The organism is Rothia similimucilaginosa (assembly GCF_029850875.1).
In the GTDB taxonomy this organism is placed as follows: domain Bacteria; phylum Actinomycetota; class Actinomycetes; order Actinomycetales; family Micrococcaceae; genus Rothia.
The window spans coordinates 171,842-212,831 of the sequence record NZ_JAOVAM010000004.1 but is presented as its reverse complement, the minus strand read 5'-3'; the positions used below and the strand labels follow the sequence as shown (position 1 = coordinate 212,831).

The window sequence follows — 40,990 nt, the reverse complement described above, 5'->3', positions numbered from 1 at the left end:
TAGAGCGCCATCTTGGTAAGATGGAGGTCCCGGGATCGATTCCCGGTCGGGGCTCTCTCATTAATTCATGCGAGAGCACGTATTAATGATGTGGCGGTGTAGCTCAGCTGGTTAGAGCGCACGACTCATAATCGTGAGGTCGACGGATCGAGCCCGTCCACCGCTACGCCCCGATAGCTCAGTGGTAGAGCGCCATCTTGGTAAGATGGAGGTCCCGGGATCGATTCCCGGTCGGGGCTCAGATAAGCCTGTCTCTTCGGAGGCAGGCTTTTTTGTTTACCTATTTTATTTACCCAAAGCCCAGTCTGCAAGCGCTTAGCGAACGGCTCGATGCCGGGTAAAGCAAAGCCCCCGAGAAAAAATCGGGGGCTTCATCTTTATGCTCTAATCTAAGCGTTAGGAGGTGCGGCGCACAACCGGCAGCTGGGACAGTAGCTCGTAGGAGCGCAGACGGTCCTCGTGCTCCCACGCCTCGGTCATGACGATAAGCTCGTCAGCGCCTGTGCGCGCCACCAGGTCCTCAATACGAGCCTGCGCGGTGGTGGGGGAACCTACGATTGCCTCGGCGGTCATACGTTCAATGTGCATCTTCTCAGAGTCGGTCCAGATGGCGTCCATATCTTTCACGGGAGGTGCAAAAGACAGATTGCCTCGCACCACACCCAGGAAATGCTGCTGCTGGGTCGTGTACAGGTAGCGTGCTTGCTCATCGGTATCGGCGAGCATCGCGGTTGCACCCACCATGACGTAGGGCTGTTCCAGGTGCTCCGAGGGCTTGAAGTTCGCACGGTAGGTGTCCACCGCCTCCTGTAGCATCGCGGGTGCAAAATGCGAAGCGAACGCGTAGGGTAGACCCAGCTGCGCGGCAAGCTGCGCACCGAACAGGGAAGAACCCAGAATGTACAGGGGCACATTCGAGCCCTGACCAGGAATGGCGTGCACACGGTGCATGGGGGAGGGCTCACCCAGGAAACGCTGCAGCTGCTGTACTTCGGAGGGGAAGCTCATGGCGGCAGAATCGTCGCGGCGCAGAGCGGCGGCGGTCATCGGGTCAGTGCCGGGCGCACGGCCCACACCCAGATCAATACGACCGGGGTGGAACGCGTTGAGGGTACCGAACTGTTCAGCCACCACGTAGGGTGCATGGTTGGGAAGCATAATGCCGCCCGAACCCACGCGAATACGCTCGGTTGCGGCGGCAATCTCCGCCATGACCACGACGGTTGCAGAGGACAGCAGGGAGCCGGCATTGTGGTGCTCGGCGACCCAGAAACGCTCGTAGCCGTAGGATTCAGCCGCGCGGGCGGCATCGATGGTATTGAGCATGGTCTGGTGCTGACGCTGATCGGGGCGGTGCGGCATCAGGTCAAGCACCGAAATTTTTATGTTGGAAGACATAATTTTTCCTTCTTGATTGATTGCGGGTACCCGTTCAGCATACGCTTGCTCAGGCTGTAGGGGTAGGGGTGTGCCGGGCGCCTTCGCTAGTAGGTAAAAATGCGACGAAATACTGCACGCCTACATTCTGGCTGCCTGCATACCGGTTATCTGCACAGTGGTCTGTCCACTCTGTGCATTTGAGCTGAACACTGTGCATAAGAACGGTAGACTGAAACCATGAGCATTAACCCTGAGATTGTAGGCAGGGTCTACCCGTCCGAGAACACCTACGTTGTCGGCCGTGAAAAGATCCGCGAATTTGCCCGAGCAGTTCACGCAGAAAACCCCCTCCACCACGACGTTGAGGCAGCCCGCGCGGCAGGGTACGCAGATGTGATTGCCCCGCCGACCTTCGCCATTATCCTGGCGCAGGCAGCTGACGCGGCACTCATCAACGATGATTCCGCCGGTATTGATTTCTCTCGCGTGGTGCACGCCGACCAGCGCTTCACCCACCACCGCCCCATCGTTGCCGGTGATGAGCTGCGCACCGAAGTTCACGTGGACTCCGTACGCGTCATGGGTGCTGGCGCAATGCTGACCACCCGCGAAGAAATCGTTGACGCGCAGGGCGAGCCGGTCACCACCTGCATCTCTTCCCTGCTGGTTCGTGCTGAGGAGGAAAACTAATGGTGCGTTTTGAAGATCTTGAAAAGAGCCAGGACATCGGTTCGCGTACCGTGGAGATCTCCCGCGCTTCGCTGGTGCGTTATGCTGGCGCATCCGGTGACTTCAACCCGATTCACTGGAACGAGCGTTTCGCTCAGTCTGTGGGACTGTCCGGCGTGATTGCTCACGGCATGCTGACCATGGGTACCGCAGTGCAGCTCGTGAGTGACTGGGTGGGTGATCCCGGCGCGATTGTGGACTACCAGACTCGATTCACCAAGCCCGTTCCCGTGGCGGATGCACCTGGCGGTGAAAACCCCGACACCCCCACGAACGCCCTGACCATCAGCGGTAAGGTGGGTGCCCTGAATGAGGAAGAGTGTACCGCCCGCATTGACCTGACAGTCACCGCTCGTGATGAGGAAGGCAAGGAGCAGAAGGTTCTGATGAAGAGCCAGGCTGTGGTTCGTCTCTCGGCATAGAGTTTCTGCGCTTGCAGATAGCCGTGTGAAAGCAACCCTGTAAAAGCAACAGTGTGAAAGCCCCTGCGCTACCCCGATGCGGTAGTGCCGGGGCTTTTGTGCGTTCGGCTGCGCACTCGCCGGCGGGTGGTAGCACTTCTTTTTTGTGGGAGGCGCGCCGGAAAATGAAGATAAAATCATCATAAGGTTTTCGTGACTTTAACGTGTGGTGGGTGCTGACCCCGCACAACGGCCGGTATTCTTAAGTTATGACTGAAAAGCTGTTGAGCGAACTGACCACCGCCCAGGTAGGTGGCCCCGCCAAGACCTACGTCCGCGCCACCTCCGAAGCAGAAATTATCGAAGCAGTCTCCGCTGCAGATGCCGCAGGCGAACCCGTCCTCATCGTGGGTGGCGGCTCCAACCTGCTGGTTTCCGACGAAGGCTTCAACGGAACCGTCGTGCACATCGCCTCAGAAGGCGTAGAGGTGCTGCCCATCCCCGCATGCGGCGGCGCGAACGTGCGCGTGCAGGCGGGCACCATCTGGGACGACTTCGTGAAGCTCAGCATCGATAATGAATGGGTTGGCCCTGCGGCTCTCTCCGGCATCCCCGGCACCGTGGGTGCAACCCCCGTGCAGAACGTCGGTGCATACGGCGTTGAGGTGGGCGAGTTCATTGCCTCCGTACGTACCTGGGACCGCGAAAAGAATACTCAGAAGACCTTCGCGAGCGCAGATTTGCGCTTCGGCTACCGCGACTCGGTACTCAAGCGCGCAACCGTCAATGGCTCGCCCCGCTACGTGGTGCTGACCGTTGATTTCCAGTTCACCCTCGGTAGCCTGTCCTCCCCGATTCGTTACGCTGAGCTGGCGAGGAGCCTGGGCGTTGAGCCTGGTCAGCGTGCCGAATCCGCTCTGGTGCGCCAGAAGGTGCTGGAGCTGCGCGGCTCCAAGGGCATGGTGCTCAACCCCGAGGACCGTGACACCTTCTCCACCGGTTCCTTCTTCACCAACCCGATCGTTCCGCGCTCTACCCTGGAGTCCCTGCCTGAGGGTGCCCCGAACTTCCCGGTGGTCGTGAAGACTTCCCCGTTCACCGCGGGTGTTGAGGACCCCGATCACGTGAAGCTCTCGGCCGCTTGGCTGATTCAGCACGCAGGCTTCGATAAGGGTTTCGGCCTGGAGGGTGAGTCTCGTGAGATTGCTCAGGGTCGCGCAAGCCTGTCGACCAAGCACACCCTTGCGATTACGAACCGCGGCGGCGCATCCGCTGAGGATATCTTCGCTATTGCCCGTGCTGTGCGCGACGGCGTGCGTGAACGTTTTGGTGTGACCCTGGTTCCTGAGCCTGTCGTGGTCAATGGCGAAATCTAAACGCTTAACTTCTCGCCTCTCATGGCGCGAGGACACATAGAATAAACGCTTCGGGCGGTCTCTTTATTGGAGACCGCCCGAAGCGTAGTATTGACCGCTGAGCTAATGGCGAGGGGAAGAGATACGCACCTGCCCCGGCAGGTAGGGCCTGCGCTTGGGCGCTGTGCGCGTTGCCGCCAGGGGTGCGGCAGGAAGGTGCTCCATCAGCACCTGAACCGCGAGGGGAAGCTTCTGTGGTGGGCTGGGGGCGTGGAAAATCGGCTTATGGCGCGTGGGGCGGTACGGGTAGTATTCCGCGTCCTCGCTGTGGGACCAGACAAGGTTGCCGAACTCGCCGGGAACGGGAGAGAGTACGTTGGCGTAGTAGGCGCGCGTCTGCAGGTCGGTACGCTCGGAGGTGCCGGTATATACGCCGCTGGGTACACGGTCCTGCTCAATGACGAGGGCGCGGACTATGCCGCCTACGGTGCTCACAGCGTTGACGTGCAGAGCGAGGAATTCCCCGTCCTTGTGGTTGATGTGTACTTCTCCGTCTGCGAGGATTCGGGTGCCCATCATGATGCTGCTGGCGATTCCTTCGCAGAGGGCGTGGATGAGCGTCATGCGTGCCGGGTAGAGGTCGGCGATATCCCAGCCGATGAGTGCAGGCACAGCGGAATTGCCTGCGTATTCCCCGCAGGATTCATAGGAGGCGACGTCCACGTAACCGCGGGCGATGGGTTCGCGCTCATAGGGTCGGCCGTCGCGCTGCTCCCAGAAGCTGAGGGTGGTTACAGTAAAAATTGCTTGGCCATCGCGGACGGCAACGCTGAGTATGAAGTCCTGCGGGTAGCCATTCTTGGTGCGGGGTCGTAGAGGAATTGCTCGGGTGTATTCGTTGAATTCCTCGGGCCAATCCAAGTAGTAGCTCATGGTTGCCCCATCGTTGCGGTACACAGTGAGTTCGCCGGGTAGCAGTATGGCTTCAGGCACGCCTGCGGCACGTTCTGCAGCGTAGTGTTCGCTCACAGGCCAGGGGCTGAACTCTGTGCGGTAGGGGTTTGAGAGGAAGGAATCGAGCATAGAACGTATCCTCTCATAGTTTGAGGTTGTGGTGCACGGTTAGAGGGGCTTAAATAACAAATGAGCTGTCCCCTTCTGATTGCTCGGAAAGAGCGTTCAGGAGGGACAGCTCATCGTGTAGGGGGGGCAGCTCGTTAGAGGGATTTGCCGCGGCGTTCAGGGAGGAAGAACACGGTGGTCGCCGCTACCAGGAACGCGGTGGAGAAGAGCGTGAAAAGTAGCGGAGTTCCACCGAACGCGACCAGCGGCGGCACAATGAGCGGTGCCGTGATGGAAGCGATACGGCCAATACCGGCGGCGGCACCGGTGCCGGTTCCGCGCAGGTGGGTCGGGAAGATTTCCGGGCTCAGGGCGTAGAGAGCACCCCATGCACCCAGGTTGAAGAAGGAGAGCATGCATCCGGCGAGGATAATGAATACCTCGGTGTGCGCCATGCCGTAACCAGCCGCCGCCAGTGCGGAGCCAAGCAGGAAGGTCGCCAGAGTTGCGCGTCGACCCCACTTTTCGATGAGGTAGGCGGCGACCGCGTAGCCGGGTAGCTGGGCGAGGGTCATGATGAGCGTGAACGCGAAGGACTTCACGAGGCTGAATCCCTGGGCGTTCAGCAGCGCCGGAATCCAGATGAAGGCACCGTAGTAGGAGAGGTTGATACAGAACCAGATGACGCACAGGGCGATGGTCTTGCGGCGCTGACCGGTAGCCCAGATGGAGTGAATCTTCGCAGATTCTGCATTGTCGGCGCTTTCTACCGCGCCGTGTACGGAAGCATCTTCGGTCTGATTCTTGCCGGTTCGGGAGAAGAGCGCGGGGGACGCCTCGAAACGTTCAACGATTTGGCGTGCCTGGTCGTGCTTACCGACTGACTCCAGGAAGCGCACTGATTCGGGGGTGCCCATGCGGACTACCAGCGAGTAGATGGCTGGAATCAGACCGATGGCAAGCGCCCAGCGCCAGCCGTTCGCTTGCGGAACGATGAAGGTGCCGATGAGAGCGGCGAGAATCCAACCGAGAGCCCAGAAAGCCTCCAGAGCAACCACGACGCGGCCACGAATAGCGCGCGGCGAGAACTCAGAAATCAGGGTGGATGCCACGGGAAGTTCCGCTCCCAGACCTAGACCGACCAAGAAACGGAAGACGAGCAGCACGCCCAGGGAGGTTGCTAGGGCGGAGGCGCCGGTCGCCAGACCGTATACCAGCAGGGTGAGGGCGAAGATGTAGCGGCGGCCGAGCTTATCGGCGAGTAGACCGCCGAAGGTCGCACCGAGCGCCATGCCGACGAATCCGATGGATCCGAGCCAGGAGGCTTCGGTGGGGCTGAGCTGCCATTCCTTGATGAGTGCCGCCATGACGAAGGAGATGAGGCCGACGTCCATGGCGTCCAGTGCCCAGCCGAGACCCGAGATGCCCAGGAGCTTGCCGTGGGCGCGGGTGAAGGGCAGGTTTTCGAGGCGTTCGTTGAGGGTCGGTGCGGCGTTGCGTTCAGTGGCGGGCGCAGAGGTACCAGCGGGTGCAACAGCGTTGGTGCGGGGTGAGTCCGTTGATACGGGACGTGAGGAGGACACGGTATTGGGTCGCTTCCATAGTGTTTAGGCGTAGTGCCGGGTGAATTGTTCCCTTACAGTATATAAAGGTATTTTCGACTTGAACGCCGCTAAATGAAAAACTTTGAAGATGACGAAAAATCTCATACATGACGAAATCTTTCACAGCCGCTATACAGCAGTGAATGCTATTCTCTAACCACCGCCGCCTGGTGAAAGCCACCTACGGCATGTTTGGAAGGACCACCCCTGAAAACCATTGAAGATGAAGTCAAGGAAAGCGAAACCAGTCGCTTTCACCGCTGGCTTGAAGCCCGCAAGGAGCGCATGCACGCGCATCCGGTCATGCGTCATCTCTACAAGCCACTCGTCATCGGCATAGGCACCTTCTGCTTTATCGCCGGGCTGATTATGCTCGTCACCCCCGGCCCCGGCTGGCTGTTCATCTTTATCGGCCTGGGCATTTGGGGTACTGAATTCACCTGGGCACACCGCGCCAATATTTTCATGAAGCACGTGGTGCTCACCGCCTGGTACCGCTACCGCGCCTGGCGACAGCAGCGTAAGGAACGCAAAGCCGTACGTCAGGCAGAACGTAAGGCGGCCGCCACAAACCAGCGCTAACCTACTCACGCTAACCAGGCCCGCACTAACCCGGTCCGCGCAAGCTATACGCAGACACACAAAGCCCTCGCACCCATCCGATAAGAGAATGAGAGCGAGGGCTTTTCTATAGCTTGTCAGCGAGCTTTAGAGCTTGCCAATAGCAATCTGCAGCATACGGCGAATCGGCTCAGCAGCACCCCAGAGCAGCTGGTCACCCACGGTAAATGCGCTAATGTACTCGGGGCCCATAGCGAGCTTACGCACGCGACCAACCGGAATCTCCAGAGCACCCGAAGCTGCCACGGGGGTCAACTGCTCCATAGAAGCCTCACGCTCATTCGGCACGAAGCGGACCCAGGGGTTATCCTCAGCGATAATACGCTCAATCTCCTCCAGCGGCAGGTCCTTCTTGAGTTTGATGGTCAGCGCCTGAGAGTGCGAGCGCATCGCAGCGATCCGGACACACAGGCCGTCCATAGTGATCTTGTTATCGTCGGAACGGCCCAGAATCTTGTTGGTCTCGACCTCAGCCTTCCACTCTTCACGAGACTGGCCGTTACCCAAATCCGAGTCAATCCAAGGAATCAGGGAGCCGGAGAGCGGCACACCGAACTGGGTAGAATCCAGCTCACCGGAGCGCTGTTTCGCAAGAATCTTGCGGTCGATGTCCAGGATTGCGGATGCGGGGTCGTTCAGCTCCTTAGAGACCTCGTTGCCCAGGTCGCGGAACTGCGCGAGCACCTCGCGCATGTGGCGGGCGCCGCCGCCGGAAGCAGCCTGGTAGGTCATGGAGGTAGCCCACTCGACCAGGTCGTTCTTGAAGAGGCCGCCCAGACCCATCAGCAGGCAGGAGACGGTGCAGTTGCCGCCGACGAAGTCCTTCACGCCGGATGCCAGGCCGCGGTCGATGACCTCGCGGTTGATGGGGTCCAGCACGATGATGGAGTCATCGTTCATGCGCAGGGTAGAAGCGGCGTCAATCCACAGGCCGTCCCAGCCAGCCGCACGCAGCTTCGGGTGCACAGCCTCGGTGTAGCCGCCGCCCTGAGCGGTCACAATAATCGAGTGCTTACGCAGCTCATCAATGTCGTATGCGTCCTTCAGCTCGGACGGCTCAATCACACCGTCGAAGGTGGGCGCTGCGCCACCAACATTAGAGGTAGTGAAGAAGACGGGGGTAATGCCCTCGAAGTCGCCTTCCTCAACCATGCGCTTCATGAGGACGGAGCCCACCATGCCGCGCCAGCCAACAAAACCTACAGAGTCACCGGGATTAAAGTTCATGCTTCCCAGTGTACTCGCAGGCTGGTGAGTGGGGACTAACACCGTACAAAAAATCTGATATTCGGAACGGCCCGGTACGTATGCGAGAGCTACAGACGCTCGAGCCGCTGGAACGAGAAGTACATGGGGTTCTTTGTGCCCGCCTCATCGAGCAGGTAGCCCTTCTCGCTGTTCTCCCAGGCACTCTCGGAGGTGACCTGCCAGCACCCGTTCGGGGAGCCGCCTTCGCAGTTACCATGAGAATCTGCAAGCTGTAGTTCGGGCGCTCGCGTATCGCCGGTAATCTCGTTGCCTTCCTGGCAGTAGAAGAGGGTACGCTCCACCGTCTCCACCCGACCGAAGGCGGGCAGATCGGCGCGGGAGAGCGCCTCCGCGTAGACGGAGCCGCCACCAATAATCCAAGCATCAACTGCGGCGGTATCTGCTGAGGTATCTTCGACCGCCGTGCCCGCGGCGTCACGAGCCGCGTGTAGCGCCGCATTCAGCGAAGGCACCCACAGCGCACCATCGTGTTCTTTAGCCTCGGTGACCGAACGGCTAATCACAATATTTGTACGGCCCGGCAGGGGACGGAAACGCGGCGGGAACGACTCCCAGGTGCGGCGACCCATGATCACCGGAGCACCCAGTGTCACCTTCTTGAAATGCGCCAAATCCTCCGGCCCGTACCAGGGCATATCCCCGTTACGACCAATGATGCCGGCATCAGTTTGAGCCCAAATAGCGCCCAGACGGTACATCATGCCTCCTTACAATCTGTAGTTAGACCGCAATCGGGGCGGCAATACCGGGGTGGTGCTTGTAATCCACCAGCTCAAAGTCTTCATACTCGTAATCGAAAATAGAAGGTTTCTTGGTCTTAATAACTAGCTTCGGGTAAGGGTACGGCTCACGCGGCGGGTAGGGGTTACCTTCCGGGTCGGTGCCGTAGCCCAGCTGCTTCTTCACCTGCTCAAGGTGGTTTGAATAGATGTGGCAGTCACCGCCGGTCCACACGAACTCGCCCGGCTCCATACCCACCTCCTGCGCAATCAGGTAGGTCAGCAGAGCGTACGAGGCGATGTTGAAGGGCACGCCCAGGAACATGTCCGCGCTGCGCTGGTACAGCTGGCAGGACAGCTCCTTCACACCGTCCTGGCGCTCGTGTACATAGAACTGGAAGAGCGCGTGGCAGGGCGGAAGCGCCATGTTGTCCACCTCAGCGGGGTTCCACGCTGAAACAATATGACGACGCGAGCTCGGGTTATTCTTCAACGAATCGATAACCTTCGCAATCTGGTCAATCGTGCCACCATCGGGGGTTGGCCACGAACGCCACTGCACACCGTAGACCGGGCCCAAATCGCCGTTCTCATCAGCCCACTCATCCCAAATGGTCACGCCGCGCTCCTGCAACCAGCGCACATTCGAGGAACCACGCAAGAACCACAGCAACTCAATGGCAACTGACTTAAAATGCACACGTTTGGTGGTAATCAGCGGGAACGACTCACGCAAATCAAAACGCATCTGACGACCAAACACGCCGAAGGTGCCGGTGCCGGTACGGTCGGAACGCTGCGCGTCCGCCGCGATAGCGTCCTTGTTCTCCTCGAGGATTTCGCGCAGAAGATCTTCGTAAGGGGTGGGGATTGCATGAGTCATAAGAAAAACCTTGAATCCTGTTAGTAAGCGTCAGAAGCGGCACAATCAGCCGCCCCTCTATTGTAAAACCCTCGAATGGGCGCAGGTAGAGCAAACGCGCTGAGCATAAAGTCCAGCGCGCTCGCCGTTAGAAGATAAAAGTATATGGATGCTAGTCCAGAGCCGCGCGTACTCGCTCCACCGAGACAATACGCGGGGCATCGCCCTCAGTCACCTGCAGTACCAGGGTATCGCCGGGTTCCAGGTACGGGTCCTCGGTCGGAAGAACCTCCGCGGAACCCTCAAACAGGTACTCACGCAGCACATCCATCACCTGGGGTAGTACCGGGCGGTGAGTGCACAGTAGCGAGGAAGAATCCTTATCGAATAGCGACGCCACGGTACGGGCAACGCGCGCCGGGTGACGCTGAGCGCCAGCCTCTGACAGGGACTTCTTCTCCTTCACCGAAACACCGTAATCCACCGAGTACGGGGTCACGGTCTGCACGCAGCGCAACCACGGAGAAGAAATAATACGGCTCGGAGCCCACGCCGCAAAGAGACGGCTAGAAGCCAGCGCCTGACGCTTGCCGGTCGCCGCGAGCGGACGGTCATCCTCAGCAGCAGCCCAGTTCGAACGCGGCTTGGCCTTCGCATGGCGGGCAATCAGAATCGGGTGGGTACGCAGCGCATCCGCCTCAGCCAGGGCTTCCAGAGACTCCAGAGGTGCCAGATCATCCTGGTTGGTCAGCAGAGCGCGAGCCACGTCGGTGGTTACCCAGCGCAACTCATCCACTTCACCCTCATCAGCCAGGGCACGGGCACCATCGGGCAGTTCAGCAGCCCAATAGAAAACATCCTTCGGACGGCCACCCACCGGATAAGCGGTCACCGCCAGGGGCACGCCCAGAATAACCTGCAGGCCGACCTCTTCGCGAATCTCGCGAATAGCGGTCTCTGCCAGGGACTCGCCCGGATCCTGCTTGCCCTTAGGCCAGGACCAGTCATCGTAGCGGGGACGGTGAATAATTAGAACCTCAAGCGCACCATTGCGCATGCGCCAAATCAGAGCGCCAGAAGCAACAATATCCGCAGTGTTCGCGGGGGTGCGGTCAATGCTGTTGACCGCATCAAAACGTCGTGCGGAGTAGTAGATGGAGGGGGAATCCAGCGGTGCCATATCTCTCTCTGATCCTCTTCGCTAGGCTGCGCACAATGCCAGCGGGCACCATGCTCCACGTCTAATTGTAGGGGAGAGAAGCGTCAAGTTGTAATCTCAACGTAACCTGTTGTTTACTTTTGCGCTAAGTGCACTAGTCCACCCCAAGATTTTGCACGGCACACGGCAAACCCCGCCTGCTCCACGCTATCAAGTGTGAGAATAGACGGGGCTCACCACCAGAAATTACTGGCAGTCCAGCGGCAAATCCTTAGACCTTATCCACCACGTTCTTACGAGAACGCGAGCTCAGGTAGTAGGATTGCACATCCTGCAGCGGGTTGCCCTGGTCATCGGTATCGTGGCGGGTCCAGTTACCCTCAGAATCCAGGTGCCAAGTACGCGAAGAATCACTCATGTAGATGGTGAACATGTCACGTAGGTACTTCACGTGGCGCGGATCCTTCACCGGTACCAGAGCCTCAATACGGCGGTCCAGGTTGCGGTGCATCATATCGGCAGAGCCAATATAGACAATCGGGTCGCCACCGTTTTCAAACGCAAATACGCGTGAGTGCTCCAAGAAGCGGCCCAGCACCGAACGGACGCGAATATTCTCGCTCAGACCCTTAACGCCCGGGCGCAGCGCGCAAATACCGCGAACCACCACATCCACCGGCACATCGGCCTGCGAAGCACGGTACAGCGAATCGATGACGGCCTCATCCACCATGGAGTTGCACTTAATTTGAATCTTCGCTGGACGACCCGCCTTGTGGTTCTCAATCTCCTGATCGATGCACTCAATCAGGCCGCTACGCAGAGTACGCGGCGCCACCAGTAGCGACTGGTAGTTGGTCTTCGGCGCGTAACCGGACAGCTGGTTGAACAGGCGGGAAACATCCTCACAGATCTGCTCATTGCATGTAATGAGCCCCAAGTCCTCGTAGAAACGAGCGGTCGATGGGTGGTAGTTACCGGTACCAATATGCGCGTAACGACGCAGGTGGTTACCCTCGCGGCGCACCACCAGCGACAGCTTGCAGTGAGTCTTCAAACCCACGATGCCGTACACCACGTGCACGCCAGCGCGTTCCAGCTTACGAGCCCAGGAGATGTTCGCTTCCTCATCAAAGCGAGCTTTAATCTCCACCAGCGCCACAACCTGCTTGCCAGCCTCGGCTGCCTCAATCAGCGCATCCACGATGGGGGAATCGCCACTGGTGCGGTACAGGGTCTGCTTAATCGCCTGAACACGCGGGTCGGCGGCAGCCTGCGCCAAGAACGCCTGCACACTGGTTGCGAAGGAATCGTACGGGTGGTGCAGCAGCACGTCGTGATCGCGGGCGGCAGCGAAAACGTCCGCAGCCTTCGCAGTCTCGGTGGCGTTGAGCCAGCGGGACGTGTGCGCAATGTGCTTGGGATAGTGCAGAGCCGGACGGTTCGCACGAACAATCGCACTCATGCCCCGCAAATCCAACGGAGCCGGCAGACGGTACACCTCGGACTCGTGGATGTTCAGCTCAGAAATCAGCAGATCCAGGATGGTCGGGTTGATGGTGTCCTCAACCTCCAGGCGGACCGGCGGGCCGAAACGACGGCGCAGAAGCTCCTTCTCCAGAGCCTTCAGCAGGTTCTCGGCGTCGTCCTCTTCTACCTCAAGATCCTCATTACGGGTCACGCGGAAGACGTGGTGCTCCACAACCTCCATGCCAGGGAAGAGGGTATCCAAGTGCTCAGCAATGATGTCTTCGAGCGCAATGTAGCGGCTTTCGCGGCCCGCAGTGTTGGCGGCGCGCGAACCATCCACAGAGACCATACGGTCCAGCTGATCGGGCACCTTCACGCGAGCGAACAGCTCCTTGCCGGTCTGGGGGTTACGCACCAGCACCGCAAGGTTCAGCGACAGACCCGAAATGTACGGGAAGGGGTGTGCCGGGTCAACCGCCAGCGGGGTCAGAATCGGGAAGATATCCTGCATAAACTCCTGGCGTAGACGCTGCTTAGCGTCCGTATCCAGATCGTTCCAACCCACGATACGGATGTTCTGCTCCTCCAGAGCAGGTAGAACCTGATTATGGAATACATCAGCGTGACGAGCCTGCAGCTGGTGAGCGCGTTCAGCAATCTCTTCCATCTGCTCCTCGGGGCTCAGCCCGGCTGCCGAAGGCACCGCCAAGCCAGTGGCGATACGGCGCTTCAAACCGGCCACGCGCACCATGAAGAACTCGTCCAGGTTAGACGCCACAATCGACAGGAAGTTCAGACGCTCCAGCAGAAACAGGTTTGGGTCCTCCGCCAACTCCAACACGCGGGTATTGAAATCTAGCCAGCTGCTCTCACGGTCGAAGAAACGCTCCGGGCCAAACTCCTCTTCTAAGCTGAAATAGGAGCGCTTCTCACCCTTCTCAATGCGGTCACCGCGAGATTCGGCGCGCTCAATCTTTGAAATATCGTGGCCAATGTGAATGACACCGGTCATGGGCGCAGGCTCAGACGGCTTGGGCTTAGGCGCCTTATTCAGGCCATTGGGGGCGGGTACCATACTGTACTTGCCTTTCTGATCGGGGATAAGTCGTAAAGAAGCACGCCAAAGACTGCGTACAGAAACTATGCGGCAGGCTCATCCTGCTGCTCGGGAGCGTACATGCGATCAACCGTCGCCACACCAAAGCCCAAGGAAGTGTAGAGGGCATAGGCGGTGTCATTATCGGCGTCCACGTACAGGTCAATCGCGCGCAGCGGCTCGCCATTCTCATCCTCAGCGCACGCCAGGTACGCCAGCGCACGCAGAGTGAGGGTGCGGCCCAAACCGCATCCCTGAGCTTGCGGGTTCACGCCCACCACGTAAATCTCGCCGGAGGGGGACAGCTTGCCCTGCTCCTGACCGGTCGGAATCTTAGTCCAGGTGAATGCCGCAATGGCGGAGTCATCATCCACCTCGGAGGCGATGAAGAAACCCTCGGGACGAAACCAGGAGGAGCCGGTGCGCTCGCGCAAATCAGCAAGGGTGAGCTTGCCCTGCTCGGGGTGGTGCGCAAACGCTGCAGCGTTCACGCGTAGCCAGGGAAACTCGTCCACACTGGTGAAGGTGCGCATGCGTAGGTTTTCGGGCAGGGTTCGCGCGTCGGAGCGTTCCACAAGGTCTTCACGAGTTTGAGCGTCCAGAGGCAGAACCATCTTGTATAGCACACGCACCGGCTTGAAGCCGTGCAGGGTCGCAAAGGTGTGGGCGGGGCTTTCAATGCCGGTGTCGGTGGCGGTACCGTGCACCCAGAGACGGTGTCGCGTCGCGTCATTGCCCAGCTGGCGGACAGCATGGTCGAAGAATGCACTGCCGGCGCCTCGTCCGCGATATTCGGGGGCGACAGCTGCCTCAATCACGCCGGTATCTTCGTCATTGGTGGGGGTAAGCGCCACAAAGACGGCTGCGAGGGTGCCCTCGTCCTCTGCGATAAAGAAACGCGGAGGGGTCAGGGTGCTTTCGTGGAGTGCCTTACTCAGCTCAATGCGGGTCTGCTCAGAGAACGCCGAGACGCCGTCATGGCGGGCAACCTTCTGCGCGAAGGAATCGAAGCGTTCTAGTAGCTCTTCGGTGAGCTGCGGTTCTGCGTATACCGGGGTGCTTGCATCGGGCAGGGTGGAGGAATCGGGTGTCTGGTTGTGTACCATCATCGCCTTCTTTCGTAGCCTTCTGGTTCAACTCTACCGGGGATAGTTGCTCTTTGGAGAGTTTGTTCTCCGTCCTGGGCGAATATGACAAGAACCGGAACATTTACGCATTCTGGTACTCGGTGCAGCACCGGGGCAACTGGCAGAGTGGGTACACCAAATGAGTGGTTGGTGCCGCGAAATTTAGCGGGTGATATTGAAGGAATACCCAACATTACGGACGGTCGAGATCATCTGCTCGTACTCGGTTCCTAGCTTGGAACGCAGACGACGTACATGTACATCCACGGTGCGGGTGCCGCCGTAGTAGGAGTCATAACCCCACACTTCGGAGAGTAGCTGGGCACGGGAGAAGACCCGTCCGGGGTGTAGCGCCATGAATTTGAGCAGTTCAAACTCTTTGAAGGTCAGGTTCAGTGCTGTACCAGAAAGATGCGCGGAGTACGCCTGGGTGTCAATCACGAGGTTGCCTGCGCGTACCACTCGTTCCTGCTGGTTTTCTTCTTCGGTGGTTGCTTCCCTTTTAACGGCAAGACGTAGACGCGCATCCATTTCGGAAGGGGAGGCCTGGTCAGAGACAATATCGTCCACCTGCCAGGAGGCGGCAACAGCAGCCATGCCACCTTCATTTAGGAGTGCGATGAGCGGCAGTTGTACACCTGCGATGCGCAGTAGCTGGGCGCAGCGGTGTGCTTTGACGAGGGCGGTGCGGGCATCGACCATGAACAGGTCGAATGTTTCGGTTTCAAGGGCTGTATGGGCGGTGTCGAGGGAGAAAACGTGTACCTTGTGGCTAAGTAGACTCAGCGAGGGGATCATATCCTGTGCGGCGGTATCACTCAGAAGCGCAATACGGTACACACCCTCTCCTTCCCCGGTAAAATATTAGGCTCTTTCTAGTGTACTCGCCCGCCTATGCTGCAGCTGTGGAAGCGGCAAAGAGCAGGAGTAGGTATCGTATGCCGGACTGGTTACTTATTCGTCTGAGCAGGTTGTTGCCGAGAGCTCTGTCCAGTATGTCTTTAGCACTGATTCCGCGCCCCTTTTCAGGGGGAGTCTATGGTAGGTTTAAGGCATGGATAACAATCTTATGGCTCTCGAAGCTCTCTTCATGTCGCTGATGGCTATTATCTCCGTGTGCATCGGTATCGGTGCATTCGCAGTACTGCGTGGCCTCTTCAGCGGTCAGAAGTAGTCTTCCTGCACAGAGCAGAAGTATCGCCCACACAGGGCTTAGGTGGTGTCCCCATATGGTTCGTACCGCCTCGCCAATGACGGCGTAAACCCCCACCGGTCCCTTCCGGTTGGGGGTTTTATTTTTGCCGGGTTTGCTTAATAGCGCGGATCATAAAGCCCCGTAACCCGCCCGGTGCCTTGGGCGAACAGGTGGACATAATGGGCGCTTGTCATGATCCAGGCACTAAAATGGTGGGTATGGCTATTGAAATTCCGACGAATCTAACCCCCGAACTTGTTCCCCTTTCCTGGCTGCTGGGTACCTGGGAAGGTACCGGAACCATGTGGTACGAAGGTCAGGAAAACACCCCCTTCGGCCAGATCATTACTTTTGAGCAGGAAGGCCTGCCTTTTATCGAATACCGCGCCGAGTCTTTCCTGCTCGACGATGAGGGCCAGAAGCTGCGCCCCATCACCGTTGAGACTGGCTTCTGGCAGATTGACCGCCCCCTCACCGATGCTGACGGCGGCTTCGGTATCGTCCCCAAGGACATTGTTCCCGCCTTCGCTGACGCGGCAAGCGTAGAGACTCTCCGCAACGCCGACGACGGCTTCTCCCTGCTGGCGACCATTGCGCACCCCGGCGGCATTAGCGAAAACTACGTGGGCATGGTCAAGGGCCCTGTGATTCGTATGCAGACCGGTAACCTGTTGCGCGATGAGATTTCCCATGAGTACGCAGGCTCCGTGCGACTATGGGGCCTGGTCAACGGTAACCTCATGTGGGACTGGGAAATCGCAGATACCGAGGGCAAGCTGCACAAGCACGCCTCCGCCGAGCTACGTAAGACCTCCTCGATGACCGGTGCTTCCTTGGGCACATCGATGTTCGGGCCTTTGGGCGGTGGCGAGCCTACCGGCGAGCCCGGTGCTGAGTAGGCGAGCCCGGTGCTGAGTAGTTAACTTCTGTCTGCCCCGCTACGTGGCGGGGTAGACTCTTTGCGTGAAAGGTGCACCATCCGTGACTGAATCTTTGTTTGAAGCGTCTCAGGCTGAGGTATCCCAACCTGAGACTGCCCGCCCGGTGAGCCCCTTGTTGAGCCTGCATGGCGCTTTTGCTGCCTCCGGACTGGATACTGGCGTTGCCGTACACTACGGCAATCTGATGCTGGAGCAGCGCGCCCTCAGCTTTGACCGCTCCGCACAGGATCAGGAGCCGCTAGTGTTGGTGGATCGCTCCTGCCTGGGCGTGGTGCGTGTTGAGGGGCCGGATCGCCAGACCTGGCTGACCTCCATTGCCTCGCAGATTCTGACCGGCATGACCGCCGGGGAGAGTCGTGAGTTCCTGCTGCTTTCCTCTCAGGGCCGCGTGGAGTATGCACCCGCCGCAATTGAAGACGGCGAGGCACTCTGGCTAATTGTGGAGGGCGACCAGGCGCAGCTGCTGACCGATTACCTGAACCGCATGAAGTTCATGATGCGCGTTGAGGTGCAGAACCTCAGTGATGAGTATGCGGTGCTGGAGAGCGCCCGCAACCCGATCCTGCAGGACGGTTCGGTGCATCCGGCGCTTGCTGAGGGTAAGCCGCTGGTGTGGGAAGACCCTTGGCACACTCCGGCACCGGGCAGCTACCGTTACGATGAGGCGGGCGATCATCACCCGGGTGCGGACTATGTGCGTTTCTTGAGCATTGTGCCGCGCGCTGTTCTGCCCGCCCTGGCTGAATCTTCGGATGCCCGCTTTGCCGGTCTGTGGGCTGCGGAGGCTCTGCGTATTGAGGCGTGGCGCCCGCGCTACGGCACTGAAGCTGACGATAAGACCATTCCGCAGGAGCTGGATTATACCCGTACCGCGGTGCATTTCGATAAGGGCTGCTACAAGGGCCAGGAGACGGTGGCTCGCGTGCATAACCTGGGTCGTCCACCGCGCCGTCTGGTGTTCTTGGATATTGACGGTTCGGAGCACACCCTTCCGGCGGTAGGTAGTGAGCTGTTTGTGGAGGGTAAGTCCCGCCCGGTTGGTCGTATTACCTCGGTGGCGTTGCATTATGAGGCGGGCCCGATTGCATTGGCTGTGATCAAGCGCGGTATTGATCCACAGGCGCCTTTGCGTGCGGTTGATGGCGGCGACTTCCTGCCCGATGGTTCGCCGGCGCCGGCGACTGAGTATGCGGTAGCTCAGACGACGGTGGTTTCGCCGGAGTCCGGTGAGGTGGCGCGTCGTTCTTTGGCGGGTCAAGATTTCTTGAAGCGCTAGAGTATCTGGCTAGGCAATAGCATCTGACGACCTACATAAAACCGCGGAGGCGGACATTCGTTGTGAGTGCCCGCCTCCGCGGTTTTAGTATGTGCGCCCAGCTAATATGCTGAGGTTGAGGAGTTTAGCGGCCGAAGAGTACGGATGCTTCGTCCCAGCGTTCCTGAGGTACGGACTTCAGACCGTCCAGTGCCTCTTCGAGGGGTACGTACTTGACCTCGGTACCCTGAACGGAGACCATCTTGCCCCACTGCTTCTGAGTAACCATGTCTACTGCGCCCATGCCCAGGCGGGTTGCCAGCACACGGTCATAGCCGGTGGGGGCGCCACCGCGCTGGATGTGACCCAGGATGGTGTTGCGGGTTTCGATGCCGGTCATCTTCTCGATTTCGTGGGTGATGTAGTCACCGATACCACCGAGGCGGGGACGACCGTCCTTCTCAGTACCCTTGTTTGCCATGACCTCGTCAAAGCCTTCGGGGATGAAGCCTTCAGCAACAACAACCAGGGGAGAGCGGCCGCGGTCGTGTACTTCCTTGACCCAGCTTGCAACCTGCTCCATGGAGACCTTGACTTCGGGGATCAGGATTGCGTGTGCGCCTGCAGCCATGCCGGAGTGCAGTGCAATCCAGCCGACGTGGCGGCCCATGACCTCGGCGACCATGCAGCGGTGGTGCGATTCACCGGTGGTGCGGATGCGGTCCATCGCCTCGGTTGCGATGGACACTGCGGTGTCGAAGCCGAAGGTGTAGTCGGTTGCGCGCAGGTCGTTGTCAATGGTCTTGGGGACACCGATGACGGGCAGGCCTGCGTCTGCTAGACGCTTTGCGCCTGCGAGGGTGCCTTCACCGCCGATGGCGACGATGGCGTCGATACCGTGGCGTTCCATCATGATTTCGATATTTTCGGGGCCACCGTTGGGGCCGTCGAAGGGGTTGGTACGGGAGGTGCCGATGATGGTGCCGCCCTGGGACGCCAGACCGCGGACCTTCTGGCGGGGCAGGTCCATGTAGTCGCCTTCAACGACTCCGCGCCAGCCATCACGGAAGCCGACGAACTCGTAGCCGTACTTCTTGACGCCGTTGAGGACAGCGCCGCGGATGACAGCGTTCAGGCCGGGGCAGTCGCCGCCGGAAGTAAGCAGACCGATCTTCATATTGGCTCCTTGTGGATGTTTGCGCCTTGGGGTGTTGTGCGCGCGTATATAACTATGACCTCCGCGAATCTGGTACCGGAATGCGTACTGGTCGGGAGGTCGTTCTCTTAGTCTCTATTTTAGCGGTGTTTGGGTTGTGTGGGTAGTGGTGGAGAGGCGTGGGAACGCCAGGATTTCTGTATAAAAGTTCAGGTATTTTATACCTGTATGTTTGGGTTTGATATACAAATAGCCGCCTCTTCCCACGTATGGCACCAAAAAAGCAGCGGAGGCCTCCACACACCTGAAAAGATGTAGGAGGCCTCCGCAGTTTTAAAAATATTTTTAAATCTTTGTGGGGTTCTCGGTTTTTAGGACAAAAAACGGTCAATAGCCCTGTGATTGATCGTTTTGTACCGGTTCATCCCACACCTGAACCGCTGTCCCCACTGAACTGCAGTCCCTACCGAGGTGAGTTGTACGGTTCAGCGGGCGTGGTCAGAGGGGGACGGAACTAGTCGCGTGCCTGACCGAGGAACTTCTGCAGGCGGTCCAGACCCTCCGTCAGGTCCTCGTCGCTCAGCGCGTAGGAGAGGCGCAGGTAGCCGCTGGGGCCGAATGCCTCACCGGGAACCACAGCGACCTCAGCCTTTTCGAGGATGAGCTCAGCCAGTTCTGCGGTGGTCTGCGGGCGTACGCCTTCAATTTCCTTGCCGAGCAGTTCGCGTACATCCGGGTAGGCGTAGAACGCGCCGGTGGGTACGGGGCAGTGCACGCCTTCAATAGCGTTCAGGCCATCTACGATGGTGCGGCGGCGGCGGTCGAAGGCGGCGTGCATAATTTCTACGTCGTCCTGCGGGCCGGTCAGCGCGGCAAGGGCTGCGCGCTGGGCGATGTTGTTGACGTTGGAGGTCATGTGGGACTGCAGGTTGGAGGCTGCAGCGATGACGTCGCGCGGGCCAATCATCCAGCCCACACGCCAACCGGTCATGGCGTAGGTCTTTGCCACGCCGTTGAGAATGACGCACAGGTTAGCGAGCTCGGGTACTGCCTTCAGGATGGAGACTGCCTCAACACCGTCATAGGTAAGATGCTCGTAAATCTCATCGGTCAGCACGAAAATCCCCTTGGACAGTGCCCATTCGCCGATGGCGCGGGTTTCCTCTTCGGTGTAGACGGCGCCGGTCGGGTTGGAGGGGGAGACGAAGATGAGTGCTTTGGTGACGGGGGTGTAGGCGGCTTCGAGCTGTTCGACGGTGACCTTATAGTGCTGGTCGCTACCGGCGAATACCTCGATGGGGTTACCGCCTGCCAGGCGGATGCATTCGGGGTAGGTGGTCCAGTAGGGCGCGGGCAGTAGGACGTCGTCACCTTCGTCGATGACGGTTGCGAATGCCTGGTAGACGGCCTGCTTGCCGCCGTTGGTGATGACGACCTGGGAGGGGTCAATCTCCACACCGGAGTCGCGCAGGGTCTTTTCGGCAATTGCCTTCTTCAGTTCGGGAAGACCGGATGCGGGGGAGTAGCGGAAGTTCTTAGGGTCGTTGAGCGCTTCGCATGCGGCATCCACAATGTGCGCGGGGGTGGGGAAGTCCGGTTCGCCTGCACCGAAACCAATGACGGGGCGTCCCTGAGCCTTGAGTGCTTTTGCCTTTGCATCGACGGCAAGGGTGGCGGAGGGTGCGATGGCACCGATGCGGCTTGAAATACGCGCCATAGGGCTCTCTTCTCTTTCTTCGTGTGCGCTGCCGGCGTGAAGTCGACAAGGAAATAGGTGATGGGAATGCGCGTGTAGGACCAATCTGCGCGTGATAGGCGCGGGTGTGGGCGGCGTTCCTTGTAATAGGATAAGGGTCACCAGTGGTGATGCGGAACCCTTCGTGAATGTATCTCAAGAGGTTTTTCGAAAAATATTACACTCTAAAGTTGCATCGGCCCCGAAAGATGGTTTACAGTTAGTTCTGCACCCGCAAGGGTGTAATTGTTTGCCCCTCTAAAGCCGTGGCCTAGGAGGCAATGGAGGAGCAGCAAGTGAGAAGCAACTCTCACACCTGAAGTTAACGCTTCGAAGGGTGGTGGCTCAATTGGTAGAGCAGCGGTCTCCAAAACCGCAGGTTGCAGGTTCGAGTCCTGTCCGCCCTGCTTTTATTGCCTCAATAACATCTTCGTACGCCCGTTCCCCGGGCGTACTTTTTTAGACTCAGAAAGGGGCAGAAGAAATGGCATCGTCTGCTACCGCCGAGAAGGCTGTTAAGTCCGGCGCATCGTTGAAGAGCGATAAGAAGCTTGGTTTCTTCGGCCGTATTTTTGCATTCCTCCGTGAAGTTATTGCGGAGTTGAAGAAGGTTACTACTCCTACCGGACGCGAACTGGTTGGCTACTTCTTTGCTGTTCTGTTCTTCGTCGTGGTGATGCTCTTGCTCATTTCTGGTCTGGATTATCTTTTCGGCCAGGGAGCATTCTGGATTTTTGGTAACGGAACGATTCAGCGTAACTAGTACCGGTTGCATCCTTATCTGGGGTGCCCCATCAGTGATTTCCCTCAGTCCATTGGCGAGTGGGAGTCCCCTCTAGATGATTAACGATAGAAAGTAGGAGCGACGTGTCCGAGCAGGAACTGGTATCCGAGATTGAAGAGGTCGAGGTAGCCGCTGCTGAGGCTACTGAGGAGTCTGAGACTATTGAGCAGCAGGCTGAGGAAGCTACCGAGGCTGTCGAGGTAGCTGAAGCAGCTACTGAGGCGGCTGAGGAAGTCGACGCTCTGGAAGAATTTAAGTCTAAGCTGCGCCGTCAGATGGGCGACTGGTATGTGGTGCACACCTACTCCGGTTACGAGAACAAGGTGAAGACCGGTATCGAGACCCGTATCCAGAACCTGGAGGCTGAAGATGAGATCTTCGAGGTTCAGGTTCCCATGGAGACCGTGGTTGAGTTCAAGAACACCGTGAAGAAGACCATCCGCCGAGTACGCGTTCCCGGTTACGTTCTGGTGCGTATGGAACTGACGGACCACTCCTGGGGCGTTGTCCGCCACACCCCCGGTGTCACTGGCTTCGTGGGTCAGGATGCATACAACCCGGTCCCGCTGCGCATGGACGAAGTTTTCGACATGCTCCTGCCGGTCTTCGAAGAGCAGCAGCAGAGTCAGGGCCTTCCCGTTTCCAAGCCCGTTATCGAGTCTGACTACACTGTGGGCGAGAACGTCCGCGTGAAGTCCGGTGCTTTCGAGGGTATGGACGCTACCGTTTCGGAGATTAAGGGCGAGTCCCAGCAGATTGTCGTGATGATTTCCGTCTTCGGTCGCGACACCCCGGTGACCTTGAGCTTCACCGAGATCGAAAAGATTTAACGCTTCTAGCGTGTGAATATGAGCCTCGCACTGTTGGTGCGGGGCTCATATTTTGTGTCGGCTTCATAGGCGGTATTAGCTGTGCAGACGGGGTTTAGTCTTTCTACCAGCTGGCGCTGGATTAAGTCGTTGATTAACGCTAGAATGTTGGTTTGTGTATGCGCATGTCACGCTTTCATGTGGATGCACGGGTGACCGCGCCACGGTCACCGTCTTGCCGGCGTACGCTCCTGTGCGTCGGTTCCCAGCTAAGAAAAGGACCCTACATTGGCTCCCAAGAAGAAGGTCACTGGCCTCATCAAGCTGCAGATCCAGGCAGGCGCCGCTAACCCGGCTCCCCCCGTCGGCCCCGCACTGGGCTCGCACGGTGTAAACATCATGGAGTTCTGCAAGGCATACAACGCTGCAACTGAGTCACAGCGCGGTAACATCATCCCCGTTGAGATTACCGTCTACGAGGATCGCTCCTTTACCTTCATCACCAAGACTCCTCCGGCTTCCCAGCTGATCAAGAAGGCTGCTGGCGTTGCTAAGGGCTCCGCTGTTCCTCACACCACCAAGGTTGGTTCGCTGACCGAAGCTCAGGTGCGCGAGATCGCTGAGACCAAGATGCCCGACCTGAACGCAAACGACCTGGATGCTGCTTCCAAGATCATCGCAGGTACCGCTCGTTCCATGGGTATCACCGTCGAGTAATTTCGGTTCGCCGAATAGCCGAGTAATCGGCACCGTAGATTTTTCTACACAGAACTTGTAAATGCCCGTCGTATGGACGGGATGTGGCAGAGCCGAGCGCGGCTCACGAGACCACAACTGCATAAGGAGAAAAGCAGATGGCAAAGCGCAGCAAGGCGTACCAGGCAGCTGTAGCCAAGATTGAAGAGGGTAAGCTCTACACCCCCGCTGAGGCAGTCGCCCTGGCGAAGGAAACCTCTTCCACCAAGACCGACGCAACCGTTGAGGTTGCAATGCGTCTGTCCGTTGACCCCCGTAAGGCAGATCAGATGGTTCGCGGCACCGTGAACCTGCCCAACGGCACCGGTAAGACCGCTCGTGTGGTCGTTATCGCAGCAGGCCCCAAGGCTGCTGAGGCTGAGGCAGCTGGCGCTGACTTCGTTGGTTCCGACGAGCTGATTGCAAAGATCGCTGGCGGCTGGACCGACTTCGACGCAGCGGTTGCAACCCCGGACATGATGGGTAAGGTCGGCCGCCTGGGTAAGATCCTGGGTCCCCGTAACCTGATGCCGAACCCCAAGACCGGTACCGTGACCATGGATGTTGCAAAGGCTGTTGCAGACATCAAGGGCGGTAAGATTGACTTCCGCGTTGACCGTAACTCCAACCTGCACTTCATTATCGGTAAGGCTTCCTTCACCGCTGAGCAGCTGGAGGAGAACTTCCAGGCAGCTCTGGAAGAGGTTAACCGCCTGAAGCCCTCTTCGGCTAAGGGTCGTTACATCTCCAAGGCAACCGTTGCTACCACCTTCGGCCCCGGCATCCCGGTTGATCCGGCTGCCGTTGCTGCATAAGATATGTACCTGCAGCTTCTAGCATGAGCTAGTAGTCGCCCTCGACGTTTAGGCGTCGGGGGCGATTTTTTATGCCTGCTCTCTGCCGCTCTGCTCGTATGTTCTGGAATATATCTGCGACGAGCCCGTTAAAGTAAACAGTGCACTCACCTCGTTCTTATCAGCCTAGTTCAGCTCGCCTGATGGGCGGGCTAAAACAGACCTCAAGGATTTATTCATGACTCAGCCTTTACCGGCTTCTTCTACTCCCTCGGCGCAGGCTACCGCTCGTCCCTTCCCGATTCCGGTCAACTACTTTGCGATGGCACTGGGTACCGGCGCCCTGGGTGCGGCATGGCGTGCTGCCGCCTCCGCGGGTATGACTCCCGCCTGGGTGGGTGAGGCGATTCTTGCCTTCACCGCTGTGGTGTGGCTGATTCTGATTGCCGCCATGGTTGTTGCGCTGTTGAATTTCCGCCAGTGGTTGCGGGAGCAGTGGGCGCATCCGGTCCGGTGCTGCTTCTTTTCGCTGATTCCGGCGACGACCGCGCAGATGGGCGCAACGGTCTTCCCGTACCTGTCCTACCTGGGTTATGCTCTGGCGATTCTTGGTGCTCTGGGGCAGCTGTACTTTGCCTCCCACCGTATAGCGGGTATGTGGCGCGGTACCCATGTGGCGGAGGCGACCACTCCGGTACTCTACCTGCCGACAGTTGCGACGAACTTTGCGACGGCAACCGCGATGGGCATGATGGGTTGGAAGGACGCGGCGATGTTTTTCTTCGGCGCGGGCCTGATCTCGTGGTTCAGCGTTGAGTCTGCGATCTTGAATCGTCTGCGTAACCTGGCTCCGATGAATGTTGGTGAGCGCGGTCTGATGGGTGTGCAGTTGGCTCCGCCGTTTGTAGGAGGTAACGCGTATCTTGCGGCTAATGGTGGCATGGTGGACTGGTTCTTCCTCATCATGACCGGTTACGGCATTTTGCAGCTGATTTTCCTGATGCGCCTGCTGCCCTGGATTATGGAGGGCGGCTTCTCCATGAGCCTGTGGGGTTTCTCCTTCGGTATGGGTGCAATGGTTTCTACCGGCGTGCATTTAAGCGCCGCGAACGTGGTGAACCCGCTGGGTATTGTGCTGATGGTGATTGGTACCGGTTTCTTGGTCTTCCTGTGGGGCGGTGTGGCGTATGTGACGTCGCAGGGTCGTCTGCTGGTGCGCCCGAGCTAGGGTGCTCGCATGAGACTCCGGTGTGAGGTTCACGCACCTTTTTATGACGGCGCTTATCTTCTGCGCCCGTACCGGGTGCGAGTTTCGGCGATAATGGGGGAATGACTTCTGCATCCTACTCATCTGCCGTGGCGGAGCCTTTTGAAGGCCTGCGTATTCGAGGCGTCGCTAAGACCTTTGGCCCCGATACGGCGGTTCTGAATGAGATCGACCTGGATGTGCATCCCGGTGAGCTGATTTCTCTGGTTGGTTCTTCGGGTACGGGTAAGTCCACTCTGCTGCGCATTATTGCCGGTTTGGAGGATCCGAGCGCGGGTCGGGTGACCTATGCTGGTCAGCCTCTGGAGCGCGGCTCGGTGGGTGTGGTTTTTCAGCGCCCTATTCTGTACCCGCACTTGAGCGTTAAGGACAATATTCTCTTCCCGACCCGGCTGGGTGCGTTTTCAGGTGGGGTTGATATGGACTACTACCGTGAGCTGCTGGAGGCGTTGAAGCTTGAGGGGTTGGAGTCTCGTAAGCCTTCTCAGTTGTCGGGTGGTCAGGTTCAGCGTGTGGGTATTGCGCGTGCTTTGATTCGTCGTGCTCCGGTAGTTCTTTTTGATGAGCCGCTGGCGAGTGTAGATGAACAGATGAGCGCGAGTATCCGCGCGGATATTGTGCGTCTGCATCAGCGCTACGGTTTTACGGGTCTGTACGTGACCCATGATCAGAATGAGGCGCTCATGCTGGGACAGCGGGTGGCGGTTATGGACGCCGGCTACCTGGTGCAGGTGGATACTCCGGAGCGGCTGCTGGCGCATCCGCATACTCTGCAGGTGGCGAAGCTTATGGCGGCGCCGGCCCTGAACCTTTTGGCTCTTGAGGATTCGGAGTCTCTTCCTATCGGGTGTGAGCTTGCGATTCGTGCAACCGCTTTGTACCCTGTGGCGGCAGATGCTGCTCATGCCCTGCCGGTGCAGGTGCTTGGCAGCCGTCATCTGGTGGGTGGAATGCTGTACTGTGCGCGTCTGCTGGAGACGGTTTCCCTACCTCTGGAATCTCGGCGGGCTTCGGCGGATTCTGAGCTGAGTGCCCGAATGTATACACGAGTGCGTGCCGGTCAGGAGCTTGAGTTCTTTATCCCAGATGCGCAGGGCGGCTCCTCCCTAAGTGTTGGGGAGCAAGTGCACCTGGGTGTGGCTGCTGAGCGTTGCTTCTTGTTCTCGGAAGGAAAGCGTTTTTACCTCTAGAATGCATCTTTGCTGGCTTTTAGCTGAGGAGAAAGAGCGGGTTAACCAGCTTACAGAAGAGATTTAAGTGATTAACCCCGCTTAATCACGTTTTTAACTTGCGATTCAGGCTTTGACCTGAGATGATGAGTAAACCAAAGACCGCCGGTCTAGAACTATGTCCTTTATCGCCACCTCGGTGGAGGCAAAGAACAGGGTTCTGATAAGAGCAGATTTCACTAGAAATCGCCGCCCGCGTAGGTAACTCGAAGTGAATAGCCGTTGCCCTCATTTAGGGTGCCGTCTACCGCGCCTCGTACGCCTACGCGTCGGGGCATTTTTTATTGCTTGCAATAAATGCTTCGAGGCTCTACCGGCGACCTTACAAGAATCGGAAGAAGGAACTACCATGGCGACTCAGGAAAAGATCGCTGCAGTATCCGAGCTGAAGGAACTCTTCGAAGCTTCGAACGCAGTCATCCTGACCGAATACCGCGGTCTCACTGTTGCACAGCTCAAGGAGCTGCGCCGCGCACTCGGTGCAGAGACCGAATACGCCGTGGTGAAGAACACGCTGGCTGCTATCGCAGCTAAGGAAGCTGGCATCGACGTATTCGAAGGCCACCTCCAGGGTCCCTCCGCATTGGCATTCATCAAGGGCGACCTGATTGATGCTGCTAAGGGCCTGCGTGACTTTGCCAAGGCTAACCCCCAGCTGATCGTGAAGAACGGTTACTACGAAGGTGCCGCTCTGACCGAGGACGACGTCAAGCGCTACGCTGACCTGGAATCCCGCGAGGTTCTGCTGTCCAAGGTTGCAGGTGGTGCAAAGGCTACCATCGCACGCATCGCACAGGTTGTGGACGCACTGCGCGTCAAGCTGGAGGAGCAGGAAGGCGCAGCTCCCGCTGCTGCCGAGGAGGCTTCGGAAGAGGCATAAGCCCCTTGCGTGCCACTGCACCAGCGCTGAGATACTCAGCAGCGTAAACGCGAACAGCGTGTAACGCACCCTAAATTTGACCGACCCTTTCGGGGTAGGTACTGAAGATTTACACCGCGGGCGTCAGCCCGCACCAGATAGTGAAGGAGCCAAACAATGGCTAAGCTGTCCATCGAAGAACTCATTGCAGCATTCAAGGAACTGTCCCTGGTTGAGGTTTCCGAGTTCGTTAAGGCATTCGAGGAAGAGTTCGACGTCACCGCAGCAGCTCCCGTTGCTGTTGTAGCAGGCGGCGCAGCAGGCGAGGCTGCTGAAGAGAAGTCCGAGTTCGACGTTATCCTGGAGTCCGCTGGCGACAAGAAGATCGCAGTGATCAAGGAAGTTCGTGCCCTGACCTCCCTCGGCCTGAAGGAAGCAAAGGACCTGGTTGACAGCGCTCCCAAGGCTCTGCTCGAGGGCGTTTCCAAGGAAGACGCTGAGAAGGCTAAGGAGCAGCTCGAGGCTGCTGGCGCAACCATCACCCTCAAGTAATCGACTTCTTCTCGATTCTTACGCGGGGCGGTGCATCTTCTGGATGCGCCGCCCCGCGGCATTTAATGGCCCCAAACCCGCCCCGGCATGAAGACTTGGGCAGGTCTGGGGCCTTGCCGTATCCGTTCTTTTCTCCTGTAGCATACGGGAACTTTTGCGCCTGCTGTCGGTGATGACCTGGTGAAAGCCGCTGTGACCGCCTTGGGCCTCGGATGAGAGAGGCTGAGAGCACTGTGGTGCCTCTCTCCTAGAGCCCGGTAACGGGGGAGTGGTGCCGTATGATGGGATGAGATAACCCAGACATTTCCTATGCACAAAAACGGATAGACATGAGCGAGCAGAAGAAAAAGAAGAAGAGCGTAACTCAGCGACCTGACCGCGATCTGGCGGCTGAAGCACAGCAGGTTCTGGATGCTTTCGGTGCCGGTGTTCGTGAAGACCGCGACTACCCGACACTGCACCTGGCACCTCCGGTGGGCCGTCTGAACGACCCGAACGGTCTGGTCTTTGACGGTAAGCGCTACCACGCCTTCTACCAGTACTCGCCCCTGCATCCGGAGCGTATGGTTTACTGGCGTCACGCCGTGAGTGAGGACTTGACTCACTGGACCGATGAAGGGACCGCACTGGTTCCCGATAGCCGCTACGACTCGCACGGCTGCTACTCCGGCTCCGGCATTAAAGTTCCCGGCGGTTTTGAGTTCTTCTATACCGGTAATGTGAAGGATGAGAAGGGCAACCGTGAAACCTACCAGGTCCTGGCAACTGCGGGTGAGGACGCGAAGCCGACTCGTCAGCTACCCCCGCTGATTTCCGGTCCTGAGAAGGGCTACACCGCGCACTACCGTGACCCGCACGTCTTTGAACGCAACGGTGAGTGGTGGATGGTCATTGGTGCTCAGCGTGAGGATCTGACCGGTGCCGTGGTCGTGTACACCTCCGCCGACCGCCGCGAGTGGACCTTCCGCGGTGAGCTGGGTATCAAGGATAAGAGTCTCGAGGGCACCTATATGTATGAGTGCCCCTCCCTGTTGAGCATGCGTGATGAGCTGACCGGCGAAATTCGTGACGTGCTGATTTTCAGCCCGCAGGGCATGCAGACGCTCGGCGAGAAGTACAACAACATTTTCCAGAGCGGCTACATTGTCGGCTCGCTGGATAACGAGACTCTCAAGTTCACCGTGGAGACCTCCTTCACCGAGCTGGATGCAGGTTTCGAGTTCTACGCCCCGCAGACCATCTCCGGCACCGGTCTGACCTCCGACCCGAAGGCACCGCATACTGCCAGTGGCGATGCCCCTGTGATGATTGCTTGGCTGGGCAATGCTGATCAGGACGACCTGCCCTCGTGGACCCACCGCTGGGTGCACATGTTTACTTACCCGCGTGAGCTGCACCTGCGCAACGGCAAGATTTTCCAGCGCCCGGTTCCGCAACTGAACGACGCGATGAAGATGACCCCGCTGTACCGTGAGGAAGAGAAGGGTAAGCTCGTCGAGCTGAAGAATGCCCTGACCTTCCGTCTGCGCGGCCGCGTGAATATCTCTGATGAGCGCGTGAAGTTGAAGATCAAGGACACCCACGGTGTGGCTCTGAGCATCGTTCTGGATAAGGACTTTGTGCAGATGGACCGTGGCGGTACCCGCTACACCGAGGGTGGTAGCCTGCGCCGTCGAACCCTGAAGCGTTCGAAGATTCGTGAGTTTGACCTGCTCGTGGACGGTTCATCTACTGAACTGTACGTGGGCGGTAAGCTGGTTGCCTCCATGGGTGCTGAGGTTATGGCCGCTCGCACCTTCTTCAGGGGCGATAAGCGCCGCGTTCGCCTGACCGGTGGCGAGGTGCTGTCCCTGGAGTATGGCCGCCTCTAGCTGTTTTCTGGGCGTTGGGAGTCACCTATGCAGGTAGTTTCCGGTAATTTCTGAATATGTCTGAGGGCTCACTCCTCCACATGGAGAGTGAGCCCTCGCATTTAAGAACTTTCCCGTGATACCATGTTTTACATCTGATATGTCAAACGTATGACATATACATGACATGCACATGCAGACATGTCACCCCACCCCATTCACAAAGCATCATACGGTGGTGCCCCAAACAAAGGAGAGCGAGCGTGGACCACAAGTCAGTGGCACAGCGCGTGCTGAAGGACGTCGGTGGTGCCGGCAACATCGTTGCAGCTGCACACTGCGCAACCCGCCTTCGCCTCGTACTGAAGAATCAGGACAAGGTAGACCAGGCAGCAATCGACAACGACGAGGATCTCAAGGGCAGCTTCCTCAATGCTGGTCAGTTTCAGATCATCGTCGGCCCCGGTGACGTCAACGAGGTACACAAGCACCTCATCGCCGCTGGCGCACCCGAAGCATCTAAGGATGATCTCAAGGAAATCGCCTCCAAGCAGGGTAATATCGTTTCCCGCTTCATCAAGACCATCGCTGACATCTTCGTGCCGCTCATCCCGGTGCTGGTCGGTGGCGGTATGCTGATGGCAATCAACAGCGTGCTGACTTCTAAGGGTATCTTTGGTCCCGAGAGCTTCATTGCAATGCATCCCGAGTGGGCTGACTTTGCAGACATCATCAACCTGCTCTCCGCAGCTCCCTTCGCTTTCCTGCCCGTGCTGGTCGGCTTCTCCGCCACCAAGGTCTTCGGTGGTAACCCCTACCTCGGTCTGACCATGGGTGCCGCAATGGTTTCCCCGGCCCTGATGAACGGCTACAACGTCGCAGCATCTCTGGCGGGTGCTGAAGGCACCGACCCGATGAAGTACTGGAACCTTTTCGGTCTGCAGGTTCAGCAGGCGGGTTACCAGGGTACCGTGCTGCCCATCATGCTGGTTGCATTCATCCTGTCCCACATCGAGAAGTTCTTCCACAAGGTCCTCAAGGGCACCATCGACTTTATCTTCACCCCCACTCTGACCATCCTTATTACCGGCTTCCTGACCTTCCTGCTGGTCGGCCCCCCGATGTTCCAGCTGGGCACCTGGCTAGGTGAGGGCATTAACTGGCTCTACACCGTTGCTGGCCCGCTCGGCGGTCTGCTCTTTGGTACCTTCTACGCATTCATCGTGATGACCGGTATGCACCAGGCATTCCCGCCCATCGAGATGAGCCTGTGGGCAACCGGAGGTTCCTTCATCTTTGTCGTCGCGTCGATGTCTAACGTGGCTCAGGGTGCTGCGGCAGCCGGTGTTGCGCTGACCACCAAGAACAAGAAGATTAAGGGCATTGCTTCGGCATCTGCACCCTCGGCATTCCTAGGTATTACCGAGCCCGCAATGTTCGGTGTGAACCTGGCTCTGCGCTGGCCCTTCTACATTGCTATTGTTTCCGCAGGTATCGGTGCAATGGTTGCTTCTATCCTGAATGTGAAAGCAATTGCTCTGGGAGCCGCTGGTTACATCGGCTTCCCCTCCATTAGCCCCACTACCGGCGCGGGCTGGGCTGGCTTCTTCGGCTGCCTCATCCTGACCACCGTTATCGCCTTCGTTGCCTCCTTCATCTGGGGCAAGAGGGTCGAGGCTGGCAACACTGAGGAAGCTGAGGCACCCGCTGTTGCTGCCGCGGCTCCCGCCGCCGCTGTAGCATCTGAGGTTGGCGAGAGCGTCGAAATCGGTTCCCACATGGTCGGTTCAGTGGTTCTGCTGGCTGACGTTAAGGATCCTACTTTCTCCTCCGGTGCACTGGGTGCGGGCACCGCAGTGGAGCCCACCGAAGGTAAGCTCTACGCACCGGCTGACGGCAAGATCACCGTTGCATTCCCCACCGGCCACGCATACGGCCTGCGCACCGAGGATGGTTTGGACCTGCTGATGCACATCGGCATGGACACCGTTGAGCTCGACGGCAAGCACTTTGAGCCCAAGGTTGCTAAGGGTGACACCGTCAAGCGTGGCGACATCATCGCTGAGTTCGATATTCCCGCTATCAAGGCTGCTGGCTACCCGCTGGCAACCCCCATGGTGATTACCAATGCCAAGAAGGCGGCTGCTTCGGTTGAGGATATTCAGGCTTCGGGCGCATCGGTGACCAGCGTAGATTCGCTTCTGAAGGTTGCGCTGAAGGCAAAGGCTAATGCATAGTCTGCACTCTTAATGAGTATAACCTCAACGTGATGTACACCCTGTACCGCTCTTCCTAGAGCTGGTGTGGGGTGTACATTTTTTCCTATAAAAGTGTGAAAATATCTATGAATAAATATGCGCAAAAATTATGCATAATAGTGCAATATAAGCTTAAGTTAACACACATTTAATGGATGACCATAAAAAATGTATTGATAACGTATGATTCATTAGCCAGGAGTGAATAATCCAGCTAATATTTATGTATATTTTCAAGCTTTTGTCAAGAGTGAATATGACCTCAGCTTCCTATACTGTCGGCACCGCCGAGCCTGATGAATATGCAAATGCGCTCGAGGTGCTGATTGCCGCATTTGATGGAGATTCCGACATGATGGCAGTCATTGCAGGCGGTAGCCATCGATAGGAACTTGTCAAGCTCCGCGCTATCATGACTCTGCAGATCTACGGTAACTTTCAAGGCTGCGGACGTATCGACATTGCTACTGATGGCTCTAGCGGCAAGATTGTGGGTGTCTGCCTCTGGGGCACCCCCGAATCCCACGAAGGTTCTTATGCTAACGAGCTCAAGCAGATTGGTACCTACTACAAGGCTCTCGGCTGTAAACCCTGATGTGATCCATTATGATGGAGCTGCATCTGCTCAAGTACCGCCCCGCACACAAGCGCTGGTACCTCTTCAACATCGGTGTTCTTGAAGAGTACCGAGGCAGTGGTATCGACTCCCAGCTCCTTGATTACGGTACTGAACGCATCGGCGACTACCCCGCCTACCTCGAGACGTCAACCTATGACAGTGCACGCCTCTACGAGTGCTACGGATTCCACTCTCTTGGGCCGCTATACGGTATCTTCTCTGACGCACACGCCGTCGACATGGTCCACCCCGGCACCGCTCGACCGAGATTGTTCAGTGTAACTTCTAAAACTTCCGGGCGCTAACACAAACCAATAAATGTATATAAAAAATCCGCCCCACTGTGAGCACTCGCACGGTGGGGCGGATTTTTATCTTTAAAGGATAGAGGAGCTTCTTATTGGAGCTCATCAGGGGCAGACATATCAGGCTGAATCTGATCCAGATTCGGGATAGAGCGCACCGTTGCTCCCAGGTAGAGCTCAACGGGAAGTATATCTTCAGGCTGGCTGATTGGGGGAGTGTCTGCCTCAGTACATTCTCTCTGCTGTAGCTCAATGAGCTCCAACAGACGCTGTGCGGTACGCTTCGCTATACCATCAATCGGCTGAACCACGGTCGCAAGCTCCGGCATGAGCAGCTGAATGCTCTGAGTGCCGTCGTAGCCAATCACTTGGAAATCCTCGGGAACGCGGATTCCGCGCGCACGCGCCCAGCCCAGGGTGAGAGCGGCGTAATTATCGTTCGAGGCGAAGACCGCCTCCACTGACTCGGGGCTCTCCGCACGCTCATCCAGGTAGCGGTAGAGCACCTCACGCTTGATGCCCAGTGGGGGGCGGAAGCCCAGCTCCACGAACTCCGGCATTAGATTAGTCTCAAGCATTGCCTCACGGTAGCCGCGCTGACGCTCATTGTGTTCACCCAGGGTCGAAGTCACGTGCACAATACTCTGCGCGCCTGTGGCGATCAGATGCTCCGTGGCGGCGCGAGCGCCTCCGTAGTTGTCGGAGCGGATGTTCGGGTAGAAGCCGCTTTCAAGGCGGTCTACGGTCACCAGGGGAGCTTGGGCGTGGGGAATGTTCACTAGCGCATCGGAATGGGCGCCGCTGATAATGCCGTCTACCTGGTTGGAGAAGAGCATCTCCAGGTAGCGCTTCTCTTGTTCGGGGTGGTCATCGCTATTGCAGAGAATGACCCGGTAGCCTGCTTCGGCCAGGTAGCTCTCGAGACGGTACACCATCTCCCCGTAGAAGGGGTTTGCGACCGTCGGGAAGATGAGGCCGACCGTCTGTGAGCGCTGACCCTGCAGGCTGCGGGCGATAGCGTTGGGCCGGTAGCCGAGTTCCCGCATTGCGTTGTGGACTTTGGCGCGGGTGCTTTCGCTGAGGTAGCCGCGGTTATTGAGGACGCGGGATACAGTGGTGGGAGAGACCCCTGCGCGGGCTGCAACATCGCTGAGTTTGGGCTTAGCCACAGGGGCTCCCTTCGGTGTGCTAAACGATTGACATATCTCTCTCTACTATACCCTCTCCACAGAATCTACCTGAGCCCAGAAAGCATGAAAAAGCGCTTTTCTACTGTGCCTTCCACTCCACCGGTTGGCAACCCCGGTCTACAGTACCGGAATAATCGGCACTCGAGCCCCCACCTCATGGGCAGAACCGCAGACCGAAGAATCATCTAACACCGCACAATGAGTAGCTGCTGCCAACGACGACAACATATGCGACGCTGACTTCGGTAGAGGATACGACACACCATCACGCACCAACACCGGTAACAGACGAACCCCCGCTGGCTTACGCAAAGTATCAACCGGCTCACCCAAAACAGCCGAATCCAGCTCCGGTAGGGACATGTCCCTCATACCAGCCAAAAGCGGTGGCAAATACGAATACAAAGCCGTGTATGCTGCCAAAGGATTACCCGGCAGACCCAACACAAAACGCTCACGACCAGAATTTGGGCCCGTCTCCGGAACCTGCAAGCGCGCGGCCAAAGCAGGATGACCCGGACGCACATCCACCGACTCAAACAGGTACGTCGCACCCATATCGTTGAGCACCTTACGCACCAAATCAACACCCGAGGTGCTCGACCCGCCTGTAAACACCAGCACACGAGCTGTAGATGTAGCTAAGAACGTGCGGAACTCAGACTCAACATCCGCCAAACGAGTTGAAGGGCGTGCCTCACAGCCTGCAGAAATAATCGCATGCTCCATAAAGCCGCCAAAAGCATCACGCACCTGCCCCGGCGCAGGCACACCAAAGGTAATAACCTCGTTACCCGTAAACGCACAACGCACCGGAATCGGGGAGTACACCGGCAACTCATCAAAACCATTCATGCCCAAAAACGCCGCCATACGCGCAGAAATACGGTCACCATGGCGCGCCAACAACTCGCCACGTTCCAACTCAACACCAGCATGGCGAATATCAGTACCAGGAGCCGGAGTCTCAAAACCCTCCGCCATATCCAGGTAATGAATACTGGACTGAGTCTCCAAATGAGCAGCTACACCAGGGCGAGACGAAGCCTCCGCACCCTCATACAGGCGCGAATGCTCCTCGCGCACAATTGCCTCAGTACCCTCAGGAATCAACCCACCCGTCAGAATCGGGGTGGCTTCCCCCGGTGCAATAGGAACTGTCAGACGGTGAATATTTGCGCGAGAATCCTCCGGATACGCCGGGGTCACCAGACGCCACGGAGGCGTACCCGCCACAGCGTAACCGTCCATCGCCGAAGAGCTGTAGTGGGGCACCGGCATCATCGAATAAACATCATCCGCCAAATAGTGGCCAATCGTCACCAGCAGCGGTAAAGACTCCGTCTTCACATGGTGAGCAATCTCCAGGCCCTGCTCATGCAAAATCTGGCGGGCCTGCTGCCACGAAACAGAAGGAATATGGTGAGACATCGTACCTCGTAAAAGTGTGTGCGGGACGCGCAACAGCGCGCGAGCTCAAAAACGCTACATGTACACGGCATCTAAAGCCAAGACTTATCACCTAGGGTACTCGTAGTCAGACCCTAATATCACACTGCGGTATCTCAGCTGCTAATAGCTTGACCAGAGCGACGTCGTATAACCCAGCGCCTGCGCCTGCTCCCACGTATCAACATCGGCGGTATCAGCGGCAGACATCTGAACCGCAGTAGGGTTCAGACGACGCAAAAAAGAACGAACAGAAGCGTCGGTGGTGCCGGCCGAAAACACCGAGCGAATCGCCCCAAAACGGTAAATACCAACCAGCGGCTGATAGATACCCTCAGAAACCCCCCAGAAACCTGCCGATGTTTCAGAATCAGTGAGGGAGAGAGCTGACTGTTCTGCATAAGCCTGCTCGACACTCTGCGCCGCAGTGATTAGTTGCTGAACCGCCGGGGCAATACGCGGAGTATCCACACCCAAAATCAGACACCAGTCGGGCACAGGAATCTGCGAGCGCTCACAATCGGCCGCAATACACTCCAAACCGGCATGAATCGCCGCGGCAGGCCCGGAAAACGGCGGATCCTCACGAGTACGTAACACCCCAGACGGCAATGGCAAGCTCTCAGGGCCCACCACCACGCGTGGGGATGCGGCGGCCACCGCCTTCAGAGCACAATCCAGCAGAGTGCTCGTACCATCAGACAAGGACGCCTTCGGCACGTGGTTCAGGCGGCGAGAAGCGCCTCCGGCGACAACGACTGCGGCGCATGAAAAATCGCCCTCAGCGGGAAGTACAGAACCGGGCATCTTATCCGCCCGCATTATCCACCCGCAAAGGGAGGCAGAACGTCCACACGATCGGCATCCTGTAGGGGCGCCTGAGTATCCGAACGGGCACCATTGACCAGGAACGAGCACTGCTCCATCACCTGCGCAAGAGTCAGACCCGAAGGGGTCGTACCCTCCAAACTCTGACCCAGATACTCAATCAGCGCACCAAGAGTCGCAGACGACAGCTGCGCCAGGGGCACCGACAGCTGCGCGATACCCGCCGCTGAACGTGCGGCAGCAAAAAAATGAACCTGCATAATGCTCCTCAATCCTAAGTCAGGGAACAGCCGAAAATCACGGGTGCAAGATGCCGGTAAAAAGCCTTATCCGGCACCTTCGGCTGATGAATCAGCGGTTTTTCTAGCCACCAATAGCGCTCATCGAGCGGCTCGCCTTAGCGAACTCCTCAATATCGAAGTCAGCGTCTTCTTTACCGTGGGCGCGCGGCTTAAACCACATGCCCTCACGCCAACGCAGAGCTAGCTGCTTATCGTTGGCACCAGAACGCAGAAGCTGCATCAAATCGGTCTCGGTGTCGGAGAACAAACAGGAGCGAATCTTACCGTCCGCCGTTAGGCGGGTGCGTGTGCACGCATTGCAGAACGACTCCGTCACCGAGGCAATAATACCCACACGCCCCAGCGACTCGGTATCGTCAGCCGGGAAGCCAGCCTCATCCAGGGCAGTACCGAGCGGGTATACCTCCCACAGCTGGGCGGGGGAGTCGCCACGCGCCTCCGCCACCGAACCCAGAACGTACTCAGCCGAGAGTTTCTCGCGAATTTCAGCGGCAGTAATCGTGCCCTCACGGGTCCAACGGTTATCAGCGTCCAACGGCATCTGCTCAATGAAACGCAGCTGATAGCCGCCCGCCAACGCCCAGCGCAGAAGCTCCGGAGCCTGGTCATCATTCAGACCCGGCATCAGCACAGCATTAATCTTGATGGGCCACAGGCCAGCCTCCGCTGCACCGTCAATACCCTTGAGCACGGCGTCGAGCTTATCTCGGCGGGTCAGCTCGGCAAAGGTCTCACGGCAAATCGTATCCAGAGAAACATTGATACGAGTCAGACCAGCCTCCGCCAGCGCGGAGGCACGCTTCTCCAAACCAATACCGTTCGTCGTAATAGCAAGCGGAACATCCGGATGCGCCTGATGGATGCGGGAAATAATATCCACTAAATCGGCGCGCACCAGCGGCTCGCCACCGGTAAAGCGGATCTCCTCAACGCCCAGCTCAGTAATCGCAATGTCGGCAAGGCGCGCAATCTCCTCGGCGGAGAGCAGATTCTCCTTCGGGAGCCACTGTAAACCATCCGCCGGCATGCAATAAATGCAACGAAGATTACATTTATCGGTCAGAGAGATACGAAGATCAGTCGCCACACGACCCCAACGGTCCAAGAGCGGACCGCTATTCGTAATATTCGGGAGCTTACGCTGTACCTTGACGCCACTCTCAGATTTTTTGGGCGTCACAAAAGCAGCCCCATTATCCTCCGCAGAAGATAAGGTGCTTAACATTGGGCCCGCAATGAGCTCAGAAGAGGCCGAATTTGCCGTGTACGCCATGTAAAACCTATGTGGAAAATTTGCATATTTCAGGTGACAATATGATTATTCCATGTTCCGGCGCCCGGTACATAGTGTGTGCAGGGTAAGTTACAACTGCGCCACCGCAGACCATCACGAGGAAAACAACACGTACAAGCTAGGGACGTACGCAAAACCTCGCACAGAGCCCGGACGGGGAAACACCTCACCACCGCAAGAGTACGAACCACTAAGGAAACAAATTTCATGAAGACCCCCCTCGCAGCTCTCAGTGCGCTCGCTGCTGCAACCCTCGCCCTCACCGGATGCGGCGCCACCCAGGGCTCCTCCTCCGCATCTGCAACGACCAGCCAGACTACCTCCGGCAAGATTGAGGTCTTTGCCGCAGCCTCCCTGAACAACGCCGGTGCAGACCTCGAAAAGGCGTACGAAGCCGCCAACCCCGGCGTAGACATCACCTTCGTCTACGAAGGCTCCGCAAAGCTCGTCAACCAGATCGAGCAGGGTGCAACCCCCGACCTGCTCATTACCGCAGACACCAAGAACATGGACAAGGCAAAGAAGCTCGACCAGTTCTCCAATTCCGAAACCAACGTTCTGGTCACCAATAAGCTCGTGCTCGTCACCGCCGAAGGTAACCCCGGCAAAATCAACAGCCTCGAAGACCTCAAGACCACCGAAGGTGTCGTCGCCATCTGCAAAGAAGATGTTCCCTGCGGCACCATCGCCCACCAGGAACTGAAGAAGCACGACATTACCCTCAAGAACGCAACCACCGAAAGTAAGGTCACCGACGTAGCAACCAAGGTCACCACCGGCAACGCCGATGCGGGCTTCATCTACACCACTGACCTCGCCGCAGCCAAGAAGAAGGGCGCCAACCTCGGCTCGGTCGAACTAACCGACGTGGAACGCAACGAATACCCCGCAGCGCTGAGCAAGACCGGCTCCTCCTCCGAGACCGCGAAGAAGTTCAACGAATGGTTGAAGAATTCCGACGAGGCGAAGAAGATTCTCACCGAGTACGGCTTCAGCACCGCAAAGTAATTCAACTCAGTAGGGAACAACCCGAGTCTCATCACCCATGACAGACACCACCGCTACCCATCGCAATGCCGGAACCTCACGCACACCCGGAAGCAGACTCTTCGCCTCCGTGCCTGTGCTCTCCCTGGTTCCGGCGTCGCTGGGTATTTTTCTCATTGCCGGACCGCTCCTCGGGCTCTTCCTTAACATCCCCTGGAGCCAGCTCGGTAGTATCTTCACCCCGCAGGTGCTCGGGGCGGCGAATCTCTCCCTTAACACCGCCGCCGCCTCCACCCTCATCTGCGGGCTTCTCGGTGCGCCTCTGGCGCTTGTGCTCTCCAAAGTGCTCAACCGCTCACGGCTACACCGGTTTGGGTCGGTGCTCTACGCCATCATCTACACCCCGGTCATTCTCTCCCCGGTGGTCTCCGGCCTCGGGCTACTCTTCTTCTGGGGACGCAAAGGCATGATTGGCACCTACCTCTACCAGGCAGGAATCTCCATCCCCTTCACCCCCAACGCGGTAATTATCGCCCAGGTCTTCGTCGCCCTACCCTTCTTCGTTGCCACCGCGGTCACCACCCTGCAGGCTATTCCCCGCGAATACGAAGAAATTGCCCTCGTTGAAGGCGCTAAACCCGCAGAAATCACCTTCAAAGTGCTACTACCCCTCGCCGCTCCCGGTCTCGTTACCGCATTCCTGCTCTCCTTCGCCCGAGCGCTCGGCGAATACGGTGCAACCGTCACCTTCGCTGGTAACGTCCAAGGTAAAACCCAAACTATACCCCTGGCCATCGACCTAGCCATTAACAGCAGCGACATTCCCAGCGCCCTCGGAAGCGCCCTGATTCTCATTAGCCTCTACTTGGGAATCTTCGGGGTCCTCGGCCTAATTCGCGCTCTAAAAAAACTACGCGAAAGCACTCGATAAGCTGCTCCGCCGCTTGCACCGCACGCCACCCGACACACACCGGTCCTTAGGCAAAACTGCATTTACCAGCCCACAAAAACACACCTACACTAGTCATAACCACCGCCGCACGATTGGAATCGCCATGATTTCCCCCGAATTCAACGGAACCCCCAGCACCGAGGAATACCGCGCCTACCTGGCGCTACTGCTGCGTGAAGTCTTCATCGGCACCGCAGAAACGGTTCCCCTCTACCACGCGGCAGGACGCATCCTCGCCCAAGACATCACCGCACGCATGGATGTACCCAGCTTCGACAACTCCCAAATGGACGGCTACGCACTCACCGCCGAAGCCGCAGACCGCGAAGACCGCATCTTCACCGTCGGGCGCGAAATTCCCGCCGGACGCCCCCTCCAGCGTTCCCGATCCTCCGACGACCTGACCTACCCGATCATGACCGGCGCACCCATCCCCAAGGGATACGACGCAGTCATCCCTGTTGAACAGTCCGAACGCATCGAATACCCCAATCTACCCGAATCCTTTGGCCGCTCCAGTGAAAAGGTCAAACTTGCTCCCGGTAAACCCGGACAATTCGTGCGCCGCCGCGGCGAAGATGTCGTCACTGGCCAGGTCCTTGCACGCGCCGGTGAACGCATTACTCCCGCTCTGCTTGGTGCGCTAGCCTCCCAGGGATACGCACGCCTGACCGTCGCGGCGGGTCCCCGTGTGCTCGTGTGCACTGGCGGCGATGAGATTCTCTCCGGCGTTGAAGAAGATGGAAACGCCACCACTCAGGAACTCGCTCAAGGCCAGATTTTTGACGCCA

General features: G+C 58.0%; 39 protein-coding genes and 3 tRNA genes (1 of these 42 only partly in view). 25 read left to right on the top strand and 17 right to left on the bottom strand.

The features are described from left to right. Nucleotides 1–92 precede the first annotated feature (92 nt). A tRNA-Met gene (locus QFX05_RS04800) sits at nt 93–166 on the top strand. A 1-nt stretch (nt 167) separates the two neighbouring features. Then, nucleotides 168–239 (top strand) — tRNA-Thr (locus QFX05_RS04795). Between the two features lie 157 nt (nt 240–396). Here QFX05_RS04795 and QFX05_RS04790 read toward each other — a convergent pair. Next, the gene (locus tag QFX05_RS04790; protein ID WP_279741380.1) at nt 397–1,398 is read right to left on the bottom strand and encodes an LLM class flavin-dependent oxidoreductase; all 1,002 of its coding nucleotides are present in this window, start codon (nt 1,396–1,398) and stop codon (nt 397–399) included. Between the two features lie 219 nt (nt 1,399–1,617). On the opposite strand from QFX05_RS04790, the gene QFX05_RS04785 reads away from it, so the two are divergent. The 3 genes from QFX05_RS04785 to QFX05_RS04775 all read left to right on the top strand — a co-directional run bounded on the left by QFX05_RS04785 (nt 1,618) and on the right by QFX05_RS04775 (nt 3,886). Continuing rightward, complete coding sequence (locus tag QFX05_RS04785) at nt 1,618–2,070, top strand: MaoC family dehydratase N-terminal domain-containing protein (protein ID WP_005504824.1); 453 nt, start codon at nt 1,618–1,620, stop codon at nt 2,068–2,070. Further along, nucleotides 2,070–2,531, top strand: coding sequence for a MaoC family dehydratase (locus tag QFX05_RS04780; protein ID WP_279741377.1), 462 nt, complete (start codon nt 2,070–2,072; stop codon nt 2,529–2,531). Before QFX05_RS04785 ends, QFX05_RS04780 begins: the two co-directional genes overlap by 1 nt. A gap of 248 nt (nt 2,532–2,779) precedes the next feature. After that, nucleotides 2,780–3,886: a UDP-N-acetylmuramate dehydrogenase gene (locus QFX05_RS04775; RefSeq protein WP_279741375.1), complete on the top strand. Its 1,107-nt coding sequence runs from the start codon at nt 2,780–2,782 to the stop codon at nt 3,884–3,886. 102 nt (nt 3,887–3,988) lie between these two features. On the opposite strand, the gene QFX05_RS04770 is transcribed toward QFX05_RS04775, so the two are convergent. Together QFX05_RS04770 and QFX05_RS04765 are read right to left on the bottom strand one after the other, a co-directional pair. Further along, nucleotides 3,989–4,948 carry a histidine kinase gene (locus QFX05_RS04770; protein ID WP_279741373.1) on the bottom strand — a complete coding sequence of 320 codons (960 nt, stop codon included), beginning with the start codon at nt 4,946–4,948 and terminating at the stop codon, nt 3,989–3,991. Between the two features lie 134 nt (nt 4,949–5,082). Further along, nucleotides 5,083–6,510 (bottom strand): MFS transporter, encoded by a 1,428-nt coding sequence (locus QFX05_RS04765; protein WP_279741370.1) that lies wholly within the window; start codon nt 6,508–6,510, stop codon nt 5,083–5,085. A gap of 213 nt (nt 6,511–6,723) precedes the next feature. Between QFX05_RS04765 and QFX05_RS04760 the strand changes: the two genes are divergently transcribed. Then, a complete protein-coding gene (locus tag QFX05_RS04760; protein WP_279741368.1) occupies nt 6,724–7,113 on the top strand; it encodes a PGPGW domain-containing protein in 390 nt (129 codons plus the stop codon). A 126-nt stretch (nt 7,114–7,239) separates the two neighbouring features. Here QFX05_RS04760 and asd read toward each other — a convergent pair whose 3' ends face one another. The 7 genes from asd to QFX05_RS04725 form a co-directional block, all read right to left on the bottom strand. Next, nucleotides 7,240–8,379 (bottom strand): aspartate-semialdehyde dehydrogenase, encoded by a 1,140-nt coding sequence (asd, locus tag QFX05_RS04755; RefSeq protein ID WP_279741366.1) that lies wholly within the window; start codon nt 8,377–8,379, stop codon nt 7,240–7,242. Nucleotides 8,380–8,468: 89 nt separating this feature from the next. Beyond that, nucleotides 8,469–9,119, bottom strand: coding sequence for a dihydrofolate reductase (locus tag QFX05_RS04750; protein WP_279741385.1), 651 nt, complete (start codon nt 9,117–9,119; stop codon nt 8,469–8,471). Between the two features lie 22 nt (nt 9,120–9,141). After that, nucleotides 9,142–10,023, bottom strand: a complete 882-nt coding sequence (locus tag QFX05_RS04745; protein ID WP_049353805.1) for a thymidylate synthase — start codon at nt 10,021–10,023, stop codon at nt 9,142–9,144. A 151-nt stretch (nt 10,024–10,174) separates the two neighbouring features. Beyond that, nucleotides 10,175–11,182 (bottom strand): NUDIX hydrolase, encoded by a 1,008-nt coding sequence (locus QFX05_RS04740; protein WP_279741364.1) that lies wholly within the window; start codon nt 11,180–11,182, stop codon nt 10,175–10,177. Nucleotides 11,183–11,432: 250 nt separating this feature from the next. After that, a complete protein-coding gene (locus tag QFX05_RS04735; RefSeq protein WP_279741363.1) occupies nt 11,433–13,706 on the bottom strand; it encodes an RNA degradosome polyphosphate kinase in 2,274 nt (757 codons plus the stop codon). A 65-nt stretch (nt 13,707–13,771) separates the two neighbouring features. Continuing rightward, on the bottom strand, nt 13,772–14,836 hold the full coding sequence (gene mshD / locus QFX05_RS04730; RefSeq protein ID WP_279741362.1) for a mycothiol synthase: 1,065 nt from the start codon (nt 14,834–14,836) through the stop codon (nt 13,772–13,774). 180 nt (nt 14,837–15,016) lie between these two features. After that, nucleotides 15,017–15,694, bottom strand: a complete 678-nt coding sequence (locus QFX05_RS04725) for a winged helix-turn-helix transcriptional regulator (protein ID WP_279741360.1) — start codon at nt 15,692–15,694, stop codon at nt 15,017–15,019. 573 nt (nt 15,695–16,267) lie between these two features. Here QFX05_RS04725 and QFX05_RS04720 point away from each other — a divergent pair. Continuing rightward, nucleotides 16,268–16,948: a nitrobindin family protein gene (locus tag QFX05_RS04720; protein ID WP_279741358.1), complete on the top strand. Its 681-nt coding sequence runs from the start codon at nt 16,268–16,270 to the stop codon at nt 16,946–16,948. An 82-nt stretch (nt 16,949–17,030) separates the two neighbouring features. Then, nucleotides 17,031–18,266, top strand: coding sequence for a CAF17-like 4Fe-4S cluster assembly/insertion protein YgfZ (gene ygfZ, locus QFX05_RS04715; RefSeq protein ID WP_279741356.1), 1,236 nt, complete (start codon nt 17,031–17,033; stop codon nt 18,264–18,266). 124 nt (nt 18,267–18,390) lie between these two features. Here the strand turns inward: ygfZ and QFX05_RS04710 are convergent, their stop codons facing one another. Together QFX05_RS04710 and QFX05_RS04705 are read right to left on the bottom strand one after the other, a co-directional pair. Next, nucleotides 18,391–19,422: a 6-phosphofructokinase gene (locus tag QFX05_RS04710; RefSeq protein ID WP_279741354.1), complete on the bottom strand. Its 1,032-nt coding sequence runs from the start codon at nt 19,420–19,422 to the stop codon at nt 18,391–18,393. A 493-nt stretch (nt 19,423–19,915) separates the two neighbouring features. Continuing rightward, nucleotides 19,916–21,118: a pyridoxal phosphate-dependent aminotransferase gene (locus QFX05_RS04705; protein WP_279741352.1), complete on the bottom strand. Its 1,203-nt coding sequence runs from the start codon at nt 21,116–21,118 to the stop codon at nt 19,916–19,918. A 352-nt stretch (nt 21,119–21,470) separates the two neighbouring features. On the opposite strand from QFX05_RS04705, the gene QFX05_RS04700 reads away from it, so the two are divergent. From QFX05_RS04700 to QFX05_RS04635, 14 genes are all read left to right on the top strand, one after another. Continuing rightward, a tRNA-Trp gene (locus QFX05_RS04700) sits at nt 21,471–21,543 on the top strand. Nucleotides 21,544–21,620: 77 nt separating this feature from the next. Further along, nucleotides 21,621–21,899: a preprotein translocase subunit SecE gene (secE, locus tag QFX05_RS04695; protein WP_279741351.1), complete on the top strand. Its 279-nt coding sequence runs from the start codon at nt 21,621–21,623 to the stop codon at nt 21,897–21,899. A gap of 104 nt (nt 21,900–22,003) precedes the next feature. Beyond that, a complete protein-coding gene (gene nusG, locus QFX05_RS04690; RefSeq protein ID WP_279741349.1) occupies nt 22,004–22,750 on the top strand; it encodes a transcription termination/antitermination protein NusG in 747 nt (248 codons plus the stop codon). A gap of 267 nt (nt 22,751–23,017) precedes the next feature. Further along, entirely contained in the window at nt 23,018–23,446 is a 429-nt protein-coding gene (rplK, locus tag QFX05_RS04685; protein WP_005504870.1) for a 50S ribosomal protein L11, read from the top strand. A gap of 137 nt (nt 23,447–23,583) precedes the next feature. Further along, on the top strand, nt 23,584–24,279 hold the full coding sequence (rplA, locus tag QFX05_RS04680; RefSeq protein WP_279741346.1) for a 50S ribosomal protein L1: 696 nt from the start codon (nt 23,584–23,586) through the stop codon (nt 24,277–24,279). 217 nt (nt 24,280–24,496) lie between these two features. Continuing rightward, entirely contained in the window at nt 24,497–25,486 is a 990-nt protein-coding gene (locus QFX05_RS04675; RefSeq protein ID WP_279741344.1) for a TDT family transporter, read from the top strand. Between the two features lie 101 nt (nt 25,487–25,587). Next, complete coding sequence (locus QFX05_RS04670; RefSeq protein ID WP_279741342.1) at nt 25,588–26,715, top strand: ABC transporter ATP-binding protein; 1,128 nt, start codon at nt 25,588–25,590, stop codon at nt 26,713–26,715. 388 nt (nt 26,716–27,103) lie between these two features. Next, nucleotides 27,104–27,634, top strand: a complete 531-nt coding sequence (gene rplJ, locus QFX05_RS04665) for a 50S ribosomal protein L10 (RefSeq protein WP_279741341.1) — start codon at nt 27,104–27,106, stop codon at nt 27,632–27,634. Nucleotides 27,635–27,790: 156 nt separating this feature from the next. Further along, on the top strand, nt 27,791–28,165 hold the full coding sequence (gene rplL / locus QFX05_RS04660; RefSeq protein ID WP_005504884.1) for a 50S ribosomal protein L7/L12: 375 nt from the start codon (nt 27,791–27,793) through the stop codon (nt 28,163–28,165). A gap of 329 nt (nt 28,166–28,494) precedes the next feature. Beyond that, on the top strand, nt 28,495–30,036 hold the full coding sequence (locus QFX05_RS04655) for a glycoside hydrolase family 32 protein (protein ID WP_279741339.1): 1,542 nt from the start codon (nt 28,495–28,497) through the stop codon (nt 30,034–30,036). Between the two features lie 242 nt (nt 30,037–30,278). Continuing rightward, nucleotides 30,279–32,252, top strand: a complete 1,974-nt coding sequence (locus QFX05_RS04650) for a glucose PTS transporter subunit IIA (protein WP_279741337.1) — start codon at nt 30,279–30,281, stop codon at nt 32,250–32,252. A gap of 277 nt (nt 32,253–32,529) precedes the next feature. Next, nucleotides 32,530–32,661: a hypothetical protein gene (locus QFX05_RS04645; protein WP_279741335.1), complete on the top strand. Its 132-nt coding sequence runs from the start codon at nt 32,530–32,532 to the stop codon at nt 32,659–32,661. Between the two features lie 24 nt (nt 32,662–32,685). Continuing rightward, nucleotides 32,686–32,868, top strand: coding sequence for a hypothetical protein (locus tag QFX05_RS04640; protein WP_279741333.1), 183 nt, complete (start codon nt 32,686–32,688; stop codon nt 32,866–32,868). Nucleotides 32,869–32,879: 11 nt separating this feature from the next. Further along, nucleotides 32,880–33,197: a GNAT family N-acetyltransferase gene (locus tag QFX05_RS04635; RefSeq protein WP_279741331.1), complete on the top strand. Its 318-nt coding sequence runs from the start codon at nt 32,880–32,882 to the stop codon at nt 33,195–33,197. 92 nt (nt 33,198–33,289) lie between these two features. Here the strand turns inward: QFX05_RS04635 and QFX05_RS04630 are convergent, their stop codons facing one another. The 5 genes from QFX05_RS04630 to moaA form a co-directional block, all read right to left on the bottom strand. Beyond that, nucleotides 33,290–34,366, bottom strand: coding sequence for a LacI family DNA-binding transcriptional regulator (locus tag QFX05_RS04630; protein WP_279741329.1), 1,077 nt, complete (start codon nt 34,364–34,366; stop codon nt 33,290–33,292). A gap of 138 nt (nt 34,367–34,504) precedes the next feature. Then, entirely contained in the window at nt 34,505–35,818 is a 1,314-nt protein-coding gene (locus QFX05_RS04625; protein WP_279741328.1) for a molybdopterin molybdotransferase MoeA, read from the bottom strand. A gap of 141 nt (nt 35,819–35,959) precedes the next feature. After that, nucleotides 35,960–36,658, bottom strand: coding sequence for a molybdenum cofactor guanylyltransferase (gene mobA / locus QFX05_RS04620; RefSeq protein ID WP_279741327.1), 699 nt, complete (start codon nt 36,656–36,658; stop codon nt 35,960–35,962). Continuing rightward, nucleotides 36,658–36,924, bottom strand: a complete 267-nt coding sequence (locus QFX05_RS04615) for a MoaD/ThiS family protein (RefSeq protein ID WP_279741326.1) — start codon at nt 36,922–36,924, stop codon at nt 36,658–36,660. Before QFX05_RS04615 ends, mobA begins: the two co-directional genes overlap by 1 nt. Before the next feature lie 103 nt (nt 36,925–37,027). Then, nucleotides 37,028–38,239 carry a GTP 3',8-cyclase MoaA gene (gene moaA, locus QFX05_RS04610; protein WP_279741324.1) on the bottom strand — a complete coding sequence of 404 codons (1,212 nt, stop codon included), beginning with the start codon at nt 38,237–38,239 and terminating at the stop codon, nt 37,028–37,030. 228 nt (nt 38,240–38,467) lie between these two features. Here moaA and modA point away from each other — a divergent pair, with 228 nt between their 5' ends. The 3 genes from modA to QFX05_RS04595 all read left to right on the top strand — a co-directional run. Continuing rightward, nucleotides 38,468–39,268, top strand: coding sequence for a molybdate ABC transporter substrate-binding protein (gene modA / locus QFX05_RS04605; RefSeq protein ID WP_279741322.1), 801 nt, complete (start codon nt 38,468–38,470; stop codon nt 39,266–39,268). 37 nt (nt 39,269–39,305) lie between these two features. Beyond that, nucleotides 39,306–40,178, top strand: a complete 873-nt coding sequence (locus QFX05_RS04600; protein WP_279741320.1) for an ABC transporter permease — start codon at nt 39,306–39,308, stop codon at nt 40,176–40,178. Nucleotides 40,179–40,302: 124 nt separating this feature from the next. Continuing rightward, nucleotides 40,303–40,990 carry the start of a molybdopterin molybdotransferase MoeA gene (locus tag QFX05_RS04595; RefSeq protein WP_279741318.1) on the top strand. Its footprint extends 692 nt past the window's final position, so the window shows 688 of its 1,380 coding nt (coding positions 1–688); the start codon lies at nt 40,303–40,305; the stop codon falls past the right edge of the window.

Bases quoted from the DNA above. Each gene is read 5' to 3' on its own strand.
- QFX05_RS04790 (WP_279741380.1), bottom strand. From the start codon at position 1,398: ATGTCTTCCAACATAAAAATTTCGGTGCTTGACCTGATGCCGCACCGC.
- QFX05_RS04785 (WP_005504824.1), top strand. From the start codon at position 1,618: ATGAGCATTAACCCTGAGATTGTAGGCAGGGTCTACCCGTCCGAGAAC.
- QFX05_RS04780 (WP_279741377.1), top strand. From the start codon at position 2,070: ATGGTGCGTTTTGAAGATCTTGAAAAGAGCCAGGACATCGGTTCGCGT.
- QFX05_RS04775 (WP_279741375.1), top strand. From the start codon at position 2,780: ATGACTGAAAAGCTGTTGAGCGAACTGACCACCGCCCAGGTAGGTGGC.
- QFX05_RS04770 (WP_279741373.1), bottom strand. From the start codon at position 4,948: ATGCTCGATTCCTTCCTCTCAAACCCCTACCGCACAGAGTTCAGCCCC.
- asd (WP_279741366.1), bottom strand. From the start codon at position 8,379: ATGAACTTTAATCCCGGTGACTCTGTAGGTTTTGTTGGCTGGCGCGGC.
- QFX05_RS04750 (WP_279741385.1), bottom strand. From the start codon at position 9,119: ATGTACCGTCTGGGCGCTATTTGGGCTCAAACTGATGCCGGCATCATT.
- QFX05_RS04745 (WP_049353805.1), bottom strand. From the start codon at position 10,023: ATGACTCATGCAATCCCCACCCCTTACGAAGATCTTCTGCGCGAAATC.
- QFX05_RS04740 (WP_279741364.1), bottom strand. From the start codon at position 11,182: ATGGCACCGCTGGATTCCCCCTCCATCTACTACTCCGCACGACGTTTT.
- QFX05_RS04735 (WP_279741363.1), bottom strand. From the start codon at position 13,706: ATGGTACCCGCCCCCAATGGCCTGAATAAGGCGCCTAAGCCCAAGCCG.
- mshD (WP_279741362.1), bottom strand. From the start codon at position 14,836: ATGATGGTACACAACCAGACACCCGATTCCTCCACCCTGCCCGATGCA.
- QFX05_RS04720 (WP_279741358.1), top strand. From the start codon at position 16,268: ATGGCTATTGAAATTCCGACGAATCTAACCCCCGAACTTGTTCCCCTT.
- QFX05_RS04710 (WP_279741354.1), bottom strand. From the start codon at position 19,422: ATGAAGATCGGTCTGCTTACTTCCGGCGGCGACTGCCCCGGCCTGAAC.
- QFX05_RS04705 (WP_279741352.1), bottom strand. From the start codon at position 21,118: ATGGCGCGTATTTCAAGCCGCATCGGTGCCATCGCACCCTCCGCCACC.
- secE (WP_279741351.1), top strand. From the start codon at position 21,621: ATGGCATCGTCTGCTACCGCCGAGAAGGCTGTTAAGTCCGGCGCATCG.
- rplA (WP_279741346.1), top strand. From the start codon at position 23,584: ATGGCAAAGCGCAGCAAGGCGTACCAGGCAGCTGTAGCCAAGATTGAA.
- QFX05_RS04675 (WP_279741344.1), top strand. From the start codon at position 24,497: ATGACTCAGCCTTTACCGGCTTCTTCTACTCCCTCGGCGCAGGCTACC.
- QFX05_RS04670 (WP_279741342.1), top strand. From the start codon at position 25,588: ATGACTTCTGCATCCTACTCATCTGCCGTGGCGGAGCCTTTTGAAGGC.
- rplJ (WP_279741341.1), top strand. From the start codon at position 27,104: ATGGCGACTCAGGAAAAGATCGCTGCAGTATCCGAGCTGAAGGAACTC.
- rplL (WP_005504884.1), top strand. From the start codon at position 27,791: ATGGCTAAGCTGTCCATCGAAGAACTCATTGCAGCATTCAAGGAACTG.
- QFX05_RS04655 (WP_279741339.1), top strand. From the start codon at position 28,495: ATGAGCGAGCAGAAGAAAAAGAAGAAGAGCGTAACTCAGCGACCTGAC.
- QFX05_RS04645 (WP_279741335.1), top strand. From the start codon at position 32,530: ATGACCTCAGCTTCCTATACTGTCGGCACCGCCGAGCCTGATGAATAT.
- QFX05_RS04640 (WP_279741333.1), top strand. From the start codon at position 32,686: ATGACTCTGCAGATCTACGGTAACTTTCAAGGCTGCGGACGTATCGAC.
- QFX05_RS04635 (WP_279741331.1), top strand. From the start codon at position 32,880: ATGATGGAGCTGCATCTGCTCAAGTACCGCCCCGCACACAAGCGCTGG.
- QFX05_RS04625 (WP_279741328.1), bottom strand. From the start codon at position 35,818: ATGTCTCACCATATTCCTTCTGTTTCGTGGCAGCAGGCCCGCCAGATT.
- mobA (WP_279741327.1), bottom strand. From the start codon at position 36,658: ATGCGGGCGGATAAGATGCCCGGTTCTGTACTTCCCGCTGAGGGCGAT.
- QFX05_RS04615 (WP_279741326.1), bottom strand. From the start codon at position 36,924: ATGCAGGTTCATTTTTTTGCTGCCGCACGTTCAGCGGCGGGTATCGCG.
- moaA (WP_279741324.1), bottom strand. From the start codon at position 38,239: ATGGCGTACACGGCAAATTCGGCCTCTTCTGAGCTCATTGCGGGCCCA.
- modA (WP_279741322.1), top strand. From the start codon at position 38,468: ATGAAGACCCCCCTCGCAGCTCTCAGTGCGCTCGCTGCTGCAACCCTC.
- QFX05_RS04600 (WP_279741320.1), top strand. From the start codon at position 39,306: ATGACAGACACCACCGCTACCCATCGCAATGCCGGAACCTCACGCACA.